Source organism: Bdellovibrionales bacterium, from assembly GCA_019750295.1.
Classification (GTDB): Bacteria; Bdellovibrionota; Bdellovibrionia; order Bdellovibrionales; family JAGQZY01; genus JAIEOS01.
The window spans coordinates 1-54686 of the sequence record JAIEOS010000026.1 but is presented as its reverse complement, the minus strand read 5'-3'; the positions used below and the strand labels follow the sequence as shown (position 1 = coordinate 54686).

Here is a 54686-nt window from a genome sequence, read left to right as displayed (position 1 = left end):
GAACCCCAAGGATAGTATCTTCACGAGTGTGCAAAAAGTTGACACTTCCGAGGAGAAATTGGTTCCACAGCGGAACTTCTTTCGTCCACAATTCGTCGATTTTAAATGCCCGCGCCGATTCCAAATTTTTGCGGAGACTGTTGATACACCTGCTGAGCTTGAGGGAGCCAGCTTCTCAAGTTGTCGCGGCGGCGTTCGTCCGAAGGATGCGTGGACATAAACTCGGGAGGACCACCGCCTTTTTTAGAAGCGGCCATTCGATTCCAAACTTCAATGGCTTCGGCGGGATCATATCCGGCGCGGGCCATATAAATTTGACCCGCTTTATCGGCATCACTTTCATCGGCGCGACCGTATTTACGGTCGAAGAAAACGATGGCAAGTCCGGCGGCAGCCCCGCCGAGTCCCGTGAGGTTTTTGCAGAGAGGACTTTTGCAAAATAACTGTCCACCGACCACTGCGGCTCCGCCGATAATTAATCCGGCAAGATTTCCTTTGATGGCGCGAGCGTATCTCTCTTTACCGTGGCGAAGAGTGGCGTGCGCCACTTCGTGACCCATTACCGCCGCGAGAGCGCCCTCGGTTTTAAGCACGGGCATAATTCCGGTGTAAACTGCCATTTTACCGCCGGGCATACACCATGCGTTCACTTCTGGGCTATCGATTAAAATATATTCCCACTGAAAATTTTCGCCCGACGCCGCTGCGATTCTTTGTGACACGCGCTGAACCATCTGGGTCCATTCGCGATTGTTCGACATTTTCGATTTCGCTTTGACCTCTTGGTAGGCTTTCGCCGCTTCGGCATTGATTTCGGCTTCTGTAGGACCTTTTGTAAGAGTCGAGCAGCCGGCGAGAGAAAGTGAGAGAAGTAGAATTGCAGTTATAAATTGTCTAGTCATAGACTTAGTTATAGCACCGCAATTGATAGAGTCAAAAGCCGAAAATTTGGGCAAAAAAAGAGGGGCCGGAGCCCCTATAAAGTGCCACCGACCGTCGAGAAAATTAAAGAAGTGTGACAACAACGTTAAGGAGGAAGAGTTCGCTCCATCACCCCTTTAATTTTCTCGCTCGACGATCAATAGCGGCGAATCACTCCGGTGAGCACGCCTAAAATTTCAAATTGGGATGAGGGCTGCACGCGGATAGGACTATAATTTTTATTGGCCGCATGAAGTTCAATGCCCTCGCTTTTTTTATAAAACCTCTTCAGCGTTGCATTGTTATCAATGATCGCGACCACGATATCTCCATTATTCGCATGCTTCTGCTTTTGAATAATGACGTAGTCGCCATCAGAGATGTTTTCATCAACCATGGAGTCCCCCTTCACCTTGAGGGCGAAGGAGGGAGCTCCTCGACGAACCATTGATTTGGGAATCTCAATGTACTCACTCGACTCTACCGCTTCGATGGGAAAGCCCGCGGCCACTCGTCCCAACAGGGGGATGTGGGAGGTGTCGCCGATGACATGCGAAGTGGGAATAAGGTCGACCTTAGAGATCGCCGGGTTGATAAAACGGATCACTTTATTTTTTGTCTTAAGTTCTTTGGGGTCTAAAAATATTTTCTTCATGGAATCCCCTATACAAACACCTATACGAATTTGTATAGGGTTTTGTATAGGACTGGACCAAGGCAGCGAAATTTAATTTCGTCCCGTTATATTCGACTTAAAATCAAAGTAGAGGCTTTGCACAGGAACTCATCAGATCCCTCGTTTTTACTTTGGCTCTTGAGCGAACCCAAGTATTGTGAAGAGCATGACTTTGACCGACTATTTTCAGAATTTGATCGAACGGGTGGAATCCTCGACGGAAATCACTAACGCCGGGAAAGATGATGCGGGCTTTTATAAACCCCGAAAAACAATTCTTTTGCAAAAACTAAATCTGCTGAAAGATCTCCACGAGAAACCGACGGCCAAGGCTATGGTCAAAACCGCTTGGAACTATGTCGTGGAAGAGATCCCACCGGAATGGCTAGTTTTGCCCAACGACCTTAAGAGCGAGCTTCGGAAAATTCTCAACTGAACTAGAAATCCCAGAGTTTTTTGGGTATTCTTAGAAGATCATAATCTTAGAGGTGATATGCGACGGTTGTCTGTTCTCTGCTTTCTGCTGATTTCCTTCTGGGCGAGTTATGGGTTAGCCACTTCCCAGTGTTACTTCGAAAAAGTTTATAGATATTACGGGACGGATCCTTTGTTCCAGCCAGCGGGCGGGAAGAAGGAGTACTCGGGCTGTCGTCGACGAATCGGTGGGACGACGGTATTTTTCACGGCCAAACAGGTGGCTATGGAGGACTGCGCCAAGGTCTGCGAAAAACCTTTATCAGAGGCGGAGAGCTCCGCCCAGCATGGATCAGAGAAAAAAGGTCACTAGCTTTGCGGCAGGCCTAAATCTCCTTGGGAGACTCGGTAAATTCTGGAAGCTCGGGAGGCTTCTGCCCAGAGTTTTCCAAGGCATTTGGATTTCGAAACTGAATGGGAAGAGAGTTTTGCCCATGACGATCCACAAAGCGAACTAAAGTGGCATCACCGGCGGCCTGAGCTCCCGAAACGTAAAGGTACATATCAAACAGCACTCTCTCGGCGACAAGCTCAAGAGCCCCATCTTTATAACTCCATTGACCAAAACCATTCCCGAGTTTATCCACTTCGTAATAGAATTTATTGTTATCATATAAAGCAAAGCGCATCGGGTATTTAGCGTCGGTTTCTAAAAGTTTTACTTGAGCTATTTTCGCTGGGGCTTGGGCAAATTCGGCGGAAGGATTCACAAAACGATTATAAAACGCCGCCTCGCGCGGATGGGCCACAAAATCATCGCGCTTTTGCGAGCATCCCACAGCTGTGGCCAGAACAATCAAACCGAGTAGACATCGAGAAATCATAAAAACCCCCTCAGAACTGTCTTTAAAATCTCATAGTTTACGGCGTGACGTCTACTCCCAAATTCTGAGCGAAATGAGGAGATTTGATCTGATTTTCCGGGCGGCCGGCGGCGAGAGACTCGTTGGGTCGGAGCGCCGTATTTGGCCATATATTAACAAATATGTTAATCGTGCTGACATTGACGCCCAACCTTTGCTAGAACGATGTCCTATGAAGATACGAGATTCTGTCAATGCAGTGATGGCCTTAAAAAAAGTGACGAAGCGAGATCTCGCCGAAGGTTTAAACCTTCCGTGGAATACGGTGAACCGTTATCTTACCGGACAAAACGAGATCTCTGCGGATAAGTTTGTCCGGATTCTGTTATTCCTAGGGATTGATATCCAGGAGACACTGAATCAAGTCATTAAAAACATGCTTAATAAAGAAAAAGTAAATAATAAAAATTTACAGTCCCTGAATTATGTCCTAGATTCTTTGGACGAAATCGATCGCAAGGTTCACCTTGACGATCTGATTGTTTCGGCCAGGAAGAAATACCGAGTTCGACCTGACCCGGAACTGCAAACCGCGATTAGGGATCTTCGCGAGTTTACAAAATAACCTGTGGAGGGTTTCGATGTTGATCGATGAATTAAAGGGTGGGGTCGGGCAAAACGTTGTCGAACTTCAAACGGGTCGCAGGGATTTTGAGACCTACGCCAAGGCGAATTTGCCTCGGAAAATCGAAGCGCTATTAGATCATAAAGACTTCCAGTCCAAGCTCAGCTGGATCGCCAAGCAAGTGGACGCTTCGCTGGACGAGGCTCAAGATGCTTTGGATCTCCTGGAAGGTCTCGGAATTATTTCTTGGGATAACGGCCGGATCGTTAAAAAAATCGAGCATGTGGCTATTGATCAGATGGCGAAAATGCGAACCCGTTCTCATCGCGTGAATGATCATCGGATTATATCTCATCAATTACTGAATGATATCGACGGGCAGGATGAATTTTTTGTGAGAAATGGATTCACGTGCACCGACGAAGTGACCATGCGCGCTTTCTACGAAAAAATTCGCGAAGTGGAGCAGTGGTTTATCGAAGCTTCTCGTCACAGTCAGAAGACGCTGGTGGCGGGCTACTCTCTCACGGGCACAAATACTTTAAAATCCGAAAATGAAGGAGATTTCCTATGAAAACTTTAGCCGCGCTTCTAATTTTATTATCGACAGTCTCTGTACAAGCGGGAAGTAGTGATGGTGGGTATGGAAAACCGGGCGCCGTGAGTTACACCCCTGGAACTCCACCGTCAAAAGGCGGTTCACGAGCGATCCAACTGAACTTGAGCTCCTCCACTTTGGACGCATTCTTAAAAGTATCTCCGCTTTCAAAACTCGTCAGCACCAGTGATGGGGGTTATGGAAAAGGAACAAAAGTTTCTTTAACAGCGCTCGAGGGTGCGAAAAGTGTTCGAGTTCTCGGTGACTTGTCCAGTGGAGAGATTGCGTTTATCATTGTGGACAAAAATCAAAACGAAGATGCCTTCGTGATTGCGCCCGATGCGATTTCCATGGTTGAAAAATCCGTAGCCGAAGCTCTTCGGCAATCGATTCAAAGTCAGGGACAAGTGGTTGTGATCGCGGGCATCGCGATCTAAAAGTGCGATCTCAACGGAACGGGCACTGAGCCCGTTTAATCTTTTTTACTGAGCGGCTTGTTCACGTCGCTCATCTCTTTAAAAAGCTGAATGTCTTCGGATGAGCTTCCGCTCTGGTGCTCTTTTAAAGCTTTCTGTGCGTTATCGCCAGTGATGCCGACCCATTCCGGGTAGAAGATCATCAGTCCCACATAGGAAAGCAGTGAGCCCCCGACGAACAATGGAATTAAAATGTAAATGAGGGTCATACGGAGTCCTATCGTTTCACTTCTAGAGTTTCGGAGAAATAAGCCATCGGGGCAAGTCCTAGCGTATCGATCTGTAACTGAGTGCTGTTCGCCTTCGCCGTGGCCGAGATGACCATAAAATTATAATCCAATGCCATTTTCCCTGGAATTCTTAAGGGATTATCCCAGCCGCGCCCATTGTAAGAGTGCATGGCGCTGGAGGTGATCTCGTAGGTCTGAAAACCAAAACTCTCTAGAGGAGTTTTCATGATTTCCGAAAAATGCACATCTCCAGTGAGGAAAACAAATGGGGTTTTAATGGCGGAGAGATCTTTTTTGAGCTGATCAAAATGGAGCGGATGGTTTTCCTGGAGAGATTCTTTAAATCCTAAAGCTTTACCGCTATTGACTTGGTTGCCATTGACAATCCAGCTGAATTTATTTTCGCGCAGTTGCTTGAGGAGCCAATCGTGTTGCGCTTTCCCCCAATGTCCATAGGCTTCTTTTGTTTTTTGATCTTTATTCGGCTGCCGAAAATAGCGATCGTCCATAAAAATAAATTGCTGATTGTAGCCTTTAAAAACACTGGCGACGCCAAGGCCTGCTGGTTGCCAAGTGCCATCATCAAGCTTTTCGCCTTGGAAAACCGCGCTAAAGAGTTTAAGTGCCGCAGCTTTTGATTTCGTGTCTCGATTTCCGTCGTTGGTTCCGAAGTCATGATCATCCCACGTCGCAAAAACGGGAACCAATTGTTTCTGATGGTAGAAGGGGAGACGAGTCAAAGTTTGAGAGTAGCGGTACCAAAGATCTTTGGCCGTGGCCTTCTGGCGGTCGACGAAGCCGAAGCTATCCACGTACACCGTGTCGCCCGAGAAAATTACAAAATCGACATTTTGTTTTTCGAACTTAGACCACATGGCATCGATATCGGGTTGAAACTTCCACTCATCGGACATGCAGGACGTGACCGCGAATTTGGGTGTGGGCTCGGTCAGATCGAGAGTTTTAAAATTTCTCTGATCGACGATGTAGGGTTTATCTTTATAGGTGTCGTGAATCGTTAAAGTGTATTTGGTCTTGGGGGATAGATTTTTGAGATGAAATTTTTCGATCTTATAGTAGCTCGACGGTTCCGTGACGGTGGCGTAGGGAGTGATTTTGGTGACTTGATCGTTGACGGAGAATTCGTAGGTGTACTTTTTAAGATGCGGAACCAGGATGTTGATGAGAGTTTCTTTGTCCGACGTGGGACCTTGGACGATGGGGAGATAGCCCGAGCGAAACTCTTGAGGGGACGCCCCCGTAGGCGTTTTATCAAACTCCGCCGGCTTGGTCGAACAATGAACCAGCGACATGAAGACAACAATAGCACTCACAAATTTGATCATAGGCTCCTCATTTTTAAGGAGAATTTCCAAGATTTCAGAGGGGAAGTCAAAGGTTCCAGCTCCCTGCGTGCATTTATCCACATGTGGATAAATGCACGCAGGGAGCTGGAACCTTTGCAGATAGCTACGGGCGTCAGATGTGGATTCGGCTGATTTTTAGGCTACGCTGATGGGACAAAAGGGGAGGGAGTATGAAAACTCTAATTAATCTAAGTGTATTGGTTCTCGCATTGAGTGCGTTTGCGCGCGTGGATTCTAGCGCGATCTCACTGGATGGTTTCTATGAAATTTCGGGAACCACGTCGAATTATAAAATTAAAAATAGTGATGGGTGGGTCGATTTTAGCTTGGTCATTCCCGCAATGAACGCCGAAGAACTCATGAACTTCGATATGGCGAAAATCATGAGCCCGGTGTCCGATACGATCAGTGTTTTGGGAAAAAGTTTCCAAGTTCCTAGCAATCTCAGTTTACCGAAGCAAACGGAATCGTACTTTCTTTCGTTCACCTTAGAGAAACTTAAATACCGCTCTTATTTACAAGAGGTCGGTAACTATAATATGTACGCCTTGCAAGGTCAGTTTCCTTTGAAAGATGCGGTCAGTGGTTTCCAAAACGGAAAATCGATCTTCGAGATGGTCAACTTATTTAAATTTTACAGCGGAGGCGCAAAATCCGTCGAAGTGAAAGATGCGGTGAAAGATGTAGATCTCGCCATCGATGCTTTTAAATTTGACCAGCAGATTTCTGTCACGGCACCTCAATACAAAGCCAATAAGGTGATGCTGGCGCTTTCTCTCTTTAAGGAGAACAACGAATTTTATCCATCGGACATGAAACAAGTTCTATCGACCAAGTCAGCGAAGCTTGCGGCACGTGCTGGGAGCGAAAACTATGTTCTCTCGATTTTAATGAATAACTCACAACAAAGAATGAGCGATCATTTTGACGGGGATTTTGCGAGAAGTATTTCCGAGTCTGCGCGCGCCGGAGTGGATCTCAATCAAATGAGCTATGCACTCTCTCCAGCGTCGCAACAAAACCCTCAGTTTTTAAATCCAATTCCCGCTCCCCAGTTTAATAAAGCCACCTCTCTGGTGAAGGGAGTTCCTCCTACGGCGATTTCGGGAGTTGTGCCTTACGCGACGGTATTGATGCTCACCGAAGTGCAAACCGGTGGAAGCGAAAGTGTTCCCGTCGATGTGAAGCGCGTGCTGTGGATGACGACGGCGATCGGTTGGGTTGCGGATATCACGGTGCCATCAGAAGTGCTGGCTCTCATTCAGTCTGAGAAATACGCATGGGAGCTTCTGTATCTCGGGGCGGCTCAGGGCGAGGCTCAGCCGAATTTGGATTGGACTCCCGTTACGCATGTCACGCGCAATACGTTAAAATTCTAGGCTATTTTTTGACGAATCTCGCGAGCGAGCTGACGAAGCTCAGTTTGCTCGCCCGGCCGATGAGCCACTAAAACTTTTCGGCCCAAACTGTCTCGTAAATAAAGTGCCTCTCCGGTTTTTTCATTTTTTTCGTCGTAGCGCTCATCGTGCACATCAATGGCATGGATGTCTGACCAATGCCATCTTTGAGATTTGAGATACGGAAAGCGGTGAAGAACTAAGTGATCATCGTTATAACTCAAGCGCAGATTGCGACGAATCAGCAGGAAAACGAACGTGGCTGTAAAAACGAAAGCAAGTCCAAGGGTGATCATGGCTGCGCCCGCGCGCCCTTGTTGGATCAAGAAATAGGATGAGAGTGTGGTTAAAAAAATCCCACCCAGCAAAAGATTAAAGTTGAGAGTTGAGTTCCAGTAAGAAGAGATCGTTTTCATCAGAATTTCCCTCGGAGAACTTCTATTTTGCTAGCAAAAGTAGCATTCCGCAAGATGGACTTTAGCCACTTTTTTCCCTCTGGACCTTGGTCAAAAGCGGAAAGGTTCTAATTTGCAGTTGCGGTTTTTGCTCTCGATTTAAGAGGGCGTGATTTCTTAAAGTCTAAAGACGGTTCCACTTTGCAGCGGTCTAAAAACTCGTAAGCCTCTTTGCCGCTCTTAAAACCTTTGACCCATGTTTCAGCGTCGGAGGAGTTTAAAAAGATGGGGAGTCGATCATGTCCCACGGATTGAACAAATTCGCTGGGCTCACCGGTGACGATGGCAAAAGACTCCAAGACCTCGCCCGTATTTTTGTCGGTCCATTCATCAAAGATTCCAGCCGCAAATAAAAGTTCCTCGGTGTTCGGAGTAAATTCCACAATATGTCCCGCACCTAAACCCTCATGGCAGGATTCAAAAAATGAATGGACGGGAACGGCACAGTTCTTTTTTCCAAAAGATCCCTTCCAGGTCGGGACCTCGTAAATGAATTCTTTCTTTTTGGTTTTCTCGTTGAAGCGATTCATACGCGCATTGTAGGTGGCCCATTTGACCTTGGCCTCTTTCGACCACATCGGTGTGAGTGAGTAGCGCATGCGTGTGAGATGCAATTCGTCTTTCATCGACTTTAAAACAAAAGAATCTTTAAAGGGAAAAACAGCTTCGCTCTGGGGGATCCCGCTCAAAGAGATGTCGAACTTTAATTGAGGATAGAACTTTTTAAGTTGTTCAGCATCGGGGTGATAAAAATAGGAAGCGCACATGGGATGAGTTTAAAACAGTATGCGAGGGGGTCAAGGCTCACACCAGTGTTGGAATTACAGGGCCGAAAGAATTTTCTACAGGGAGCGAGGCTTTTTGTAACACGGAGCGGCCACATCTTTTATCATGCAAAAAAAGGAGTTCTCATGAATGCTGTTTTGAAGATTTTTATCTTCGTAGGTGTAGGTCTTGCGTCGATGATCTCCGTTGCCAACGATGCGACCGTCACACCCGTAAATGACATCGATGATTTTACGGAAAGTTATGCACAAACTCTGCGACCCCAAATGCGAGCGTATCGCCGATTTGGTCCTCCTTATTATCGTCCGTCGATGGAGTACCCCGTGCTTCCGCCCGTGGCTCCCTATAAAAAATTAGTTGAGCATCCTTTTCCGATCTCGAATCGCAAAGCTATCAACGCGGGTGCCGATGAAACCGGTTGGGTGCCTGTACCGGTGACTTCGGATGCCGTTTACTATCGTGCTGAGTATCACTTAAAAGATCTCGGTGCCGATGTGGATCAGTTGATTACCGAAACGGAGAGACACTATTCCACAAAATTCAGGCGCAAGTGGGTGATTGCAGGGTCGGATCGCGAAGCATTAATGCAAGCCAAACTCCATATGCTGATGTTTCCGATGGATAAATTCAAAGTGAAATTCCATCCCGGCACCTATCTCCTCAAGCACACGCGGGGCGCGCGCGACGGAGCTCCGATCCGTGGAACTCGCGGTGGAATCCCTTGGCGTCTGGAGTACGATCGCGTGGACCCGACAGACTATTCCAAATTGGTCGGAGTGTTTAAAGGCACGTTTGACAATAAAGATTGCATACGGGGTCAGTGTTTACCTGGACTCATCGTTGACGGAAAAACCATAGATGCTCCATTTCCGAACCTCGCAACTATTGCTATGAATAGCGACGGTCAAATCCTCATGGGTCGTTATGGGAATATCGGTAACACCTCGATGAACTGGCTTCGTCAAAACGAATACCCTGTGATCGAAAACGGGCAGATCGTGGAAGATGGCGCCTTCCCCACGGGGTGGAACCGATTCGGTGACGTGATTATGCGGACCTATATGGTGACAAGCCAAGATGGAAAATATTTTGGTTATGTTTGGACCATGTTCTCTCACCCGAGTTTCGTCGCGAAACTTCTCCATCAGATGGGAATTCAGAACATGATGGTGATCGACATCCATCCTGCGGTGGGTGCGGGAGTGGCGCAACCGATGGCGCTTGAAAAAGGAATTCCCTTTTTCTCGAAAGAGGGAATGTATCCCTTCATCTTGCCCGAAAGCGAAGCGATTTCAAACGCCGAGGCCGCTGTGGGGAGCTGGATCCGCGGAAGTCCCATGCAGTGGCCCATCAACTGGGCGAAGACGGGTTCGGCTACAGATTTCTTTAGTGTCCTTCTGAAGTGAGCGAAGGGGCAAAAAGCCCTTGCTCTAAAGATCTTAGCCATTTAATGAGTCGAACACCTTGGCACTGAGATTGCTCAGTGCTGGGGTATGGCCAAGAAAAAAACAAAACAAAAAAAGAAATCTCCGACGAAGAAAAAAACCAGCAAAGCAAAGTCCTATGGCGGCGGTCGTCGAGGCATGTGGAAAGGGACCATTAGCTTTGGTCTTGTCAGTATTCCTGTCTATCTTGAATCTTCTAAGGAAACAGAAAAAATACACTTTAACTTGATCGATAAGCGCGACAACGCGCCGGTCGGCTACAAACAAATCAATAAGAATACCCGACGGGAGATCGAACGCAAAGATATCGTCAAAGGTTACGAGTACGAAAAAGGCGAGTACGTCATCATGTCGGAGGCGGATTTTAAAAAAGCCAACGTCAAAGCGACGGGGACGATGGAGATCGAGGATTTTGTAGAACTCAGCGAGGTCGATCCGATCCTTTTCGATAAACCCTATTATATTGTCCCGCAAAAGGGCGGAGAGAAGGGTTACGTGCTTTTAAGGGATGTCCTCAAGCGCACAGACAAAGCCGGCGTATGCACCGTCGTCCTTCATACCGTTCAACACTTGGCCCTCTTGATCGCTCGAGAAGATTATATTCTGCTCGAGCTGTTGCGCTTCTCGCACGAAATTAGAGAACTTCACGAGGTCGATTTTCTGGATCCCGAGATTAAAAAAATCAAAGTGTCGGATCGTGAGCTCAAGGTCGCAGAACAAGTCGTGCATGGTATGACTGGGAAATGGCAACCCGACAAGTACCGCGACACCTATCAAGATGATTTAATGAAGCTGATCAAGGCCAAAGTTCGTAAAGGCGCGACCACCACCGTGGAAGAAGTCGCGACCGAAGAGGAAGACGAAGTGGCACCGAATACGAACGTGATTGACTTAACCGCGCTGCTTGAGAAAAGTTTAAACGCCGCCAAAGGTAAAGGCTCTCGCCGGAAAACATCTAGCGAGAAGCATGCATAATGGGACTTCTCGGAAAATATTATTCCAAGCGAGATTTTAAAAAGACCGCGGAGCCTCGAGGAACTGTTAAAAAATCCAAGGGGAGTTTGTCGTACGTGATCCAAAAGCACCATGCGCGACGACTGCATTACGATTTCCGTCTGGAGTTTGAGGGCGTTCTTAAAAGCTGGGCGGTGCCCAAAGGGCCCTCGCTCAATCCTAAAGACAAGCGATTAGCGGTGGAGACCGAAGATCATCCCATCGACTACGCAGGCTTTGAGGGTGACATTCCCAAAGGGGAATATGGGGGTGGGCACGTGATTGTATGGGACAATGGAGAGTGGACACCCCTCGGAGATATCAAGGCGGGACTTAAAAAAGGTCACATTGATTTTGAGCTCAACGGTCAAAAGCTGTCGGGACGATGGTCTCTCGTCCGACTAAAAAAGACCGAAAAGGGAAAAAACAATTGGCTCTTGATTAAAAAACAGGACGAAGCGGCCAGCGAAGATTTCGATATCATCGAAGAGATGCCCGACAGCGTACTGGCTTCTCCACCCAAAGCTGCGACAGCTCCTTCAACTCAGTTGAAAAAAACAAAGTCCAAGAAATCGAAGTTAGCCTCACCACCGCGTTTTGTTGAACCGCAGCTCGCTCGCCTGGTTGAAAGTGTGCCACAGGGTAAGGAATGGCTTCACGAAATGAAGTTCGATGGTTATCGCACGCAATGTCGCATCGACGGCAATAAGGTGCAGTTCTTTACTCGAAATGGACTCGACTGGTCGGGGAAATACAAGTCTCTCAAAAGTGAAATTCAAAAACTTCCCACACAAAATGCGCTGCTCGATGGTGAAATCGTTTGGATCGATGACCGCGGACATGCCTCCTTCCAAGGTTTACAAAATGCGATTTCCGAAGGTCATTATGATCGTGTTCTTTATTATGTGTTCGACATTCTCCATTATAATGGGGAAGACGTGAGAGTTCTTCCGCTCGAGGACCGCAAGAAAATTTTAGAAACTCTTTTAAAGAGAGTCGGCAAACGTTCAAAAATATTATATAGCCAACATTGGAAGGGTGCGACCGGACGGGAGATGCTCGCTAAGAGCTGTGCCCTTCAGTTGGAAGGTGTTGTTTCGAAAGATGCCACGCAGCCTTACCGTTCGGGCCGGAATGATCTGTGGAGGAAGACAAAGTGCTCCTTGCGCCAAGAGTTTGTGATTGGAGGGTTTACAGATTCCCCCAAAGCCTCCCGCGCCATCGGTGCCCTTCTTATGGGTTTTTATGATGAAAATCATCATCTCCGATATGCAGGAAAAGTGGGAACGGGTTTTACAGAGAGCACTTTGGCGGATCTCGCAAAAAAACTTAAGCCTCTTAAAATTAAAAAATCTCCTTTTGATATCAACTCTCCCTCGGGCCGTTTAGCTCATTGGGTAAAGCCTCAGCTGATTGGAGAGGTGGAATTCAAGGCGTGGACGGGCGATAAAATCATTCGGCACGGTTCCTTTCAAGGTTTACGTACAGATAAAGACTCTAAGGACGTTCAGCGAGACGTGGCGGTGAAGACGCCGGGAAAAGTGCAGGGAGTCAGAATCTCTCATCCGGAGCGTATTTCATATCCAGCGTCGGGAACTCGTAAGTGGGATGTTGTCGATTACTACGATGCGGTTTCGGACTTGATGCTTCCTTTTTTAAAAGATCGACCGATGTCTCTTCTTCGATGCCAAGAGGTGGCTGGTGAAAACTGCTTTTTTCAAAAACATGCTGAGGGTCGCAATCTTATTGGTCTCGGTAACAAACCGGTGCATTACAAAGACAAGAATGACACTGCGATTGTGATCGAGAATCGCAGAGATATCATCGAAGCGGTGCAGGCGGGAACGATTGAGTTTCATGGATGGCAGGCGAAATTTTCGAAGATCACAAAGCCAGATCTGATTGTTTTCGATCTCGACCCTGAGAGTCTCAAGTTATGGAGTCGGGTGGTGGACACCGCCCACGAAATTCGTGACATGCTTCAACAATTAGGGCTTGAGTCTTTTGTAAAGGTCACGGGAGGTAAAGGTCTTCACGTGCAGGTGCCAATAGTGCCCAATTATGAGTGGGACGATATCAAGGCCTTTTCCAAAAGCTTAATGAAAGTTCTAGAAAACAGAGAGCCGAAAAACTACACCACCAACATGATTAAAGCACGAAGGAAGAATCGAATCTTTCTCGATTACCTTCGCAATGGGTACGGGGCCACGGCGGTGATTCCCTATTCGGTCAGAGCTCGTGAGGAGCCGGCGGTGGCTCTACCCATCGCGTGGTCTCAATTGAAAGACTCGCTAAGACCCAATCAGTTTTTAATTCCGGAGGTCCCAAAGTTGATCAAAAACCGCAAGGATCCCTGGGCCGGCTATTTTAAGCTCAAGCAGTCGATTCCCACCGCTCTTCTGGGAAAAGGCGAAAAAATTCCTCGATCATAGCAAATTGCCCCCTTGAGATCGCTTGAGAGCGCGAAAGGCCCCAGAAACTGTGGCTCTTATATTGCAACCTTGGCCGTTAGATAAGAACACTAACCTACGCAAAGGACAAACATGCAACAACCTAACACAGACAGAAATTCGCAGATCACTAACACTAAAGATAAGAATCGCTCCAATCGTGAGTCTTCACAACAGCAAAATCGTTCAGGCTCATCCGGCGCTTCCGACTGGGCTGCGACAGTGGGATCAGTTCTCGCTGCAGAAGCTGCAAGCTACGCCCCTCAATTGCTTGAAACCGTCTACGCCGGGATCCAGAAGAAATTGGGGAATACAAAAATGGAGAAATGGGTTTCTCTATTAAATCTTGAATCCGTATCGACCGGTCAATCGGTCGCTCAGAACTTACTTCGTTCCGCATTTCCTGACTTTCCAGAAGACCTTGAAGTGACAGATATTCCTTCATTGATGAAGTGGGAGCCAATTAAGTCGAAGATCGCAAAATACCCGATCGCAAGTTCGGCGGTGATTGTTGCTGGTGTCGGCGCCCTTTACCTTTTGAGCGAGTCGTCCTTTCTTAAAGGAACCACAAAGTCGTCGGTAAAGACCGCGGCGAAATCTGCAGTTAAAAAAGTCGCGGGAAAAGCGACTAAAGTTGCAAAAAAATCGAGAAGATAATTTAAGCTGATTTCATTTCGGTTTTTAAAAAGGCACGAGCATCCGCTTGTGCCTTTTTAATTTAGACGATGGGAAATGTCGGTGAAGACCTTTTTTTAGCATGACCTTTGCATTTTAGATTTACGGAGAAAGACGTTATGATGAGAAAATTAAGTTTTATCATTCATCAGTTCAGTGAGGATGAGATTTTCACTCGCTCGTCTTCACTGGCCTACTATACGGCTCTGGCCATGGCGCCCCTGGTGATTCTTTTCGTATGGCTACTTTCCTTAATGAATCTCAATCTGCAGCAAGAGATGGTGCAAGAGGTGGCAAGACTTATCGGCTCGGATGGAGCCACGCTGGTGCAGGCGATCATCCAGGGGGCCAATGATCGTCCCGATCTCTCCTCCGTAAGTGGCTGGGTGGGACTCATTTGGCTGTTGGTTTCGGCCAGTGTTATTTTTGTTCAACTTCAAGACACTCTCGACACTATATTTGATTTTAAAAAAGATATCGCACAGAACGAAACCACTGTTGCATTTGTAAAGAGAACTGTAGTTGATCGGTTATTTTCGATGGGAATGCTGCTGACGTTTGTGTTTATGTCGATCGTTTCGCTGATTCTCTCCTCGGTCATTTCGTTCTTTGTGATCAATAGTGAGGTAGAGGCGTTGATGCATCTGATTTCGACGTTGATCAACCTTACGATATTTACATTTTTATTTGCGATCATCTTTAAGTGGATGCCTAGTCAGCGAATCTCCTTTAAGAGCAGTCTCATCGGCGGGGCCATCACCTCCGCCTTATTCATTATCGGTAAAACGGCAGTGGGAATATATTTGGGGACCGCCGGACTTGGTTCCGCCTACGGTGCGGCAGGATCACTGATTGTTCTGTTGGCCTGGGTGTTTTACTCATCGCTCATTTTTTTTCTGGGGGCTGAAATTTCCTACGCATTTATAATACGGGCAGAGAAAGGGGCGGATGTTGATGCGAAAAAAGACTCCACTCAAAGTAAAGCTAAGATCAAATAAAACTGCGCTTCTCATTTTAGATATGTTGAACCCTCTGGATTTCCGGGAGGGGAAGAAGCTTTTACCCTTTGCAGAGAAGGTGGCTCAAAAAATTTCTGTGCTCAAAAAGAGGTTTAAAGCCAAAAAATCGCCAGTGATTTACGTCAACGACAATTTTGGGAAATGGCAGTCGGATTGGAAGAAGATCTATGAGATGTGCACAGAAGAGGCCTGCCTCGGTAAAAACATTGCGTTAAAAATGAGGCCCGAGGACGATGATTATTTTGTTCTTAAACCCAAGCATTCTGGATTTTATTCTACTAATCTCGAAACTCTTTTGCAGTTTCTAAAAATTGAGAATCTAGTGATTGTCGGGATCGCAGGAAATATCTGCGTTCTCTTCACGGTCAATGATGCGTACATGCGCGACTATCACGTGACAGTTCCAAAGGACTGCACGGCATCGAACACTCTCGCCGATAATCGTTTTATGCTCAAGCAACTCAAAAATGTTTTTAATATACCCGTGGTCCTATCCAGGGATATTCAGCTTTAAGTTGTTTCATTAAGAGACAATGAGAGCTTAGTTTTTTTGTCGAACTCTTTGATGATTTTTCCGCAGATCCGAGGAATGAGTCTAGGGCTTGGTGGGTTCCTTGCCGATCGAGGATATTTAGAGAAGTGCTCACGACGAGCCGATAAAGAGAGGCGAGGGTGATATGAAAAATAAACGTAAAGTGAGTATATTGGCGTCAATGTTTGTAGGTATGAGTATGGTTCTTATTGCCTTTCAGAATTTCACCCCTCATGACCCTATGAAGAATCAGGACGGTCGTGATCTTTACATGAATCATGCACTGATGAAGGCCCTCAAAGACGCTGACGCCGAAAAGAAAGCGCAGCAGGACGCAATTCACGCCGAAAATGATCCTGCCTTTAAGGAACGCGAGATGAAAGTCATCACTCTTCAAGTGGGTGAAGGAATAGATACGGCCGATAGTGGCGAAGCTCGCAGCCCAGCAAGCTCCACCACATCGAACTAATGAGCCTTTCGCTTTCCTCGAGGTGTATAACCGAGAGTCTCTAGAAGCCCTTTGTTTTCGTGTTCACCCGCAAGGGAAGACATATCAATCACGTAGCGATAATCCACCTCGCCATTATCCAGTTCATCAAAAACTTTATTCACCTCTGATATCTCGATCAGTTGAGTGTCGGGGAGAATGTTGTGTTTGCTACAGAAGTTAAGAACTTCCTGAGTCTCCGCCACTCCTCCGATAAGAGATGTCGCAAGCACGCGTCGATCCATGATCATCCCGCTGATGTCGAGGGGCTTCGAAAGAGGAGCGATGCAGCCGACGATGGTGAGGACTCCATCGCGCTTTAGTAAAGGAATATGCTGGTTGGCATCGTGAGGTTGAGGAATTGTGCTGATCATAAAATCAAGAGAGCTTTCCGCTTTTTTCATGGCGGCGCTGTCGCTCGACAAGATCACTTGTTTCGCGCCCAATTTTTTTGCGTCTGTCATTTTGTCTTTAGAGCTGGTGATCGCGGTCACTTCCGCTCCCATAGCTCTGGCCAGTTTTATGGCCATGTGGCCGAGTCCACCGAGCCCGATGACACCCACTTTTGTTCCTTTCCCCACCTTCCAATGTCGAAGGGGCGAGTAGGTGGTGATTCCAGCGCAGAGAATGGGAGCCACAGATTCTGCCGGTAAGTTTTTAGGAATTTTTAGCACGAAGTCTTCTTTGACGACGATCATGTTGGAGTAGCCGCCGTAGGTGTTTTCGTGCTTTTGAGGTTCGCGCAGATTTCCGTTGTAAGTGCCGGTGGCTCCTTTTTCGCAATACTGCTCGAGACCTTCTTTGCAACTCTCGCAACTCTTACAGGAATTGATCATGCAACCGACGCCGACGGTGTCACCGACTTTAAATTTTTTGACATTCGGGCCCACGGCTCCAACGACACCGATGATCTCGTGGCCGGGCATGCAAGGATAGTTGGTGTTTTGCCATTCGTTGCGGGCCTGGTGCACGTCGGAGTGGCAAACGCCGCAGTAGTGCACATCTATTTGAACTTCGTGAGCCTGAGGAGTTTTCCTTTTAAATTCGTAAGGTTTTAATTTTCCTCGTGGGGACGTTGTGGCGTATCCGATGGCATGTAGCATTTTTCCTCCTCTGCTCAACAATGAACCAATTTGCATCGCTCCCGCCCAACGCGCGCGCGACCCACCCCATAAAAGCACTATCTGTGCCACTGTCCGGAAGGTACGCCGATACTTTTTGAGAACCACTGCGGCAAATGTTCTTTTGCCGCAGTGGTTCTCAAAAAGTATCGGCGTACCTTCCGGACAGAATGTTGGGTAGATTGTGGCGATATGGAGGATGTTATGAAAAATTTGGTTTTGGTTTCTGTCTTTGCGTCTTTCGTGTTGGGTTGTAGTTCCAAGCCCCAGGCTCCCGCGAAAGTTCCGATGAAGGCTCCGGCTTCGATCGAGGAGGCGGTGGCTTCCGAATACCGTTCCCCCGAAATGAAATTGCGGGATCAGTATCGTCACCCGGTGGAGACGCTGAAGTTTTTTGGTGTCGAGCCCTCGATGACGGTGCTTGAGATTTCTCCGTCCGCAGGGTGGTACACTCAAATCCTTGCGCCTTACCTCAACACCAGCGGGCAGTATGTGGCCGTGCAAGTTCCTTCGAGCATGAGTGACTACATGAAGAAAAATAATGAGGCTCGTGACGGATGGCTTAAGGCTCACTCCGAGATCACGTCTAAGGCGAAAACTGTCGATTTTAACGACGAGATCTATCCTGAGAATTCCGCCGATATGGTTCTCACCTTTAGAAATGTCCATAACTGGATGAGCAATGGGGGAGAGGATAAGGCTTTTAAATCTTTCTACAAGGCTCTTAAGCCGGGTGGGATTCTCGGTGTGGTTGAGCATCGGGCCGATCCTAAGAAGAAGCGCGATAAATCGGGAAAATCAGGTTATGTCCTCGAGCAGGATGTGATTAAGATGGCTTACAAGGCGGGCTTTAAGCTGGTTGGAAAATCCGAGATCAACGCCAACCCTAAGGATACAAAGAATTATCCCGAAGGCGTGTGGACTTTACCTCCGGTGCTTCGATTGAAAGAGAAAGACCGCGAGAAGTACATGGCGATTGGTGAGAGCGATCGCATGACATTGAAATTTCAAAAAGTAGTGAAGTAATACTCAGGAAGTGAGCACCTGCGAAAGATCTTTAGATCTTTCGCTCGGTTTGAAGGGGCCGATTCATCGAAAAGGATCGGCGTACCCTTTTACTTGATGGTGACGGGTGTGTATTCGATAGTTAATTTCGCGTTATCGTCGTAATCGAGATCGAGGTCGCCGTTGAGAACGAGTTTTTGGCGTGCCTCGTCGTAGTACCAACCCTTGGTGTCGTCTTTAGGAATTGTTTGATTTCCGTACTTCACAACAATCGGTTGGCTGATATCTAAAACGTGAGTGAGCGCGATTTCTTTGCGTAAGATTTTACGAACGATGGTTTTTCCGATATCCCCTAATTTTTCGCCATACTGACGATCCATGAGGTCGAAGCCCACGCCGTTGGATTTTTGCAACATTTCACGAAGGCGGAAAGGTCCTGAGTTGGCCTGACGAATTTCGGGATCCACCGGGTTGATCGAACAGTTTCTCATGTCGGCCCGTGGATATTCACGCAAACCGCGCGCGGGATTTCTCTCGAAGGTTAAGAGCTCACTGTAGCGAGCGAGAACTCCGTAGGAGAAGACCGAAAGGTCCCCTGTGGCTTGGCTATTTAAGTAGTTGGCCATCTGGTCGGGAGTCACATCGGGAGTACGATCATCAGTGTCCGAGAAAATAATCACCGCTAAGTGCGCTTCACCGGCACGACGAAAGTTATTGTTGGTCGAAGCCATTTGTTGAGAGAGTGCTGCCATCACCGGAGAGAAAAGCTCCTCTTGCTCCGGTCCTGTAAGAACGGGGTCATCTTTGATGAACTTTTCGGTTCCAAGTTTAAGCGTTGCGGCTAATGTTTTGACAAGATCAGGAGTTTCGCGCGTCACGTAGTTGATTTTTCCACGGTTGGCGGTGCAACTTCCATTGTTGGTGGCATTTCGACCACCGACGGGACGCAATTCGCCGAGAGCACAATCGCGCTGAGCATTTTTAAAGTTGACAGAATCCCAGGCGCTAACGACACCGATGCGGAAGTCGAGACGGCGACCTTGCTTCTTTAAGAACGCATCTGTGAATTTATCGATATTTTTATCTAACTTGTCTTGATCGCAATACATACTGTCTGATGTATCCATAACAACTAACACGTCGAGCTTGGAATTGTACTTGGTGTTGAGATCTTCGGTTTGTGTAAAGCGCGCATGCGGCGTCGGAGCCGGAGGAGGCGTTGTCTGTTGCACCTTGCTCTCACGAGGACCAGTGTAACGGATCGGCTCGAGTTTTTTCGGCGCAGGCTGGACGGCGGCGAGATCGGCAGACCGCTGTTTAAAGCAAGCGGCTTGCGAAATGCTCAATGCGAGAATTAAGGAGAGATTAAGAGTTTTCATCACATGGTCCTCCCAGATTTCTTCTGGCAACGATTCACGGTAGCTTCGTAGCTATTCACTTCATCGAGCCACTGGTCATTGTTACTGTGTTTAAATACGAGTTCGTCATCCGAGCGATCACCGGGCTCACCTTGTTTATCGGCGAGTTTGGTCTCGATATGCGCGCGTTGAACGGCTTCGATTTCGATCAGATTCATTTTTTGTAAGATACGGTAGTTTTCGTTGTGATCCATTTTCGCTAATTCTTGAAGTCGTTTCGTCATACCGTTCATGTCCCGGTGAGCGGCGGCGTCCACCATTTTTTCGTCGCGGAAAAATAATTGAGGCATATGCGCGAGAAGCGGGCCCATCTGTTGCCACTTGTTGGCGTTTTCGATCCATTTTGTCAGAGCTTCGCCAGAGAATTCATTGCGACCTGTTTTTGCGAGCTTTTGCAAAGATTCCACCTGACTGCGCTTTTGAATTTTGAATGTCTTAAGGGTTCTAAAAACGGCCTGATAGTCGCAAAGTTTGAGTTCGACCAGGGCGCGAAGCAAGTAAACTTCAGTGCTCGTCATGGCATTAAATGCGGGAGACGTCAGGGTGTGTGCAAGGGCAATGGCTTTGTCGTATTGCTTGAGCTGAATATGGGCCCAAGCTTTCTCTTCCACCGCAAGGAGCCAGCGGTCAGATTTCGCAGGAACGCGATCGTACAATTTAATCGCGTCCTCGTATTTTTGCTGTTCAAATAATGTTCTCGCTTGAGTAAAAACGACCTGCTCTTCGGACAAACCGAAAGCCGATCCCGAGAATATCGTCATAGCGATGAGAGTTGAAAGAATTAGGCGAATCATAAAAGAAATCCAATTCCAAAGTTGGCGATGATGGAGTCCACGCTGCGTTCACCGTTATAGATTTTGTCTTTGTGATTTTGGTAACGAACTTCGATACGACTGGTGAGCCAAGAGTTCCACCAGATTCCCATACCGACACCGCCGGTAAAAGCGGCAGAGGATCCACTGTCTAAACGCACGGTACCGCCTCCCGCAAGAAGATAAAAATCAAATTGAGTGATCGCGGATTCAAGCCAGCTGACTTTCCCATAGATCGGGTACCAGTTCACCACGGCTAAATAGGTGTTGATCGGGAAATCGATATCGGGAACGGTTCCGCTTCCAGAGCCGGCTTGAGCATCGAAGACGCGTTTGCCTTCGGCAGTCAGCTCATTTTTACTGTCGATATAGCGTAAACCGAAAGACCAACGAGGAGTGATGTGAAGATCGACGTTGGCGCCCCAGTTGCGGGTGTCAACGTAGCTATCGCCGCCGTTAACGAATCCATAGGAACCGCCGAACTCAAGGCGCCAGTTGCGATCCACTTCGCGCTTTTGCACCACTCTCATCGAGTTGTCGGGTTGAAGCGCCATCGCTTTATCCACCACATCTTGCTGAGTTCCGAGAGAGTCAAATTGTGAACCCATGTCGATGTCTTTGATCTCGTTTTGGCGAGAAGGCATGGTTTTGTTTTGTGTCGCGGCTTTTTGAACCGACTGTTTTTGGACGGACGACTTTTGAGAGCGACGTGCCTTCTTAGTTTGAGCACTCGCAGGTAAAACAACGGCTAGTAAAGTAAGGATGAGTACGATTTTTTTCATGGCGTAGCTCCAGCAGTCACAGCAGGTGTAGTTGTTCTTGGCTTAAGATTAATTGCAAATTTAATTGTCTTTTTGTCAGACGTGGTTCCGTTAAATGAGTTGTTCACTTGGAAGGTGACCTGAACTTTAACTTGTTGAGATGAGGCCTCGGCGCCATTCATCTGCATCTGGATGATTCGGTGATTGAGAGTGTCAAAGTTGAAAGTGAATTTCCACTTGTCCTCGCCCAAAAATTGACCCACGTTGGTAGGACGGATGTAATAAGCTCCGGGAGTTTCAATGTTGTTATTAACGACAGGGTTATTGCCTGGGATGCCTGGATCATAGCTTAAAACGATTTCGGGAGCTTGGCCGTTAGAGGTTCCTGGGGCTTTCACTTCGATGGAGAAGGGGTGAACTTCGCCTTCCTTACGATTTTCATTGTTCGCAAGGCCCGTAATTGTGAAGCTCGGTTTTTCGTTGCTACGGCGAACGATATAGTTGATGGATTTTGTTTTTGCGATCACATCAAAAACGCGCTTGACCGCGGTGTTGGTCTCGGCTTTTTCATCGACAAATTGAAGATTGCTAAGCTGAATTTGGAATTCGCCTTCCATCTCATTCTGAGTGCGAGGGATAAGGCCAGAGCGGGGAGCCCATTCGAGGCGGTATTCGCCCAAGTTTGTTTCTTCTTTAATGACCTGAAGACGGGCGCCTTCAGGGATATTGGCAACGCTCACTCCGAATTTCACTTTGCCTTGGAGAATGCGAACTTTAAATGTGAACGCGTTGGCTTTACCTTCGACGAAGCGTGCGGCTCCGACCGCGTCCACTTGGAAGACTTGCCCTTGAGCTAATGTCTGTTCCACTTCGCGATTCACGTAGCGAATCACTTCCACAGGAACTTCTTTTGTCACCACCACTTCTTTATCGACGTGACGATATTCGATGCGCGGCTGACCATTGGCCGCATCGGGAGAATTGGCAGGAACTAACCCTTGTTTATTGTACTTTTCGATCGGGTTATTTTTTGTTGGGCCGCAAGCTCCGATCAAGAAGCTTAAAGCTAAAATTGAACTCATTAATTTACGCATAAATTCTCCCCCTAATTACCTTTGGCTCACACGCATGTTTGTTGCGCGACGTAACTCGAAGGGATAAGCCACTTCCACGTTAACGCCACCGACTGGTTTAGGAAATTTCCAATTTTTGATTTTTCCAGCAATACAGCTTTCCACTTGAAGATCAGAGACACTCGAGTAAGCGGTTTTCGCTGTAGAAACACGACCGCTGCTATTGATGGTCCATTCCGCCGTCAAACGACCTTTGAGGTTCGGTTTGCTCTGAAGGCCCATTTCGTAACAGTAAATGATTTGACCCATATTTTTTTGGACAACCGCATTGATCTGATCGCGATCAAGACCGGCTTCAACGCTCGCTTCTTCAGCTAAAGGAACCATGAAACCACCCGAACGACCGCGGAAAGAAATGGCTCCGCCCTCAGCATCACGACCACCACCGTTACCGGCAGATCCGTAACCCCCAGCGCCCGAAGCTTGAGAACCGGTGCCTGGGCTTGAAGCCACTAAGCCTTTTCCAGGAAGAGCACCCGTAGCTCCGCCGTTAAGGCCTTCGCCAAGACCGCCGCCACCAGCTCCGTGACCACCGTAGCCACGACCGCCGGAACCTTTACCGCCTTCAGCTTGGCCAACGCCATTGAGGTTAAGACTAGATTTGTTGGTTTTAGATACAGCAGAGAGTGCACTTAATGCACCCATCTGTTCGATCTTAGGTCCATTGTTCATCGGGATATTCTTCTTCACAGGAATGTTTTTAGCGATAACAACTTTTTTAGGCTGAGGCTTAGGAGTTGTTTTTTGAGCGACCACTGGCTTAGGAGTATATTTTTTCTTTTCGATTTTCTTTTCGGAAACCTGAACGGTTTTCACTTGTTTTTGAGGTTGAGCAACTTCTACAGGAGGAGGGGCGATATTGATTGTAACGACTTCTTGTGGTTTTTCTTCAGTAAAGTATTTGTTAGCGATAAAACTGACGAGGCTTAAGAAAACAAGGAGAGAAACGTGAACAATCGCCGACATTTTGAGAGAGCGCTTAAGAACTTCTTCGTCTTTAGCGAGTTGAAACGAAGGTGCAACTTTAGAAAGATCATCAGAAAAAGAAATATAGCCGTACTGGCCTAAAGAGATTGATTTTTTACGAACTTCATCCACTGTCGTTTCTAGAATAATAGAGTAAGGGATGTTTTGTTCATCGAGAGCGGCAGTGGACTGCATGGCCTCAATGCGGTTTTGATCCTGACGCATAACGAGCGTCAAAGCATTGCCATTGTAGCGGAAGGATCGAACCACTTCTTTTTTACGGTTTTGTAATGCTAATGTACCCATAATTACCGTCTCGACAATTCTTGATCTTCACGATCTTTAAAGCTTTTACGAACACCTAATAAATCATCAATCAACTTCTCGTCTTCTACCGTTGCAATTCCCTGGCTAGCTATCTTGTATTTACCGCGTACTGAGGCCGGGTCGAAGGAGAAAGAGGTTCCTAAATTGCTACTTTTGGCTTCGGCTGTGACTTTTTTTGTCGCCTTCGCGTTTTTCTTGCTGTTCGATTTTGAGACAGTTCCTGCGAGAGCGTTGGGGGTTATAGAGATTGTGGAGCTTATAAAAAGCACCAGGATCAATAAGGCCTTCATATTAAAGTCCCTTCATTTTCGCGAGACGTGCATCTAAGTGGGCGACCGCGATATCGTTTCCACGCATGTTTTCAAGTTCTTTGAGAGCTTCGACCGGCTCGTTGTCGAAAGGATTCTTTTTTACAGCTTTTCTTGCATCTGCGATTTTATGAGCACTTGGATCAGAATGTTTTCCAGTCAGGGCTGCGCTCAAGAAAGCTTTTGAGCTCGTGGGAGCATGAACGCTGAGTTGAACGATATCTGCACGGAGAGCTGGTTTATACTCTTTACGAGCGTCCATATAGTTTTGCGCCAAAGTTTCACTCCAAGAATCATCTTTCCACAGATCAGAAAGCTTCCTAGAGACTTGGTTAGCGCGAGTGGCGTAGGGAGCGGCTTGTGCAGCGATGAGGGATTCGTATTTGTCTTTGTTGACGCCAGTTAAGCCCTTGGGAGTCGGTAAGCGTTTGATGTCTTCAGACAAGCGAGCATTTTCGTTCATTAGAGTATCTAGAGTAATGGCTTGGAGCACGAGGTCTTTTTTAGAAATTGCGGCGGAGGCGAATTTTTCGACGCGAGCCAGAGCTGTGAGACGGTCTTGAAGTGATTTTTTAAGTTTAGCGTCACTGCGAGCGTCGAGTTTCGATTTTTGGAGCTTCATGATTTCGATATTGAGAGGGTTGTAGACAAGTAATCGCCCGATGATCGAACCCGTCGTTGATTTTTGAACCGACGGGAAGGTGTAGGCGTGCTCCAGGATGCGGATGCTGTTCGTGCGCGCCGACACTTCAAGAGCGAGGCGAGCAAATACCTCTGGAGAGCGAGCGAGTTCCTTCGAGAAGGACTTTAAAGTCGCTTCGGGATTTTTACTTCTTTGAACTTTATGGGCAATGACGGTCGAGCGCAGTGAAGGATTCTGGCTGATTTTCAAGAAAGCGTCCTCATGTTTCGAGGGATCTACACCGGCAAGTTCGGCAAGGTAGGCGAGTCGGACGAGACGATCCGCTGTCAATTTTCCGGATTGTTTGAGGCTCAGTTTATAAGCAGTAGCGAAATCGAGTTCGAGCTCTGCAAGCCAGATCTGATTGATTTCGGCGTCGTGGCGGTCGTCAGCAGATAATTCTTTGAGCGCCAGCAAATTGAGATTGGCTTTTTTAGATTCAGGGAAGTTTCGAAGCTTGACCGCTAATAAATATTTGCTCTTATAAAGAGAGATTTTATCTTGAGCCGTAGCGCCATCAAGAGAGATGGTATTGAGTCGGGCAAATTCTCGTTCGTCCGCCTCTTTATTGTTAATTTTTGAAGCGACGCCGTTAAGAACGGTTTTTCGATGAATGAGATTGAATTTTTGGGCCGAAGCGGGGAAGGTTTTTGCGTATTCAGCACTCCATTGCTCCACTTTTGCGAAGTCTTTGATCTCCGTGAGAGCGTCGATGGACATGGAGGCTGCAGCTGTTTTTAATTGAGTGTTTGAGTTCTTCTCCAGAGCTAAGCTTCGGAACATGGGAGCCGCTTTCGGGTAGTCTTTTCTTTCGAATTCGACCTGAGCTTTTTGATAACGAACTTCGAATTCGCGAGGGCCTGTAGGATTTAATGCGAGATAGTGATCGTAGGCGGCGAGGCGAAGTTCAGAGAATTTTGCAGTTTCGGCCATATCGATTTCGCCGATCAAAGCGCCCTCTTGGGCGGTGAAGGCGAGCTTCTTTTGCCCTTCATCTTTGCACTTTTTTATGCATTGATGAGAAATCTCTGCACCTTGGCGGTAAAATTCGTAGGCTTGGCGATAGTCTTTTCTTTGTTTAGCAACGTCTGCGCCCCAGTTTAACATTTCGAAATCGTCGGGGAAAAGTTGCACATAGAGAGCGTAGGCGACAACGAGGTCGCTGGTGAGTTTTGTTTTTTCTTCGCGGTTCCAAGAGACGATGAGGTTTTTAATGTCCGTGCGTAAAGCGCCGCAGGTTTCGCCGCAGCCGGGCTCTTTCCATAGATCCATAATGTTACGGAACGTAGCGAGAGCTCCTTTGTTGTCACCCATGTCGTGCTTTAACTTCATCAAACGAATTTGGGCTTCAAGAGCGGTTTGATCTTTCTGGTTCATCTCGAGGTAAACCACCCATACGAGAGCCGCTTCCTTCTTTTTACCGAGGCGGTCGGTCTCTTGAGCTAAATGGTAGAGATTGGCTTGTTTGCGGGCGTCGGGGCTGAGATTGAGAAGATTTTTAATTTTTTCTTTATTGACGGTGGTGCGGGCATAAAACGAAGCGAGATCTTTAGAGACATCGGCTTTAAAAGAATCATCTTCGATCGCGCCTTCGGAGGTTTCCATGCGAGTGAGTTCTTTGGATTGAAGAACGCGCTCCATGATGCTGATCGCTTTATTGGTCTGGTTTAAATTGAATAAGCACCAAGATAAACGGTAGTACACAAGTCCACGCTGGGGAGTTTGCTCGATTTTGAGAGCTTTTTCGTACTCGGACATCGCTTCTTTATATTTTGCTGTTTGAAAGTAAACATCGCCGAAAGAGGCATGGGCTTGTCCTAAAACGATCGGAGTGTGTTTGGATAAGCCTTCGGACGTCATTAGTTTATAAACTTTTTCGGTCGCCGCGAAATCCCCGGTGGCAAAGAGCAAATGAGCTTTTTGGAGGAGACTTTGGCTGCGCTGTTCGTTATCGGTGAGGCGAGGAATGACTTCGTTATAAAGAGAGATCGCTTCTTTGCGATCGGCCACAGCGTTGAGGCAATTGTTACAGTTTTGTTCGCCCTCGGCAAGAGCTTTTAAGCGCGAACGCTCGGCCAAAAGATCGGCAAGACGGAGAGATGAGGGAATCGAAGAGGCGTCGGATTTATCGATGCTTTTAATCACCATCTTGAGGCGATCAATCATCGCGGAGTGGGTCGATAAATCCATCTTCGCCGCGAACACCGGAGCCGAAACGAGGACAGTGACGAGCACTGTGGGGATGAAGGTAAAAATTGAAGTCCGGTTTGTCGACATGGCTTATTCCTCAACAAGTACTGCGAATTTAACTTGTTTAATTCCAGCGTAAGATGAAGCTATTAAAAGAGGCTGAAGTTTTTCAAATCCCACTTTTTCGTCGGCTTGCACAACAATGGCGGAGTCTCCACCTTTAAAAATGGATTCCGATTTAATTTTAAGTTTTTCAAGGGCCGCTTTGAGTTGGTCGTTGGCGACCAATTTATCGTCGATGTAAAAGCCATTGTCTTTAAAGAGAACGACGGGAGAGGAGTCTAATTTTTCGGAGTGAGCCGCAGTAGGAATCATAACTCCTTCTTTTAAATCGAACTGCTCCACATCGGAGCTATTCATAATCAGATAGATCACCATCAAAGTAAAAGCGTCTACGAGAGAAGTTAACATTAAGCCCACGTTAATGGACTTTTTCCCTTTGGAGCGGTGAGGGCGAAGGCGTGAACCTTCTTTAAGTGGCGATGAAAGGTGAGAGGTGGCAAAAGTATTTTTCATAAAGTCCTCACATCGGTGATACGCCAACATCGGTGATCTTCGCGGATTTGAGCGAGTCGATCATTTTGATGGTGTGGCCGTAAGTGACATTCGGGCGAGTTAACACCACGGATGTTTTGATTTCGGGATGGGCATTTTTAATAGATAAGATAGAAGCTTCGACGCGTTTCCAGTCGATCTTACCACCAGAGGCGGCGATGGCAAATTTGCGCTGGTCGGTTTTAACGTCTTTGAGTTGTAATTCTACGGAGTTGTCGGGGTCTAATTGCACCACAACAGAAGGAGGATTTTTACCGGCAGTGCTCTCTGCACCAACGGCCTGTTGCGTGTTCATTGTTCCGACGTAAGTCCAGATGGCAGTGAGGAGCAGGAAGCATAAGCACGCCGACAACATATCAATGAATGGAACAAGGTTGAGTTCGAAGTCTAGGCTTTTTGATTTACCGTTTTGCGTGCTGATCATAAAATCCCCTCAAGTCAGTTGTAAGTCTAGGGCTCTCGCAATTAGCGAGAGCGAGTTTTCTTAGTGGCCACGTTCTCTACGTTAAAACCTAACCAGATGTACATGCGAAGAGCGGCTTTATGAAGATCGTCAGTTAAAGCATTGGCTCTGTTCTGAAGAATTGAGTAAGCCACAAGAGCAGGAACCGCAACGATAAGACCGTAAGCCGTGGCGTTCATCGCCTCGCCGATTCCTTCTGCAAGGATTCGAGCTTTTTCAACCGCAGTGGCGTTAGCAATGGATGTGAAGGATTTAATAAGACCAACGATTGTACCAAGTAGACCTAATAATGTAGCGACGTTTGCGAGCATAGAGAGGAAGCCTAAGCGTTGATCCACGCGGCCAGACTCTTCGATCAGAACTTCGTCCATTTTCAGTTGGAGTTCTTCGCGTCCACCGAAGTCGATCGTCGATTGAACACCGATTTGAGCGATGGTGGCGAGAGGCTTGTGGCCGAATTTTTCGGCTTTAGAAACGATTTTTTCGATATTTCCGCTCTTAATGTCCCCTTCGAAAGCTTGAACCATTTCGCGGGCGTCGGCGGAGCGACGGAAGTAAAGAGCTACGATACGCTCTATGATGATCGCTACAGAAAAAATCTGAACGGCCATGATAGGGAACATCCAAAAGCCACCTTGATGAAACATACTGCCTAATTGAGTAAACATGAATTCCTCCAAAAAATAATAAGGGTCTCCGGAAGGATACATGAGCAATAGGAGTGCCACTTATAAAATGTCTACAGGGTCATTCATTTCTATTTGGCAACGTTGCTGTGACAATTTTTGGCTACACGACTGACACATGGCTCTGTTTTTGGCAACCGTCTCAATCTGAAACGAGCCTTTGAGGAAATAGATGGAGATGCAATTGGGCACTGCTCCTGCAAGGTGAGCCGTATGCGCCTTCAAAGTTTGATGTTTATTCTTTGTCTCATTTTAGGACAGTCTGTTCACGCTCGTCAGTTTGATTATTCCAAACTCTATCGTTTAATCTCAGCCTCGGAGACGTTGGCAGAGTTTCCCGGCCGAGCCAGTTTCTCCGAAAAATGGAACAACTGGTTTTTAAAAAACAGGGCGTGATCGATTTGAGTTTTTCAACGGAAGATGATACTCGAATGTTTTATGCCCATCGCGCGATCACCTTGCGCCAAAGAGACTTCGAAAGATATGCCGTTTTTCCTGGCGTGCCTCATCCTCAAAAAATTGAAGGAACCTCTTCCGAAAGATCCCATGGATACATTGGCGAAAGTCTATGAAATGGATGCTGGCCCGATAGATCCGAGCTCATTGAAGGCCATTCAGGTGCGTCGAGATGTGATCAACGAGTGCCGATCAATTCCACTTGAGGCGTTGTAAACTGAATCAGCGAAGGATCTATTCGCGAAATCAAAAGATCGAGGAGCTCCTGCTCCAATCGAAGATCAGGTTTTAAAAATCGATTTAATTTAAGGGTGGTGATTTGGGATTGGATGGAAAGTTTGACGATTCGCCATTGTCCTCTCCATTTCTCCGCCGTGAATTCGTAACCTTGGACAAAAGGGAGTTGATCTAAGGGGATTTGACTGCGCAAATCGAAGCTTCGCGATAATCCTAATGCCGTTTCCACCGCAGACAAGTGATGTATAGACCACGAAAGCGTTCCTTCCCCCGTTGCGAAAAAATAAACGAGGGGTGATTTGCCAGGGAGACTTACGACCACAGCTTTCGCTCCGTATTGATAAGCCTTCCCGCGCTCGTAATTGTGGGTGAAAATTTTTTCGATATTTCCCGCCGTCAAGTAAGCGTAGAGGCGAGAGGCGCCCCGGGCTTCTACCGACTTGACGTAAAGCTGCGAGTGCCGATCTTTGGAGAAAAGTTCATTGCACTGAAACTCCTGCGCTTCACCAACAATTGTCAGCGAAATGAGCAGTCCTATAATTATTATAAAGAATGACGGCCTTAGACCGATCATAAACGTTCCTCGCATCTGTGCTGATCTCTCTGCAATTCTTAAGCTTGAGGTTTTATTTTTAGACAAATCGTGGTTAATTCTGCCGATGATTTCCGAAGTCGAACACACTCAGCTCCCGCTCCTCCACGAATTATTTTTAGAATATGCTCAGTCGTTAGATTTTGATTTGTCGTTTCAAGGCTTCTCAGAGGAGCTCGAGAACTTGCCGGGCGAATATGCCGCGCCTCGAGGAGTCCTTCTCCTCGCCTTTTCGAAAGGGGTTGCGGCGGGGTGTGTTGCCCTCCGACCATTGGAAGAAAATATTTGTGAAATGAAAAGACTGTATGTTCGACCGTCTTTTCAAGGGCAAGGAATCGGCCGCCAACTGGCCGAGGCTGTCATTCAGGCCGCTCAGAGCAGAAATTATAAAAAAATGCGACTCGACACGGTTCCCAGCATGGTGAGTGCTATTTCTATGTACAAATCTCTGGGGTTCCAAGTGATTCCTGCGTACCGATGGAATCCGATACCAGGTACTTCTTACATGGAAAAAACTCTCGCAAAATAACCAATTTAGGCACAATGTTAGCAATAACTTATCTTTGCAAGGAGCTGCTGCGAATGCGCAAGCGATATTTCGCCAATAGAGACATCCTCATACAAAACCACTTTATTTTTCGGTCAGAAATTCCCCCGAGGAAGGGGCATTTCTGTGCGTTGGACTTTGCATGGAATACAGTGAGGCACTCATGGGATTCGTAAGGACTTATGCTCGAGCCCTAGGCATTCTTTGGAGGTACGAAAAAAAAATGACTTTAGCGTTAGTGATCTCGAGCCTTTTTGTTGGACTGATTCAGGCCTTCGAGCCTGTTCTGTTCGGTCGCACGATCGATTCACTCTCCACTCAAAAAAATACCTTTCGCGTGCTCATGCTGTGGGGAGGATTAGGAATCATCAACATTTTTACAAGTGTTTTTTTGGCCGTGATGAGTGATCGAATGGCCCACCGCCAGCGGCTCGGGATGCTCGATCGGATTTTTGAGCGCGTGATTGCGCTTCCGATGAGTTATCACTCCTCGCAAGGTTCTGGACGTGTGGTCCACGCTATTCTCTCGGGAACGGATCAATTGTTTCACGTGTGGCTCTCATTTGTACGGGATCATTTGGCTTCGGTCATCGGGGTGATATTTTTAATCCCGATCGCGATTTCAATGGACTGGCGGATGTCGTGTGTTTTGTTTCTTTTGGCTCTGATCTATGGAGTTGCCAATTATAAGATTGTGAAAAAAACGCACTCACGGCAAGAACAAATATCCTCCTATCACCAAAACCTATTTGCGAGAGTGGGGGATGTGATTGGAAACGTCTCGGTCGTGCAGAGCTACGCGCGATTAATGGATGAGATTCATGATTTGCAAAGAATGACGGCTCAAGTGTTGTCCGTTCAGTATCCTGTGCTGACCTGGTGGGGAATTTTATCCATCATTACTCGCATCTCCTCCACACTTACCATGGTCACTATTCTTATTCTAGGTTCGTGGCTCGTGAAAAGAGGCGAACTGACGGTGGGTCAAGTTGTCGCGTTTGTGAGTTTTTCGATTTTGCTGATCGGGAAATTAGAGCAGATCTCAGGCTTTATTTCGCGGACCATTGCGGAGACACCGGCGTTACAAAATTTCTTCCGTTTGATGGATTACGATGACGGCGCACTAGAAACTCCTAATGCCAAACCGGCGACTCACGTTAAAGGAGAGATCACTTTTTTTAACGTCGGTTATCAGTATAAAAACAAAGATCAGGATCAGAAGAGTGGCCTTGGAGTTTACGATCTTAATTTTCATGTGAAGGCGGGACAAACCGTAGCGCTTGTGGGTCCGTCAGGGTCAGGAAAGACGACTTCCTTAGCGCTTTTACAAAGGCTTTTTGATCCCCAAGACGGTGTGATCCTTTTAGACGGAGAGGACATTCGTGCATTCACTCTTAAGAGTCTTCGCGACAACATCGCAACGGTATTCCAGGAGTCCGGCCTGTTTAATCGATCGATCTCTGAAAACATTCGCATCGGTCGTCCCAACGCCACAGAAGCCGAAGTGCACGAGGCCGCACGGCAAGCGGATGCTCACGAGTTTATTCTGAAAAAAGAGGGTGGTTACGACTTTGTCATTGGAGAACGAGGCTCGGCTCTCTCCGGTGGAGAGCGACAGCGCATCGCCATTGCTCGAGCGATCTTAAAGAACGCTCCGATTCTCATATTCGACGAAGCCACAAGCGCACTCGATAACCAGACCGAACGTCGCATTCAAAACGCGATCTCCAATCTGAAAGTGCAGGAGAAGACCACCTTTATCATTGCTCATCGATTGTCGACAGTGATTTCGGCCGATTTGATTCTCGTGTTTGATCAGGGGCGCATTGTCGAGTCAGGAACCTTTGAATCTTTAAAAAATCAAAACGGATTATTCGCAAATTTAGTCAAACTGGGCGAGCTTTCGCCAGAAAAGCCAACAGAGAAACAAACAGACCCGCAGCTGGGAGGCATTCGTGGATCGTGAACACGCTGTATCGTTTTCAGGTAAGGTAGGGGACGTTTCCTCCATTGAGGACGTCAATCGAGGTGCAGAATCGGCTCTCAGTCGACCACCGGCAGAGGCCTTACTTTCGAACAAATCGCTAAGACCACCGCAACAGAGCGGAGTTTTTAGTGAGCTTCACGATATTTTTCACAAAATGTTTCGCTCGAAAGATTTTCGTCGGATTGTACTCCTGACGTCCAGTGCATTTGTCATTCTAGTTTTGAATGTTTTTGCGGAAATTCGAATGAATATATGGCAGGGCGCTTTTTACCGGGGCATCGAACAAAAAAATCTGCCGGAAGTGTTTCGTCAGGCGATGTTTTTCCTTGTGATTATTGCTTCGATTCTGGCTTTAGTTGTCGCACAAAACTGGCTTGTGGAACGGACGAAGATTAAGGTTCGGCAATGGCTCACCAATCATTTCCTCGATCGTTGGATGAAGCCGGGTCACGCCTACCGATTAAATATCACGGGAGAGAGACATTTTAATCCCGATCAGCGCATCCAAGAGGATGTGCGTTTGTTTACTGATATGTCGGGGGAGCTGGCGATCGGCGCCCTTCGCTCGGCGCTGATGCTTGTGAGTTTTGTCGGTGTACTGTGGTTGTTATCGTCGGATATTCCGCTTCATATCTGGGGAACTTCTTTAGAGATACCGGGATATATGGTTTGGTTTGCCATCCTTTACGCGGGAGTGGGTTCCTGGCTTGCGGCTAAGGCCGGTGCGCCTTTGATTCCACTCAACGAAAGCCGCTACGCCCACGAAGGGAATCTTCGCTATTCTCTGGTTCGCGTCAACGACAACGCCGAGAGTGTGGCGTTTTACGCCGGTGAAAGAGATGAACGGAAAATTATCGGTCGCAAACTCGAGAGCGTATTAGAAACTCTGCGTTCCCTCTCCTTTGCCAACGCCAGGTTAACGTGGGTGGCTTGTGGGCATGGTTATCTAACGATAATGCTCCCAGTGCTCGTGGCCCTTCCGGGGTACATGCGAGGTCGACTGGATTTTGGTGGACTCATGATGGTCGTCGGTGCTTTTAATCAGGTCCAGCACTCCCTGAGATGGTTCGTCGAAAACTTTAATCGCATCGCAGACTGGCGGGCAGTGCTGCACCGAGTGGCTGATTTTGAGCATGCTATTAACGCCATCGACAACTTTGAACAAGACGGTGAGACCATCGAATTGATTCCCCATAGCGAAGGCAATTTACGTTTTGAAAAGACGCACGTGACCCTCCATGATGGCCACGTCGTGATCGAAGACGCGTCCGTTGAGATTCTTCCTGGAGAAAGAGTGCTCCTCACGGGAGAGTCAGGTTCCGGGAAGAGCACACTCCTCCGAGCTGTGGGAGGTTTATGGCCTTGGGGCTCGGGAAAAATTCACATTCCGCCAAAAAACGAAATGATGTTTCTACCGCAAAAGCCGTACATTCCTCTCGGTTCACTGAAGGACGCAATCACTTATCCCCATGGAAATCAGAAATGGGATCAGGACAAAATCGAAAGTATTTTGGCTCAGGTGAATCTCGAAGCTTTTATTCCACTTTTAAACGAAGTGGCTCGCTGGGATGAACACATGAGTCTGGGGCAGCAGCAGCGGCTCGCTTTCGCGCGACTTTTACTTCATCGACCTCAATGGATTTTTCTCGATGAGGCGACTTCGGCCCTTGATGATAAAAATCAAGACCGTATGATGTCGCTTCTGACCACTGAGCTTTCCGGCTCGGCGGTGCTGAGTGTGGGCCATCGATCCGGTCTAGAGGTCTATCACACCAGAACCATTTATCTGAGACAAACGCCGTCGGGACCGGTGCTTCAAGGAAAGTCGGCGTCGACGAAGGCCTCTCCCATCCAGCAAATGCTTGAGAAATTGGGTCTTCGAGAGACGATTTAGTCGTTTTCTCGAGGGAAATGGCTTACGGATTGAGCACAACGAGCGAGTCGAGTGTGGATTTAGAGTCGTCGAGTCGAAAAACTAAGAATCTCATAGACAAGAGTTGTGATCGAAGTAATGATTTTCTCCTGAGCCTAAATTTCAACGCTCAATGAGGAGATCATAATGGCAAAAGCAAAGAAGAAAAAAACAGCGAAAAAGGCAACTGCAAAAAAAGCAGCTCCTAAAAAAGCAACTGTTAAAAAAGCAAAATCAGCTCGTAAACCTAACGCCGCTTTCATGAAGCCGTTGGCCGTCAGCGCTGTTCTAGCGACTGTTATCGGTGCTGGAATGCTTTCTCGCACTGAAGTTGTTAAGAGAATGTGGAAATACATCAAGAAGCAAGGTCTTCAAGATCCTAAAAATAAGAGAATGATCTTAGCTGATGACAAGCTTAAGCCCGTTTTCGGTGGCAAATCTAAAGTCGACATGTTTGAAATGACTAAACATGTAAGCAAGCATCTTAAATAGATCTTTGATTACGAAGTTCAATCTTCATAGGGCGCGCGGCTGTTTTAGCCCCGCGCCTTTTTTATTTAAGACCAAAGTGAGCGCGAGACTTTCGAAAGCGTCGAGTTCTGAGAATATCAGATTTTGCTGAGTTCGCATTCCAGAGTCTCTTCGCCACAAACAATCATCAACGAATTGTCGTTATAAGTGAGCATCCACTTCGACTCTCGGCTTACGAGATGCGAAAGCCTTTCTAAAAATTCTGGCGGTAAAGCATAGATTTCAATGTCGTCGGCGCGGTGGACGTTATTGGCTTGAATCTCTTGAACCAAGAGCTTTGGATTTTTGTAGGTGTAAACCTTCACTGTATTAGAAACTTTGGATGCTTTATGAAGTTTGCGCGCGCTCGGATTTCCGATTTCAATCCACAATTGCTGCCCTCCGAAGGGATCAGCAAGGCTCAAGCACGGATCATCGGGGTTGTGAAGACCTTCTGCCGAAAAACTCAGGCCCTCCTGAAAATTTAAGGCGTAGGCAATCACTCGAGACAACAAAAAGTCCATGGACTCCGAAGGATGCTGAGCGACGCGAAAATCAAGAGTCTCGTAAACGGCTCGCGGAATGTCCGCAAGTTCGATCTTAAATCTATAAAGTTGAGTCGAGATGGCCATTTCAGTCTTGTTTTACACCTGATTGGGTTCAATTGGCACAATTATTCTAAACTTAGAGCCATGACGGAGCCTGCTTTCAACCTCAATACTCCAACCATGAGCATCAATTATTGATTTGACGAAACTTAATCCCAAGCCCATGCCACCAGAGGTTCGACTCGGGTCAGCCCGATAGAGCCTCTGCCAAATTTTAGAAATATCCTCGTTAGAGATGCCCACGCCCTTGTCTTCGACGGTGATGATTATTTGTTGGTTTGTTTCAGAACATAGAATTCGAATCGAAAGGTGATTATCGCTAAACTTGATTGCATTATCGATTAAATTTGCAAAGACTCGCTTGAGTCTGTTGCGGTCTGCCCATATGGTGATCGTGTCATGGCAGACGAGTTCAATATGGGAAATTCGATCCTCAAGAATGTATTCGTAAATATCTATACACTCTTGAATTATGGGACGTAACTGACAAACATCCTTTTTTAGATTTAAACTTTTGGAGTCGGCTTCGGTGATTTCAAGAAGAGTATTCACTAAATTACTGATCCCATGGATCTCTTCGAGGAGCTCGCCGACCGTTTCCTTACTGATTTGTTGGTCATTGTTTATCAGAGACTCTAGTTTGAGAGAGAAATGCGTGATGGGAGTCCGGAGGTCATGAGCAATAGCATCGATCGAGCTTTGAAGAGATGTAATCAGCTTTTGTATGTGCAGGATCATGTCGTTAAATAAACGAGTAAGTTCATTAAGCTCATACTTGGAGTCGGCGGCGGGCGGAATTGTAAAAAGGTTGCCCATACGTATGCTCTTGACCGTATCAATTAACTGATTGATTGGCTTTAATTTTCTGATTGCAAAAAAGTAAGCGTAGATGGCACTTCCTGAGGCGGTGAGAGTAACCAAGACAAGAGAAGAGATGAAATAAAGATTTGCAAAATCTTCGGAGGAATCGGTATCAAAACCCACAGCCAATCTATAAGGTTCTAGTCTCTGTGAATAAATCTCTATTGTTTCTTCTATTGGATTTTTTGGCCTCACTGTGTAAGAGCCCAGCTTACTTAAAGACTCCTGGATTGTTTTCTCGGTGTTAAATTTATCAAAGTTTTTGAGGTCGCCGGGGAATTTCTCAAAAAGAGAGATTCCATTGCTATCAACGATAACGATCAAAAGACGATTGTAATTGAGCAATCGGTTCGACGCCTTGCCAGACCTAAAGAATTCGGGTCCGTGGAGTTCGAGTAAATCAGCGACTTCGTTGGATCTAATAATTGCAATATCCTTGTCCCGTTTCGCGAGCTCAATCTTTAAAAGAAAAAAAAGACTTGCTGTAATCAAAAGATTACAGATTAACATGGTCATCATGAAATTAACGGCGAGTGCGCGACTCAGTGTTCTTTTAATTGGGATCTTCCTTATTTAATACATAACCCATGCCTCGAACCGTAGTAATGTAGCGTTTACCTGACGCGCGCTCAAGTTTGTTTCGCAGTCGACAAACGAGAACATCTACGACGTTTGTTTGCGGATCAAAGTCGATGTTCCATACTCGGTCGAGAATCATGTTTTTCGAAAGAACTCTTTCAGTATTTTTTAGAAACAGTTCAAGCAGTGAAAATTCCTTCGTCTGGAGTTCAACGGACTTTCCCGCAACCGTCACTTTTCTAGTCAAGCGATCTAGCACGAGATCGGCCATCTGAAGGTACTGAGTTTCTCTTGTAGGCTCTGAGGATCTTCTCGAAACGGCGTTGATTCTTGCCATGAGCTCAGCAAAAGAGAAGGGCTTTACAAGGTAATCGTCAGCTCCCATGTTCAAGCCTTTAACTTTGTCATCAACAGACTGTTTAGCACTTAAAATCAACACTGGCGGTGTTATGTTCTCAGATTTGAGAACTTTTAGCACGGAAAGCCCATCGAGTTGCGGAAGCATTAGGTCTAGAATTATAAGATCATATTCTTTGCGTCGGAGTAGTTCGAGTCCCGCAATGCCATCGAAGGCCGTATCCACTTGATGCCCCTCTTGTCGGAGTCCGTTTGAAACAAAATCAGATATTTTGTGGTCATCTTCGACGACGATGATGTTCATATTGCGAGCTTATCACATTAGAGACATTGGTCCAAAAAGAGTTTAGTTACAAAAATTTAATGTATTCGCAATACCGGTGTAAGTTCCTGGGGATATTCTCATTTTTAAAGACATATAGGGGACAGTGCATCAGCTTTGTCGAGCAGGAATAAATATGAAAGTTTTCGTTTTAGCATTAATGGTCTTCGTCGTTTACCATCGAAGTTGGGGGCAAGTTGCGGATCCGGAGGCCTCACAGGTTGCTCCCCTATCAGACGTGGACAACTCTGGTCCAGAAAAAATTGGGTTATTATCGGTGGTTACCGAGCTACCAACGACCGGCTGGGAATCTTTAAAGATGGGGTTCAGTAGGAAAAGTATCCCCTATTGGGGGTTGATCATTACTTCAACTGCTCTGCTCTATAAGTATGACGAAGATATCTACGAAGATGTAAAGATGAAGGGTCGAAAGTGGGGACTAGGTAATGAAGATCAAACTCGAGAGTTAGTAAAAATTGGGCCATGGCCTCTTCGAACTCCGGCGGATACGGGCGCTGCGCTCTATTTTCTAGGAGATGGTATTACTCATTTCGCTATCGCAGGGTCTTTGATCGGTTATGGATATTTTTCTGACAACCACCGCCCCTATAATACAGGTCTTCAGCTCGTTCACGGAATGGCGATCTCGACATTTTTTAGCCAAATCATAAAAAGGTCCACCGGTCGTGAGAGTCCTTTTGTAAAGACGGAGGAGCGTGGCGCCTGGAGACCTTTTCCGAGCATTTCCGAATATGGTTCAAATACTCCGAAGTATGACGCTATGCCTAGTGGTCACATCATGACTGCGACGGTCACTTTTACTGTACTCATTGAAAACTATCCGGAGCATGAATATTGGCTGCGCCCGTTGGAGGTCACTTGGTTATCTCTCCTTGGATTTCAAATGGTCAATAATGGAGTTCACTGGGCGAGTGACTACCCGTTGGGCATTGCGATGGGCTACGTCTGTGGAAAAACAGCTGCTCGCTTAGGAAAAAAGAAACTCTCTGGAGAAAAGGATGCCCAAAAGTACTCCTGGTCCGTCATGCCCATGTATGAACAAGGGATAATGATGACAAAGCTTTTGGTCAGTTTTTAAGGACGAGCTAGGGTAAGCCACCCGGTTGAAAAACTTTACTTTTTTTACTTTCTAAGGGACCATGACAATCTTAAGACTCAAGTGAGAATTTAAAAGTCGAGGAATTATGCACGGGATGATCCAATCTAAGACCTTACTAGGAGCCCATTTATTTTTTTTGCTTTTACTCTGCGCCTGGAGTTCGCCGAGTCTTGCCGATTTTAAACCAAGTTATTTCGGGGGCAACTACAGTATCAATGGTTCCAATGGAATTGTAACCCATGACACTTCCGCAGTCGCTCTCGAGTACATGAGTACTGTTGATTTTCTGCGTATTTTACCCACAGAATCACCCTACCAGTGGTACTATGATGTGTCTTTGGGGGCTCAATTTCATGACCTCAAAGATCCGCTTCAATATCTTGGTATATCGAATACGCCTCAATCCACAAGCGATGTCCAAGTGACCAAATACTATCTTGAAACGGGCTTTACTCGGCATCAAGAACTGTATTCGGCACTCAAGTGGGTTTTGGGGGCTCGCATCGGAGCTTTTAGTATTCACGCTCAAAAGTTGTCGGGCCAAACTCAGTCCGCCCAGGACTTTCGTGTCCAAAGTTCAACATCTTTGGGTTTAATGATCTTTGCTTTTAGTGGCGTCAACTGGGAGGTGAGCGAGAATTGGGACTTGCAAACATCCATTCAAATTAGAAAGTATTATCTCGGTGATTTTTTTGTTCAAGACCAAGTGAGCGGGAAAGAATATAGATATCCGGATTATACATCAATTGGGTTTGCTGTCGGATTGCTAAGGAGTTTCTAGTCATGAGTCAATTTTTTTTAGCTCTTATTCTTTTGGTCAATAACTCCTTCGGTGAAAATCTTTTTCAGGCCGCGAAGAAAGATGCAATAAGCCCCTTCACTACCGAGGCAAAGCACTACTTTCATTTAGGTTTAGCAACTACAGGATTCTTTTATATTTTTTTTAAAGACGATATCATTCTGGGGTTGCAGAAGGAAACAAACGAACATAAACCGCTCGGAGATTACGCGCTTTATGGAGATTATGGTGGACAGTTGGTGCCTAATGCTCTTTACGCTGGTGGTATGTACGCGGCTTATCTGTGGACTGACGACAAAGATTATCAAAGATTTGCGTCTCAAATGTTTCGAGCTTCACTTTACTCAGGTCTATTTACGAATGTCATCAAAGAGTTGATTCCCGAAACTCGTCCAAATAAAGTCGGAAGAAATTCCTTTCCGTCAGGACATACCACAACTGCATTTGCATTTGCCTCTATCATCGGAATGAATCACAAATGGTATTGGTCGGTTCCTGCATATACTTTCGCTACCTTTGTGGGATTTAGTCGCATTAATGATAATAAACATTTTCTTCATGATGTCACAATGGGTGCAACAGTTGGAATAATGTATGGTCTTGGAATTTATTACCTAGATCAGGAGAATCAAGAGCAAAGAGTTTCCGGCCAGTCGACCACCTATTACATTGCCCCGATGCTTGTGCCCGGAGGATTGGGTATGTATTTTACAAGCGTGTTTTAGAGAAGAGTTCTGTGCAGCAATCATCCTAAATTTTAGTTTTGCGAACTACAAAATTGGGGATCGATTTTTAATAAATCGAGGTCGGGTTGGTAAATATCGGTCTGTATATCTAGTATATCGAGGGTGGTCGAGAATATGTTGTCATGGGTATATTGGCACAATCCTGGCGATTTTAGAGCTAGCGCTCCAGTTTGTTTGCTTTTTCTTAGGTTCGGAGAAAACCAAAAAATCATCGGTACGCTTTTTTGTTCTTTGGGTGCCATAAAATAGGGGAGGGAGTGAAGATAGAGGCCATTTTCTCCTAACGATTCTCCGTGGTCCGAAACGTAAATCAAAGCGGTGTCCTTAAGATCCGATAGAGAGTCTAGATATCGAATGATTTCTGAAAGAATATGATCCGTATACGCGATGGTATTATCGTAAGTATTTTTAACCTGTTCTCGAGTACATTGGCCCAGCTCGTTAGTGTCACATGAGGGCTTAAATTTCTTAAACTCCTCGGGATATCGTAAATGGTAGGAGGGCCCATGACTTCCTAACATATGCAAAACTACAAAATGATCCTCATGATCTTGTCCAATCTCTTTTAAAGCTTTTATTAATATTTCGTCATAACAAGTTCCGGATTTGCAAATCTTCGCACTTCTATATTTGTCTAAACTGGATTCTCCAACTCGATTACAAACTCCCTGACAGCCCGTATTGTTATCGAGCCAACTGACTTTATAGTGTGCCTGAAGTGCCACATCCAATAGATTTCCACGGGATGCGGCTAGGCTGGACTCAAATCTGCTTCTACCAAGATTAGAGAAAAGGCAAGGGACCGATATCGATGTTGCCGTACCACAGGCCTGAACTCTTGGTAAACTCACTATAGGCCACTGCTGTAACTCCGGGGTGGTCAAATTTTCGATGTAGCCGTTAATACTAAAGTGATCCGAACGCGCCGTTTCTCCCAGAACGAAAACAACTAAACGCTCTCGCTGATTGGTTCCGGTTTTGCGATGAGCATCGAGTCCGATAGGCGTGTAGGTTATTGTTTTGGGGAAGTATTTTAATTTCAAAAATTTTGCTATCTGATAGACCGGACCGATGGGTTGCAACAAGTGTCTGAACTGTTGGTTATTTCTTAGGAATGTTGCGTAATCCTTATAAAATGTTAGGCCCACACAGGTAAAAACAATCGTGGCCAAAGCAGTAATTTTTAAACTTAAAGACAATCGAGTTAAAAGATTCTCTTTTTCCCATCGAAATAGAGAAATGTAAGAGCCAGCCGCAAAAATAAATACGAATTGCCATGCCACTAACCTCCAATTCATGTACTGACTCGCTTCCCCGTAGGTTGTCTCGAAGATGCTGCGGCTTGTGGTTTCGTCGAAAATAATTCCGAATTTGTACGTAAAATAGGTTGTTGCGGCTGAGATGCATAAGACGAAAAAGGATCCTGTTCGGAGAAAATTGAAAATATAAAAAGGGAGGAGAGACAGCAGGACTAAACTGTAGAGAACGAAAAAGCTCGAAATAAAAAATAATTTATTAATGTTTGCAGTAGGAGGTGCATGGTGAATTAGAAGCAACAGTGCCGGACTATTGAAGAGAAGGGTAATCACTAGGCCTGTAACTAAGAGATTGCATGCGGCTGATTTCGAGGCAAAAGGTGTCACACTCGAAGACTAGCAAATTACTATTGCCCTCACCCTACTTCGACATTACATTTTCGTAATGAAAAACTAGGGATTATCAAAGATTATTTGCCGAAATCGACGGTGCTGTTTTTGCCAGGGCTATCAAAACCTTCGGAAAGCTTTTCTTTGTAGCCGTTTTTAAACAAACCTTTGAGAGCCTGCCAAAAGTTCCATTCGAATTTTTGATCTTCATAGGAAAACTCCACTTTGGTGGCCACGGTTTGATTTTCGGGGTTTTGGAAAAACATGTTCAGGGCGGCTAAGCCAATTTCAATTCCCAACTGATCAAATCCTTTAAAGTCTTTATCATCCCCAACAAATTCGGCATCGCTCACAAACGGTTTCGCGTAGCCTTTAATTTTTCCCGAGATCGACTGGGCCTCCGAATAGATACTTAAGGATCCTTTTTTAAAGGAAAGCGGGGCCGCTTGAAGCATCCAAGGATTGGTTGTCTTAAGGATAAATTCTTTGATCATGACCCGGGCATTCCAATCTACGGGAGAGTTGAACATATTAAAATTTCCCGAGATCTCGAGAGGAGAGGTCTTACCGATTTTCCCATCAAATTTATAGTAGGATATTTGTCGGGGTGGAGTCGGAGTGAGGTTCGTGATTTCGGCGTTGAGGTCTTCCACAACTACGGGCAGTTGATCAGAGACCCCGAAAAAGTCGGCGCTGGCGATGGTGCTATTCACAAGATTGATCTTCTCAATGGAAACCGGGAATAGTGTTTCGCCTGCGGATTTGGCTTGCTCCGCGTTTTCCTGGGGCGCTTGGGAAATTTGATCGATGACGTAATCGCTATAAAGAAGTTTGAGTTGATCGGCGCGAATGTCCGTCCGAATATTTCCCTTAAAGAGTTCGCCCCAGTCGATGGTGACATCAATATCTTGGACTTCGAGAAATCGAATAGGTTTTTTTCGCAATGTCAGAGTTAAATTTTTAAAGCCATAAGACCCACGCAAAATGCGCAATTTTAAATCGTCTATATGGCCTGAGTAGACCGGAGAAAAGGTGGCCAAATACTCTTGAGTTTTCTTAAGCAGATACCCATGCGCGTAAATACGAATCAATACTATGACCAAGACCACAACAATCAGAGCTATCCACTTTTTTTGACCGAGCCAGGAGAAGTTCTTGGTATCCATAGCGAGCACCCTAACACAAAATAAAGTTGAGATCTATCTCACATTCATTTTAAATTTCTAAAGTCACCACTAAGGGGAAGTGATCAGATGGCATATGATAGCGCTCGTGAACTGTTGTTGGGAGCGGGTGAGGAAGATCGTAAAAACTCTTGTAACGGTAGGTGTAAGACTCTTCTTTGATGACCTTGTTTTTAAGATGGGGAGAGACGAGTAAATAATCGAGAGTTTGGGGATGAGCTTTTCCCTGATAATCGAAGTGCACGAGCGAAATGCGGCTTTCTTCGGAGCTTTCGAGGAGGTCGTGAAAATCTGAGAGATCTGTGTTTAATATCAGCTCTAGCTCCGGACTTTTAAGGTCGGAATTAAAATCTCCCCCGACCACAACACCGACCTCAGGATGTTTTTTCCGAATATTTTCGTAGAGATTTGCGAGAGCTTCAGCTTCGGCGCGGCGGAGATCACGTCCCTGGAAATCTGTTTCCGTGCTGATTTTGGATTTGAGGTGAGTCAAAAGTAAAATAAGTTTGAGTTCAGAGTTTTCAAAGAGATGCAGTTCAACCACGTCCCGCGAAAATCGCGTGGTCCAGCGTGTTCCCTGCAGAAGTGGAATTTTTACGGGAGTTTCGCGATTGGAAACTGTTTTCGCGGTGTAGACGAGATCTTTTTTAAGAAGAAATGCCAGATCGATTCCGCGCTTAGAATTAGTTTCGATGTAGTGAACCTTATAAGCCTCTTTAAGAAAATAACGGTTAAAGTGATCCAGAGATTCTTTGCCGCCCACTTCGATCAGCATCAGGATATCCGGATTGATGTCCAAGATGGCATTGTGCAAACCCCACACTTTACTCAGCGGTTTTTGTTTGTGGCGAAGTTGCGGAAGTGCGAGTTGGCGCCACTGGCTTTCCGAAATATTTTCGAAGTCATTGTTCTCGTAGTACTCCAGGGAAATAAACAGATTTTCGGCATTTAATTCGCAAATTTTGAGTCGGCGGGAGCTCGATGCCGGTCCTTTGGTGAATAAACTGCGAATTTTTCCGTAAAGACTCATGCCACCTTAGAATACTGCGGAGTTGGCCACGTGGCAAAACAGAAGTGGAGAAGTCCTCATTATTCGTGTAGGCTTTTATCCTAGTGATTCAACCGGAAAGGTGCGTTCCGTGAGACTTCGACAAATGGGATTTTCCACTAAGCTTAAAGCTCATCAAAATATTCTCACTCTAGAAACTCTTAAATTTATGGTGGAGTATCTTGTGGACGGCAATGCTCGTTTAGCAGCGCTACGAATCGGCATCCCCGAAACCTACGCTGCGCGCTACGGAGCTTGGCTCAAAAAACGACCGGTCGTGCAACCGATGTTCGAAAAAGAAATCGACGACCGAGATCTTCGTAAACTTAAAAAAGCGATGATGGAGATCGATAAGCAGATGGAAATTTGTAAAGAGATCTTGGGAATAGGGTAGGAGAATTTATGCTTATTTTAGGTTTTTTGATCGTTATGCTGCAAGCGCCGTCCTCTGCCGCTCTTGCAAAGATTGAAGTGCAAGGGCATCGTGGAGCTCGAGGACTTCGTCCTGAAAATACGATTCCCGCCTTCGCCTTTGGCCTCGAAAAGGGGGTCGATGTCTTAGAGCTCGATATCGCTGTCACGTCGGACAATATCCCGGTGATTTCTCATGACCCCTTTTTAAATCCTGATCTCTGTCTTGATGGTAAAGGCCAGCGCCTCCAAAACCCAGTACCGATCCGAAAGATTTCACTAAAAGATCTCAAAACATATGACTGCGGGACTTTAAAAAACCCGCGCTTTAAAGATCAGATACCAGTTCCAAAAACAAAGATACCGACGCTCCAAGAGCTTTTTGACTTCGTCAAAGGTCAATCCTTCAAGGGCTTGCGCGCGGTCGATTTTAATATCGAAACCAAAATCTCTCCAGGGTACGCCGAATTTGCTCCAGAGCCCGAAGCGTTTGCAAAACTCATCGTCGATGTCGCTCGCTCGGCAGGATTTATTAAAAACATTCGCATTCAGTCCTTTGACGATCGCACTCTTTTTGCGACCCAGAAAATTGCGCCAGAGGTTCCCACAATTTTATTGATCGGTGAGAATCATGTCGATTTCGTGGCCGCAGCGAAAGCCGCTAAGGTCAAAACAATATCCCCCCAACACAACTGGGTCACTCCAGAGGACGTTAAAGCTTTGCATGCCGCGGGAATTCAAGTGATCCCTTGGACGGCGAATGACGAAAAATCCTGGAAAAAGTTGGTCGATATGAAGGTGGATGGAATTATCACAGATTATCCTGATCGACTTATCGATTGGCTAAAGGCCCGAAAGTGACTTACACTGGTGTAAATGCAAACCGGTACTTTTCGACCCAATAAAAAAATAGACTCTCTCACGAGTCTACGGGGCTACCTGGCCTTGTGGGTGGTACTGTACCATTTTTGGAACGATGTCTTAATTTTTTTTCCAAGCCTCGAGATTTTAAGTCCCATCGTAGGAAACGGTCCGATGGCGGTCCCTGGCTTTTTTATGTTGAGTGGATTCGTTCTTGCTTTAAATTATGGCGAAAGTTTTAGGGATTTCTCGTTGAAAAAAATCGGTGTGTTTTTGCTGCTTCGTGGGGCGAGGATTTATCCGGTTCATTTGGTCACACTTTTGATCGTTTTCGCGATGGTCCTTATCGGTCGCCGATGGGGCTACTCGATGACCGAGACCGGTTACAGCTCTGGAGATTTTTTCCTCAATTTATTGTTAGCACAGACGTGGGTTCCTCATTTTCAATTGAATTGGAACTATCCGTCCTGGTCCATCAGTTCGGAGTGGTTTGTTTATATTTTGTTTCCGCTGATCTCCATGTTTATTTTTACTCGCTTGAGAACGGTCTTAGCTGCGGTGCTGTTGGCTGTTTTTTCGTTGGGTCTTGGGATTTTTTGGATGCTGAGTCGAGAGAATGTTGTTTTTTACGAAATGCTTCTTGTTGTGCCCCTTTTTATTTTAGGGGCGGACATTTGTTATCTCCTGAGATGGACACCTTGGAGCTTTGGTCGATCGAGTCAAACAGGGCGGGACTTGTTTACAGTGGGGGTTCTGGCAAGTGTCGGTCTGATTCTGGGGGCGGGATATTTGAGAGAGTTGTTCAATGTGCCCGCCGTTCTTTTGGGATTCTCATCCCTCATTTTTATTTTATCTTTGTATAGCGATCGGCCGAGTTTTTTTTGGGGAAGCGGAGTTTCCGTGTTTCTCGGGGACATTTCATACTCCTTGTACATGACGCACACCTTGGCTCAAAAGGTACTTTATAAGTTATTACCGAGCTCTCGTTTTTTGACAGCAGATTTAATGACTCGAACGGGGGTGTTTCTCTCTTACGTCGCGGTCATTTTTATTTTTTGCAGTATCATCTACTACGGAATTGAAAAGCCAAGTTTAAAATACTTTCGGAAGAGAATTCCCAATATCAATGCAAGATAAGTTCCTCTAGCCGACGACTCTTTAAAAAAATCTATTTGGGTCGCTTGTTTTTTTCGGACTGAATGATTTGATCCAGTTTATTTAAAAATTGAGATCGGTTTTGCGGAGTCATTGCCGCCGGGCCGTGGCGTTCGCCCATGTGCCTTAAATTTTGCATCAGTTCTCGGTGAGAAGTGGCGCTGCCGATATTGTCCTCAGTCCACTCATCCCCTTTAGGGCTTAAGGCGCGCACGTGTTTTTCCACACAGCGCTGGGCAAGAAGAATATCCGAAGTGATGACGACATCACCCGCGTTGGCTTGCTCAACGATCCAGTCATCGGCCGCATCAAATCCACCGCTGACCGTTTCCATACGAATCAACGGATCCAAAGGAACATTCAAATGCTGATTGGCGACCACGTACACAGTCAGCTTATAGCGAGCCGCCACTTTGTAAGTTTCGTTTTTTACGGGGCAAGCATCGGCGTCGATGTAGATATTAAGCACAGTTTTTGATTCTAACCGTGGTGATGTCCGCCGGGACCATGCACATGACCGTGGGCCAATTCTTCTGCGGTGGCCGCGCGAACATCCATCACTTCGATTTCGAAGTTTAAAGTTTGGCCAGCCATCTCTGGGTTGGCATCAATAGTGACTTCGCTATCGGTGACTTGTGTGACCGTGACCACCATTGGGCCTTGAGGCGTGTCGACTTGAAACTGCATTCCGGCTTCAAGCTCCTCGGGGAAATCTTGGCGAGGGACTTTTTGCACGAGGCCTTCGTTACGAACTCCATAAGCTTTTTCAGGGGGAAGGGTGATGTTAAATTTGTCGCCCTTGGCTTTTCCGTTAAGAGCATCCTCAAGACCAGGAACGATGGCCTTGTGACCATGCAGATAAGCTAAAGGTTCATCGCCAAAGGAGCTTTCGATCTGCTGGCCGTCCACTTTTAAAGTGAAATGAAATGAAACTGCGCTGTTATTGATAATTCTCATGAAAGGCCTCCCTAGAGTTTTCGGACCACTCTAGAGTGACCGTTTTGGCGTTTTTTTTACAAATAGCACCGAAGCGTTCGAATTTAAACCTTTTTTAGCTTGAGGCCTGTGGTTTTCCAAGTTTTCATTCCTAGGCGGGTGCTGCTCATGACGAGCTCAAAGGTCCCGGTAAATGTGACAACGTCACCCTTTTTGACTGTAACATCAGAGGTCGGGATCGGTAGCGCCATTCTCGTCACGGCTCCGTCGGTTTCATGGAGTTTAAGATCAGAACCATAGGTGATAGTGAGTCGTTCTACTTTGCACTCGGCGAGAGCTTCGGGCTTCACTTCCTTACAGTCGAGTCCTTCAAATTTATACTGGTTGTACCCACCCATGTCTGTTCCCTCTTGAAAACCAGCCGTTGCTGCGCCTTCGGCGTTGGGAAGTGGTTTCGAAGATGATGTGCAAGATGTGGCGATAAATATAGTAAAAAGCGAAAAGATAACTTTTGTCATAAATCCTCCATGGTATTTTCAATGAGCGTAACCAGGAGAGGTCGGGTTCGCAAGTTTTAAATATTTGCGTAGGAAATCGGCAGTATCGAATGCTTGAATGCAGCTCTGAACGTCGAGTGGCTCGAGCATATGAGGGGTGTGAAAAGCCAAAAAAAAAGCGGGATAGGAATCCCGCTTGATTATTTAGTCTTAAGAGTGACTTTTAGTAATCGTAAACCGCAGACATACTGTTGTACCAAGGGTTGTTATTCTTAAACTCCTGAGATGCAACGAAGTGTGGGGCCAAGTGCTGAAGGAAGTCGTCCTGAGTGTAGACATTTTTATTTCCCGCATGAGTTCTTAATACTCCTGTCCAGTAAGCGAGACCAGCCGCTTCGGGTTCGCGCTGAAGGAAGAATTTGTAAGCCAATCGTACAACGCCTCGTGCAGATAAGTCATCGCGGAGAAAGAGCTGTTCAAACTCGGAAGAATTCGCGAACGAGATCGCAAGCTCTTCTGTGGAGATGCGTCGACCAGAGCGGTGTACGGCGATGGATCCCATCCAGAAGCCAGTGCCCTCATCATTATCGAACTCGGCTTGGGTGCGATTTAAGATTCGAGCGTACAGAAATGCAACCGCTTCGTGATGATTGATGACGGGAGCAAATGCATTTTGAAATTCTCCACTGTTGATAAAAGCCATGTAAAGATCGTAGCGAGACGCGCCTGCATTTAAGCTCGACACGTGAAAGTTTTTTCCTGCGGCATCGGCAGCGCGACCCAAGACCCGATTGTAAATGAGATCGACATATTGGGAATTGGAGAGTCCGCTCACTGTGGCTTGAAACTCGGCGGAGTGAAAAAGAACACCGTAGTACTGTTCCATGCTTAAAGGATTGATTTGAGATGTCACAGTTCTCCAGAAGCCGCGTCCCGAAGGATCATAGTTACGACCGTAAAAGAGACAGTAGGTATAGTCGACGAGAGCGGCTGAACGAGCTCGTCCGTTGACAAACTGAGCCGAAAGTTGAGCGCGCAATGACGAAAGTGAACAAGAGCGAACAGGGACATCGGGGATATCGAGAGGAGATTCTGTCACGGTTTGAGTCGGAGTTTGCGTTTGAGTCTGGGTCTGAGTTTGAGTAGTGTTGTTCACCTGAGTCTGAGTCGTGCTTTGTTGATTTTGGGTATTGTTGTTCACCGTCATTTGAGTTGTGGACTGTTGGTTTTGCGCTTGCTGGTTCTGCATGGTTGGATTGCTCGTGGAGCCTGAAGGCATCTGTGTGTTCACTACAGGAGATTTAGGCATTGTTGAACCTGCTGGAACACGAACAACGTTGTTGTTTTGATTCGCAGCCGGAGGTTGGCTCTGCTCATTGGATGAAGCGGGCTCGCGTCCAACGGCGACGGGAAGAGTGTAGGATTGAGGTCCCGAATTTTGCGGCTGGCCGACGTCTACTGATGCATCTCTAGTGCTTGTGGTTGCAGAAACGAAGCCTTTGTTGCCGCAAGCTGATAAAGCTAAGCTGAATGAAAAGAAAATAACTTTGAATTGATTTGAACCCATACGTGCCCCCCGTGTTCTACAAACAAGAGGAGTAAGCTGTATGCCGTTTTTTCAGTTGTCTAAAACTCTTATAGTTGATTAGAAACATGACAACTGTCTAATCTTTAATTTTCGCTGAAAAGTTCGACGTTGCATTTTGAGAACGATCCCTTATCTTATGCTATGACCATTTTAAGAATTTTCATTATCTGCATTTTTCTAGTGAATACCGCCGTGGCCAGCGAGTCTCAAGTGCGTCTTGAAGTCGGTGCGGCTCACTCGCTTCGTAATTACTTTCAAATCCCCACCTCAACGGGCGCACGGATTGATGTCCCCGAGGAGACGGAGTTGTCCTATCGCCTGGAAGGGCTGTGGAGATTATGGGAGTCGGGGTCTTTGCGTTTTGTGGTCGCGCCGTTTTCACTTCGCTCGAAAGTCACTCCCGCTCTGGCGAGTCCCTTTGATCAGCAAACGTTTGCGGCAGGATCTCCCATCGATGTCTATTACAAATTCAATTCTTTTCGCTGGGGTTACGTTCACCATTTTGTTTCCAGTGAAAATCTGCGTTGGGATTTAGGGGTGACCGCAAAGGTTCGAGACGCTGAGATTCGTCTCACCCAGGGTGTGATCCAAGAGGGTTACACCGACTTCGGTTTTGTGCCTTTAATTTATTTCGGCCTTCAATGGAGACTTATGGAATCTTGGTATTTTCGTGCGCAAATGGATGCGGCCGGAAGCTCTCAAGGGCGAGCCATCGATGCCATGGTTCAGATCAGCCAGTTGTTTTCAGAAGATTGGGAAGCGGGATTTGTTTTTCGATTTCTCGATGGCGGGGCGAAGAACGATAAGGTCAATAACTTCGCAACAAATATCTACGGACTTTTTTCGTTGTCCTATAACTTTTAATCATTGAGACAGGTGCGACCGCGGGAGCTGTCGCACCTCCACTTGAACGTGAGTTATTTCACTCGAGTCATGACGTAAAGATAGGGCTCCGAAAAATTGGCGCCGGTGCCATAGAGAATTCGAAGATCTTTGTCGGTGTAAACTTCGATGAGCGTTCCACTCCCAAAAAACAATTTGACGATGAGCGATGGCACCACCGTAAACTCATTGTCGAGAGTTCCGTTTTCGGAAAGGGCGGCCAATGTCCAAATCTTATCGGTGGGTCGACCTTCCACTCCGGTGAACTTTGTGAAACGCACATCCAGTCCGTTGGATTCGCTGGAGCTGAGCGTGTACTCGCCGCGAAGGAGACCGATGCGCTCTTTCGTTTTGTCGCCTTTGGGATACTGAGGGCTTACGTTATAGTAGTAACCGTCGATGGACACCAGTTGGTAGATTTCGTTGACGCCCAACTCGGGATCTACTCCGCGATCGTCGTTTCGGTAATCATAGGGTCCCCAAACTTGTTTCCAAGTTCCGGCAAGAACTGCGAGGCGATCTTTGATCGGAGCTTGCGGCGGAGCGATTTTTAGTAACTGTTCCACCATTGGTTCGATGGTATTTTGAATTTTAAAATCAGGATCGCCCTGACCTTGATACTTCTTTGCGGTCGAAATAATTTGTTGTTTCAGTTGAGTGAGTTTTTGAGAAGCGACGGCCGGAGTCACCCCCAAAGCCAAGAACGAAAATAGAATAAGACTCTTCATACATAACCTCCAGAATTCACACTTATCAAAGCCATCAGGGAGAGTAAATCCCCCTAGCGGCGACCTTCATTGCCGATTTGAGGCCTAAGGCGTCTAAGTGAGTGCCGCGCTTCTCCAAATCTTCTACAAAATCCCTAGGCCCAGGGCGATGGCTAATAGTCCGAGCATCGCGGCTACAATCTTTTGAACCGAATCCATGGTGAGTTTTTTGAGGAAATGATGACCGACATAGGCGCCAAGAAAAGCGAAAGTTGTTGTGAGGAGGAGTAAGGGGAGATGGGGAGTTAAGCTCTCTTTGTCAAAAGAGTGCGTGTACATCGCCAGGCGACCTAGATCAATCAGGCAAGCAATGGTCCCAAACTTAAATATTTCTGACTCCACTTCAGGTTTTTAAGAGCGGGGAGGTGTTCAAACAGCATAAAGAAAATCATAAGAGAAGCGATCACAAATTTCACCGCATGAATTTCATACACCCGATCGAATAGGGTGTAGTTGGTGACGGGAGGAGTGCTTGCCAAAGAGTTCAACACCCAAGCGCCCACAATAGCGAAAAGAACGGCTGGCCCTCCAAAGCGAATGAGAATTTTTAGATCCGTATGTTTTCCAACAAGAACCCACTTAAAAAGGTTATTCAGCAAATGAACGATCGCCGTCATTGTGATCGCGAGCTCGGACAAAAAAAAAGAACAAAGACCGGCGTAAGAATGGTTCCAAGACCGAATCCCGAGAAGAAAGTCACGAGAGATGCAAAAGCCGCCACAAGGGGAATGGCAATGAGCTCCATAGAGTGCGAGTATCGTCGAGTTTTGATAAGAGTTCAACAAATCCCTGAGTTCAATTGTGGAAGTTACATTGCGAGGAATATAACAGTTCTTCCTTGCATCAGACCAATTATCCGTCACAATGTGAGTCTCTTCCAGACATTCCAATAAGAGCAGAAGGGATTCGATGAATAAAAAGATGTGGCACGAGTCCTTAAAGCCGTACACGGCAAAATCAAATCTGATTGCTCTCCGACAAATTTTAATAACGTTTGGACTTTTTGTGGGTGTCGGATACTTGTACGTCCTGACTCTTGGAGTTTCTGGTTTTTTGGTCATTCCTTTCAGCGTGATTCTCGCTTTTTTCATTTTACGATTTTTTGTTTTAATGCATGATTGCGGTCACGGTGTGTTGTTTTCCTCCTCTCGAGCCAACCAGGCTGCGGGATACATTTTGGGTGTGCTGACCGGAATGCCCCAGTATGTTTGGTCGAAGCATCATGCTTACCACCACAAGACGAACGGAGATTGGTCTCAGTACCGAGGGCCGCTAAATATAATGACGTCGCTCGATTACCGTCAACTCAGCTCCTCGGAGCAGTCTCGCTATCGCCGGCTACGTCATCCGTTGGCTATTATTTTTATTGGGGGATTTCTTTATGTGCTCTTTAATCCCAGATTCAATTGGTTTTTAGGAATCATTCTCTTGTTCAAAAGAGTTCTCGTCGCGGCGATTTCTCAATCGCCGAGGGCGGCATTGCAGTTACTTAAAGAGTGTCCTTCTCGAAAGTGGAAAACACCTAAGGAGTTTCGTCATATGACTTATAACAATGTGGCCCTTTTGTTGTGCTGGTACTTTATGAGTCAGGCGATGGGGACTTACAACTTTTTTATGGTGTATACGATTTCGCTCTCATTAGCTGGAGGAATTGGCATCTTATTTTTTACCGTTCAGCATAATTTTGAAAACTCTTACGCCGTCGACGCCCAAGAAGTGGATCCGATACGTGCGGCCCTCGAGGGGACAAGTTACCTCAAACTCCCTGCCGTCCTCAATTGGTTTACTGCCGATATTGGCTATCACCACGTCCACCATCTTTCCACGGCCATACCCAACTACAGGTTAGCGGACTGCCACAAGGCTCTGGAGACTGAGTTCTCGAATGTGAAGCAGATTCACTTGAGCGAAATCTCCCAGTCCCTAAAGTCACTCCTGTGGGACACAGAAAAGAAAATAATAGTGTCAGTTTAATAGCCTGTTTTGGCTCTCGTCATAAAACTTTTACAAGTCTGGCCTATGCTTGACGCTGCTCTTTATAAAACAGACTTCATCAGTTATTCAATCACGACCCAGGGAGACCGATGAAGAATTCTATTTTTGCTGCATTATCCATCACTTTAAGTTTTGCGGCAGAGGCCGGGGAGATCGCAGTTTTTCAAAAAACGTATGCCGTCGATCAGCCGCAGATCACTCATCGCTCCATCGAGCAGCAAGAGGCTCAGACCAAAGCGATTAGCGAGTGGAACAGCGCTGAAGGGCTTTTAGCCACGGCCGTATTGCAAAAGAATTTTTCTAAAAAGCAATTTGATCGTGCCACCAGTCTGTACTCTAAAAATATCATTTCCAAAACAAACTTTGCTCTCAAGGCTGTGGAATATTTCAATGCAGAGATGCGTGTGGTTACCTTTCAAAATCTAGTTCTCGACACGAAAACCGAAGCCCAAGTGGCGGGGTACCGCATAATGGCCGAGGGGAACTCCAACGCGGACCTGCGTCGTCCCATAATCGAGCTGCGAGATCGAGCCTATCGATCTAAAATCGAAAATCTGCAACGGTCTTTGAGTTTTGCCGAAAAACTGCGCGAGATTTATAAAGCCGGAGTTGAGCAAGGTCAGCAGCTGATAAAAAATCGTACGATCAGCGAAGTCGATTTCGAATCGCGAGAAATGGCCTTAGAGGACTCCATTGGTCGTATGGAGTCGATCAAAACCGAAATCAAATTTTTAGAAGAAGCCGTCCAAGCCAACAAGGATCTTCGCCAGCGGTTAGAGAAGTAATACCTAACTCTAGAAGGTCTCCAAAAAAACTTGAACTTCGGAAACGATCGTTTCCACACTCACTATGCCTTTGCTGAGATCGACGGCTATCTTCGCGTTGGGATCAACCTTTTTCAAAATTTGGCAGGTCATCCCTGCCACGTTCACTTCATGCATAAAAACTCCTTTTATTATTGGGGAATTACTTGCCTCTACCTCAAATATGGAGCTTCCCCACATAGGAGGGTCAAGGTACTCGCAAAAATATTCTTAATCTATTAAGATTCCAATGATTGGAAGGTGTAATAAACGAGATTTTAATTTTTTTCTTTGACCTTCCAATCGTTGCCCGGATCTGTGGATAAGCTGCAGCAATTCATGTTTTTTCGAGTTTAAAATATAAAAAATTAAAATTTAAAGTTC

61 protein-coding genes are annotated in these 54686 nt (G+C 46.3%); 28 read left to right on the top strand and 33 right to left on the bottom strand.

Annotated features, from left to right (window positions below):
* Positions 1-101 precede the first annotated feature (101 nt).
* Complete coding sequence (locus tag K2Q26_06950; protein MBY0315238.1) at positions 102-902, bottom strand: M48 family metallopeptidase; 801 nt, start codon at positions 900-902, stop codon at positions 102-104.
* A 176-nt stretch (positions 903-1078) separates the two neighbouring features.
* On the bottom strand, positions 1079-1576 hold the full coding sequence (gene lexA / locus K2Q26_06945) for a transcriptional repressor LexA (GenBank protein ID MBY0315237.1): 498 nt from the start codon (positions 1574-1576) through the stop codon (positions 1079-1081).
* Positions 1577-1763: 187 nt separating this feature from the next.
* On the opposite strand from lexA, the gene K2Q26_06940 reads away from it, so the two are divergent.
* A complete protein-coding gene (locus K2Q26_06940) occupies positions 1764-2033 on the top strand; it encodes a hypothetical protein (protein ID MBY0315236.1) in 270 nt (89 codons plus the stop codon).
* A gap of 57 nt (positions 2034-2090) precedes the next feature.
* Complete coding sequence (locus K2Q26_06935; GenBank protein MBY0315235.1) at positions 2091-2384, top strand: hypothetical protein; 294 nt, start codon at positions 2091-2093, stop codon at positions 2382-2384.
* 13 nt (positions 2385-2397) lie between these two features.
* Here the strand turns inward: K2Q26_06935 and K2Q26_06930 are convergent, their stop codons facing one another.
* Complete coding sequence (locus K2Q26_06930) at positions 2398-2895, bottom strand: transposase (protein MBY0315234.1); 498 nt, start codon at positions 2893-2895, stop codon at positions 2398-2400.
* Positions 2896-3106: 211 nt separating this feature from the next.
* Between K2Q26_06930 and K2Q26_06925 the strand changes: the two genes are divergently transcribed.
* The 3 genes from K2Q26_06925 to K2Q26_06915 are packed head-to-tail and all read left to right on the top strand — an operon-like array spanning position 3107 to position 4534.
* Positions 3107-3499, top strand: coding sequence for a helix-turn-helix domain-containing protein (locus tag K2Q26_06925; protein MBY0315233.1), 393 nt, complete (start codon positions 3107-3109; stop codon positions 3497-3499).
* Between the two features lie 16 nt (positions 3500-3515).
* Complete coding sequence (locus K2Q26_06920) at positions 3516-4073, top strand: DUF4423 domain-containing protein (protein ID MBY0315232.1); 558 nt, start codon at positions 3516-3518, stop codon at positions 4071-4073.
* On the top strand, positions 4070-4534 hold the full coding sequence (locus K2Q26_06915) for a hypothetical protein (protein ID MBY0315231.1): 465 nt from the start codon (positions 4070-4072) through the stop codon (positions 4532-4534). Before K2Q26_06920 ends, K2Q26_06915 begins: the two co-directional genes overlap by 4 nt.
* A 35-nt stretch (positions 4535-4569) precedes the next feature.
* Here the strand turns inward: K2Q26_06915 and K2Q26_06910 are convergent, their stop codons facing one another.
* Together K2Q26_06910 and K2Q26_06905 are read right to left on the bottom strand one after the other, a co-directional pair.
* Positions 4570-4782 (bottom strand): hypothetical protein, encoded by a 213-nt coding sequence (locus K2Q26_06910; protein MBY0315230.1) that lies wholly within the window; start codon positions 4780-4782, stop codon positions 4570-4572.
* A gap of 8 nt (positions 4783-4790) precedes the next feature.
* Positions 4791-6149, bottom strand: coding sequence for an alkaline phosphatase D family protein (locus K2Q26_06905; GenBank protein MBY0315229.1), 1359 nt, complete (start codon positions 6147-6149; stop codon positions 4791-4793).
* Between the two features lie 191 nt (positions 6150-6340).
* Here K2Q26_06905 and K2Q26_06900 point away from each other — a divergent pair, with 191 nt between their 5' ends.
* Positions 6341-7549 carry a hypothetical protein gene (locus K2Q26_06900; GenBank protein MBY0315228.1) on the top strand — a complete coding sequence of 403 codons (1209 nt, stop codon included), beginning with the start codon at positions 6341-6343 and terminating at the stop codon, positions 7547-7549.
* On the opposite strand, the gene K2Q26_06895 is transcribed toward K2Q26_06900, so the two are convergent.
* On the bottom strand, positions 7546-7983 hold the full coding sequence (locus K2Q26_06895; GenBank protein MBY0315227.1) for a hypothetical protein: 438 nt from the start codon (positions 7981-7983) through the stop codon (positions 7546-7548). The genes K2Q26_06900 and K2Q26_06895 overlap by 4 nt on opposite strands.
* Positions 7984-8090: 107 nt before the next feature.
* Positions 8091-8789: an SOS response-associated peptidase gene (locus tag K2Q26_06890; protein ID MBY0315226.1), complete on the bottom strand. Its 699-nt coding sequence runs from the start codon at positions 8787-8789 to the stop codon at positions 8091-8093.
* Positions 8790-8933: 144 nt separating this feature from the next.
* Between K2Q26_06890 and K2Q26_06885 the strand changes: the two genes are divergently transcribed.
* The 7 genes from K2Q26_06885 to K2Q26_06855 all read left to right on the top strand — a co-directional run bounded on the left by K2Q26_06885 (position 8934) and on the right by K2Q26_06855 (position 16391).
* The gene (locus K2Q26_06885; protein MBY0315225.1) at positions 8934-10214 is read left to right on the top strand and encodes a hypothetical protein; all 1281 of its coding nucleotides are present in this window, start codon (positions 8934-8936) and stop codon (positions 10212-10214) included.
* A 177-nt stretch (positions 10215-10391) separates the two neighbouring features.
* Complete coding sequence (locus tag K2Q26_06880) at positions 10392-11228, top strand: Ku protein (GenBank protein ID MBY0315224.1); 837 nt, start codon at positions 10392-10394, stop codon at positions 11226-11228.
* Positions 11228-13678 (top strand): DNA ligase D, encoded by a 2451-nt coding sequence (gene ligD, locus K2Q26_06875; protein MBY0315223.1) that lies wholly within the window; start codon positions 11228-11230, stop codon positions 13676-13678. Before K2Q26_06880 ends, ligD begins: the two co-directional genes overlap by 1 nt.
* Positions 13679-13789: 111 nt before the next feature.
* The gene (locus tag K2Q26_06870; protein ID MBY0315222.1) at positions 13790-14353 is read left to right on the top strand and encodes a hypothetical protein; all 564 of its coding nucleotides are present in this window, start codon (positions 13790-13792) and stop codon (positions 14351-14353) included.
* Between the two features lie 137 nt (positions 14354-14490).
* Entirely contained in the window at positions 14491-15369 is an 879-nt protein-coding gene (locus tag K2Q26_06865; GenBank protein ID MBY0315221.1) for a YihY/virulence factor BrkB family protein, read from the top strand.
* Positions 15326-15904 (top strand): cysteine hydrolase, encoded by a 579-nt coding sequence (locus tag K2Q26_06860; GenBank protein ID MBY0315220.1) that lies wholly within the window; start codon positions 15326-15328, stop codon positions 15902-15904. Before K2Q26_06865 ends, K2Q26_06860 begins: the two co-directional genes overlap by 44 nt.
* Before the next feature lie 163 nt (positions 15905-16067).
* Complete coding sequence (locus K2Q26_06855; protein ID MBY0315219.1) at positions 16068-16391, top strand: hypothetical protein; 324 nt, start codon at positions 16068-16070, stop codon at positions 16389-16391.
* Here the strand turns inward: K2Q26_06855 and K2Q26_06850 are convergent.
* On the bottom strand, positions 16388-17512 hold the full coding sequence (locus K2Q26_06850) for an NAD(P)-dependent alcohol dehydrogenase (protein ID MBY0315218.1): 1125 nt from the start codon (positions 17510-17512) through the stop codon (positions 16388-16390). The two genes, K2Q26_06855 and K2Q26_06850, sit on opposite strands and share 4 nt — an antisense overlap.
* Positions 17513-17734: 222 nt before the next feature.
* Here K2Q26_06850 and K2Q26_06845 point away from each other — a divergent pair, with 222 nt between their 5' ends.
* Positions 17735-18556, top strand: coding sequence for a methyltransferase domain-containing protein (locus K2Q26_06845; protein ID MBY0315217.1), 822 nt, complete (start codon positions 17735-17737; stop codon positions 18554-18556).
* Positions 18557-18645: 89 nt separating this feature from the next.
* Here K2Q26_06845 and K2Q26_06840 read toward each other — a convergent pair whose 3' ends face one another.
* Genes K2Q26_06840 through K2Q26_06795 form a run of 10 tightly spaced genes read right to left on the bottom strand, consistent with a single transcriptional unit; the run spans position 18646 to position 28878 of the window.
* Entirely contained in the window at positions 18646-19917 is a 1272-nt protein-coding gene (locus K2Q26_06840) for a hypothetical protein (protein MBY0315216.1), read from the bottom strand.
* On the bottom strand, positions 19914-20747 hold the full coding sequence (locus K2Q26_06835; GenBank protein ID MBY0315215.1) for a hypothetical protein: 834 nt from the start codon (positions 20745-20747) through the stop codon (positions 19914-19916). The genes K2Q26_06840 and K2Q26_06835 overlap by 4 nt, the downstream gene beginning before the upstream one ends.
* Positions 20744-21547, bottom strand: coding sequence for an outer membrane beta-barrel domain-containing protein (locus tag K2Q26_06830; GenBank protein ID MBY0315214.1), 804 nt, complete (start codon positions 21545-21547; stop codon positions 20744-20746). The genes K2Q26_06835 and K2Q26_06830 overlap by 4 nt, the downstream gene beginning before the upstream one ends.
* Positions 21544-22620 carry a hypothetical protein gene (locus K2Q26_06825; protein MBY0315213.1) on the bottom strand — a complete coding sequence of 359 codons (1077 nt, stop codon included), beginning with the start codon at positions 22618-22620 and terminating at the stop codon, positions 21544-21546. The genes K2Q26_06830 and K2Q26_06825 overlap by 4 nt, the downstream gene beginning before the upstream one ends.
* 15 nt (positions 22621-22635) lie before the next feature.
* Positions 22636-23931, bottom strand: coding sequence for an AgmX/PglI C-terminal domain-containing protein (locus K2Q26_06820; GenBank protein ID MBY0315212.1), 1296 nt, complete (start codon positions 23929-23931; stop codon positions 22636-22638).
* Positions 23932-23933: 2 nt separating this feature from the next.
* Positions 23934-24242, bottom strand: a complete 309-nt coding sequence (locus K2Q26_06815; protein ID MBY0315211.1) for a hypothetical protein — start codon at positions 24240-24242, stop codon at positions 23934-23936.
* A gap of 1 nt (position 24243) precedes the next feature.
* Entirely contained in the window at positions 24244-27219 is a 2976-nt protein-coding gene (locus tag K2Q26_06810) for a tetratricopeptide repeat protein (GenBank protein MBY0315210.1), read from the bottom strand.
* A 3-nt stretch (positions 27220-27222) separates the two neighbouring features.
* Complete coding sequence (locus tag K2Q26_06805) at positions 27223-27708, bottom strand: biopolymer transporter ExbD (protein ID MBY0315209.1); 486 nt, start codon at positions 27706-27708, stop codon at positions 27223-27225.
* A gap of 7 nt (positions 27709-27715) precedes the next feature.
* Complete coding sequence (locus tag K2Q26_06800) at positions 27716-28171, bottom strand: biopolymer transporter ExbD (GenBank protein MBY0315208.1); 456 nt, start codon at positions 28169-28171, stop codon at positions 27716-27718.
* A gap of 41 nt (positions 28172-28212) precedes the next feature.
* Complete coding sequence (locus K2Q26_06795) at positions 28213-28878, bottom strand: MotA/TolQ/ExbB proton channel family protein (protein MBY0315207.1); 666 nt, start codon at positions 28876-28878, stop codon at positions 28213-28215.
* Positions 28879-29258: 380 nt separating this feature from the next.
* Here K2Q26_06795 and K2Q26_06790 point away from each other — a divergent pair, with 380 nt between their 5' ends.
* Entirely contained in the window at positions 29259-29468 is a 210-nt protein-coding gene (locus K2Q26_06790; GenBank protein ID MBY0315206.1) for a hypothetical protein, read from the top strand.
* Between the two features lie 62 nt (positions 29469-29530).
* Here the strand turns inward: K2Q26_06790 and K2Q26_06785 are convergent, their stop codons facing one another.
* On the bottom strand, positions 29531-30163 hold the full coding sequence (locus K2Q26_06785) for a hypothetical protein (protein ID MBY0315205.1): 633 nt from the start codon (positions 30161-30163) through the stop codon (positions 29531-29533).
* On the opposite strand from K2Q26_06785, the gene K2Q26_06780 reads away from it, so the two are divergent.
* The 4 genes from K2Q26_06780 (at position 30114) to K2Q26_06765 (ending at position 35119) form a co-directional block, all read left to right on the top strand.
* Positions 30114-30710: a GNAT family N-acetyltransferase gene (locus K2Q26_06780; GenBank protein ID MBY0315204.1), complete on the top strand. Its 597-nt coding sequence runs from the start codon at positions 30114-30116 to the stop codon at positions 30708-30710. The two genes, K2Q26_06785 and K2Q26_06780, sit on opposite strands and share 50 nt — an antisense overlap.
* Before the next feature lie 160 nt (positions 30711-30870).
* Entirely contained in the window at positions 30871-32694 is a 1824-nt protein-coding gene (locus K2Q26_06775; GenBank protein ID MBY0315203.1) for a glucan ABC transporter ATP-binding protein/ permease, read from the top strand.
* Positions 32684-34609 carry an ABC transporter ATP-binding protein/permease gene (locus tag K2Q26_06770; protein MBY0315202.1) on the top strand — a complete coding sequence of 642 codons (1926 nt, stop codon included), beginning with the start codon at positions 32684-32686 and terminating at the stop codon, positions 34607-34609. The genes K2Q26_06775 and K2Q26_06770 overlap by 11 nt, the downstream gene beginning before the upstream one ends.
* 165 nt (positions 34610-34774) lie before the next feature.
* The gene (locus K2Q26_06765) at positions 34775-35119 is read left to right on the top strand and encodes an SWIB/MDM2 domain-containing protein (protein ID MBY0315201.1); all 345 of its coding nucleotides are present in this window, start codon (positions 34775-34777) and stop codon (positions 35117-35119) included.
* A 116-nt stretch (positions 35120-35235) separates the two neighbouring features.
* On the opposite strand, the gene K2Q26_06760 is transcribed toward K2Q26_06765, so the two are convergent.
* Genes K2Q26_06760 through K2Q26_06750 form a run of 3 tightly spaced genes read right to left on the bottom strand, consistent with a single transcriptional unit; the run spans position 35236 to position 37846 of the window.
* Positions 35236-35769: a YaeQ family protein gene (locus K2Q26_06760; protein ID MBY0315200.1), complete on the bottom strand. Its 534-nt coding sequence runs from the start codon at positions 35767-35769 to the stop codon at positions 35236-35238.
* A 12-nt stretch (positions 35770-35781) separates the two neighbouring features.
* The gene (locus K2Q26_06755) at positions 35782-37125 is read right to left on the bottom strand and encodes a HAMP domain-containing histidine kinase (protein MBY0315199.1); all 1344 of its coding nucleotides are present in this window, start codon (positions 37123-37125) and stop codon (positions 35782-35784) included.
* A gap of 34 nt (positions 37126-37159) precedes the next feature.
* Positions 37160-37846, bottom strand: coding sequence for a response regulator transcription factor (locus tag K2Q26_06750; protein ID MBY0315198.1), 687 nt, complete (start codon positions 37844-37846; stop codon positions 37160-37162).
* A gap of 154 nt (positions 37847-38000) precedes the next feature.
* Between K2Q26_06750 and K2Q26_06745 the strand changes: the two genes are divergently transcribed.
* The 3 genes from K2Q26_06745 to K2Q26_06735 all read left to right on the top strand — a co-directional run bounded on the left by K2Q26_06745 (position 38001) and on the right by K2Q26_06735 (position 40508).
* Positions 38001-38963: a phosphatase PAP2 family protein gene (locus tag K2Q26_06745; protein MBY0315197.1), complete on the top strand. Its 963-nt coding sequence runs from the start codon at positions 38001-38003 to the stop codon at positions 38961-38963.
* 115 nt (positions 38964-39078) lie between these two features.
* Complete coding sequence (locus K2Q26_06740; protein MBY0315196.1) at positions 39079-39765, top strand: hypothetical protein; 687 nt, start codon at positions 39079-39081, stop codon at positions 39763-39765.
* A gap of 2 nt (positions 39766-39767) precedes the next feature.
* Complete coding sequence (locus K2Q26_06735) at positions 39768-40508, top strand: phosphatase PAP2 family protein (GenBank protein ID MBY0315195.1); 741 nt, start codon at positions 39768-39770, stop codon at positions 40506-40508.
* A gap of 32 nt (positions 40509-40540) precedes the next feature.
* Here K2Q26_06735 and K2Q26_06730 read toward each other — a convergent pair whose 3' ends face one another.
* The 3 genes from K2Q26_06730 to K2Q26_06720 form a co-directional block, all read right to left on the bottom strand.
* The gene (locus K2Q26_06730) at positions 40541-42118 is read right to left on the bottom strand and encodes a sulfatase-like hydrolase/transferase (GenBank protein MBY0315194.1); all 1578 of its coding nucleotides are present in this window, start codon (positions 42116-42118) and stop codon (positions 40541-40543) included.
* Between the two features lie 137 nt (positions 42119-42255).
* Positions 42256-43341, bottom strand: coding sequence for a DUF748 domain-containing protein (locus K2Q26_06725; protein ID MBY0315193.1), 1086 nt, complete (start codon positions 43339-43341; stop codon positions 42256-42258).
* Positions 43342-43390: 49 nt separating this feature from the next.
* On the bottom strand, positions 43391-44389 hold the full coding sequence (locus tag K2Q26_06720) for an endonuclease/exonuclease/phosphatase family protein (protein MBY0315192.1): 999 nt from the start codon (positions 44387-44389) through the stop codon (positions 43391-43393).
* A 124-nt stretch (positions 44390-44513) separates the two neighbouring features.
* Here K2Q26_06720 and K2Q26_06715 point away from each other — a divergent pair, with 124 nt between their 5' ends.
* The 3 genes from K2Q26_06715 to K2Q26_06705 are packed head-to-tail and all read left to right on the top strand — an operon-like array spanning position 44514 to position 46816.
* Positions 44514-44801, top strand: a complete 288-nt coding sequence (locus K2Q26_06715; GenBank protein MBY0315191.1) for a terminase small subunit — start codon at positions 44514-44516, stop codon at positions 44799-44801.
* An 8-nt stretch (positions 44802-44809) separates the two neighbouring features.
* Positions 44810-45679, top strand: coding sequence for a glycerophosphodiester phosphodiesterase (locus K2Q26_06710; GenBank protein ID MBY0315190.1), 870 nt, complete (start codon positions 44810-44812; stop codon positions 45677-45679).
* 15 nt (positions 45680-45694) lie between these two features.
* Positions 45695-46816 (top strand): acyltransferase, encoded by a 1122-nt coding sequence (locus K2Q26_06705; GenBank protein MBY0315189.1) that lies wholly within the window; start codon positions 45695-45697, stop codon positions 46814-46816.
* A gap of 31 nt (positions 46817-46847) precedes the next feature.
* On the opposite strand, the gene K2Q26_06700 is transcribed toward K2Q26_06705, so the two are convergent.
* The 4 genes from K2Q26_06700 to K2Q26_06685 all read right to left on the bottom strand — a co-directional run bounded on the left by K2Q26_06700 (position 46848) and on the right by K2Q26_06685 (position 49834).
* Positions 46848-47303 carry a YaiI/YqxD family protein gene (locus tag K2Q26_06700; protein MBY0315188.1) on the bottom strand — a complete coding sequence of 152 codons (456 nt, stop codon included), beginning with the start codon at positions 47301-47303 and terminating at the stop codon, positions 46848-46850.
* 11 nt (positions 47304-47314) lie between these two features.
* The gene (locus K2Q26_06695; GenBank protein ID MBY0315187.1) at positions 47315-47791 is read right to left on the bottom strand and encodes a peptidylprolyl isomerase; all 477 of its coding nucleotides are present in this window, start codon (positions 47789-47791) and stop codon (positions 47315-47317) included.
* Positions 47792-47874: 83 nt separating this feature from the next.
* Entirely contained in the window at positions 47875-48288 is a 414-nt protein-coding gene (locus tag K2Q26_06690) for a hypothetical protein (GenBank protein ID MBY0315186.1), read from the bottom strand.
* A gap of 202 nt (positions 48289-48490) precedes the next feature.
* Positions 48491-49834: a DUF4214 domain-containing protein gene (locus tag K2Q26_06685; GenBank protein ID MBY0315185.1), complete on the bottom strand. Its 1344-nt coding sequence runs from the start codon at positions 49832-49834 to the stop codon at positions 48491-48493.
* Positions 49835-49996: 162 nt separating this feature from the next.
* Here K2Q26_06685 and K2Q26_06680 point away from each other — a divergent pair, with 162 nt between their 5' ends.
* Entirely contained in the window at positions 49997-50719 is a 723-nt protein-coding gene (locus K2Q26_06680; protein ID MBY0315184.1) for a hypothetical protein, read from the top strand.
* 53 nt (positions 50720-50772) lie between these two features.
* Here the strand turns inward: K2Q26_06680 and K2Q26_06675 are convergent, their stop codons facing one another.
* From K2Q26_06675 to K2Q26_06665, 3 genes are all read right to left on the bottom strand, one after another.
* On the bottom strand, positions 50773-51465 hold the full coding sequence (locus tag K2Q26_06675; GenBank protein ID MBY0315183.1) for a hypothetical protein: 693 nt from the start codon (positions 51463-51465) through the stop codon (positions 50773-50775).
* Positions 51466-51588: 123 nt separating this feature from the next.
* Positions 51589-51783 carry a hypothetical protein gene (locus K2Q26_06670; GenBank protein MBY0315182.1) on the bottom strand — a complete coding sequence of 65 codons (195 nt, stop codon included), beginning with the start codon at positions 51781-51783 and terminating at the stop codon, positions 51589-51591.
* Positions 51784-51803: 20 nt separating this feature from the next.
* Positions 51804-52121 (bottom strand): hypothetical protein, encoded by a 318-nt coding sequence (locus K2Q26_06665; GenBank protein MBY0315181.1) that lies wholly within the window; start codon positions 52119-52121, stop codon positions 51804-51806.
* 292 nt (positions 52122-52413) lie between these two features.
* On the opposite strand from K2Q26_06665, the gene K2Q26_06660 reads away from it, so the two are divergent.
* Entirely contained in the window at positions 52414-53478 is a 1065-nt protein-coding gene (locus K2Q26_06660) for a fatty acid desaturase (protein ID MBY0315180.1), read from the top strand.
* Between the two features lie 110 nt (positions 53479-53588).
* Positions 53589-54284, top strand: a complete 696-nt coding sequence (locus K2Q26_06655) for a hypothetical protein (GenBank protein ID MBY0315179.1) — start codon at positions 53589-53591, stop codon at positions 54282-54284.
* A 9-nt stretch (positions 54285-54293) separates the two neighbouring features.
* On the opposite strand, the gene K2Q26_06650 is transcribed toward K2Q26_06655, so the two are convergent.
* Entirely contained in the window at positions 54294-54440 is a 147-nt protein-coding gene (locus tag K2Q26_06650) for a hypothetical protein (protein ID MBY0315178.1), read from the bottom strand.
* Positions 54441-54686: the final 246 nt, after the last annotated feature.

What these genes read in the sequence shown, in the direction of transcription:
- K2Q26_06710 (MBY0315190.1), top strand. Translation starts at nt 44,810, where the DNA reads ATGCTTATTTTAGGTTTTTTGATCGTTATGCTGCAAGCGCCGTCCTCT.
- K2Q26_06750 (MBY0315198.1), bottom strand. Translation starts at nt 37,846, where the DNA reads ATGAACATCATCGTCGTCGAAGATGACCACAAAATATCTGATTTTGTT.
- K2Q26_06810 (MBY0315210.1), bottom strand. Translation starts at nt 27,219, where the DNA reads ATGTCGACAAACCGGACTTCAATTTTTACCTTCATCCCCACAGTGCTC.
- K2Q26_06670 (MBY0315182.1), bottom strand. Translation starts at nt 51,783, where the DNA reads ATGTACACGCACTCTTTTGACAAAGAGAGCTTAACTCCCCATCTCCCC.
- K2Q26_06735 (MBY0315195.1), top strand. Translation starts at nt 39,768, where the DNA reads ATGAGTCAATTTTTTTTAGCTCTTATTCTTTTGGTCAATAACTCCTTC.
- K2Q26_06765 (MBY0315201.1), top strand. Translation starts at nt 34,775, where the DNA reads ATGGCAAAAGCAAAGAAGAAAAAAACAGCGAAAAAGGCAACTGCAAAA.
- K2Q26_06805 (MBY0315209.1), bottom strand. Translation starts at nt 27,708, where the DNA reads ATGAAAAATACTTTTGCCACCTCTCACCTTTCATCGCCACTTAAAGAA.
- K2Q26_06690 (MBY0315186.1), bottom strand. Translation starts at nt 48,288, where the DNA reads ATGACAAAAGTTATCTTTTCGCTTTTTACTATATTTATCGCCACATCT.
- K2Q26_06745 (MBY0315197.1), top strand. Translation starts at nt 38,001, where the DNA reads ATGAAAGTTTTCGTTTTAGCATTAATGGTCTTCGTCGTTTACCATCGA.
- K2Q26_06870 (MBY0315222.1), top strand. Translation starts at nt 13,790, where the DNA reads ATGCAACAACCTAACACAGACAGAAATTCGCAGATCACTAACACTAAA.
- K2Q26_06820 (MBY0315212.1), bottom strand. Translation starts at nt 23,931, where the DNA reads ATGGGTACATTAGCATTACAAAACCGTAAAAAAGAAGTGGTTCGATCC.
- K2Q26_06790 (MBY0315206.1), top strand. Translation starts at nt 29,259, where the DNA reads ATGGAACAACTGGTTTTTAAAAAACAGGGCGTGATCGATTTGAGTTTT.
- K2Q26_06895 (MBY0315227.1), bottom strand. Translation starts at nt 7,983, where the DNA reads ATGAAAACGATCTCTTCTTACTGGAACTCAACTCTCAACTTTAATCTT.
- K2Q26_06740 (MBY0315196.1), top strand. Translation starts at nt 39,079, where the DNA reads ATGATCCAATCTAAGACCTTACTAGGAGCCCATTTATTTTTTTTGCTT.
- K2Q26_06930 (MBY0315234.1), bottom strand. Translation starts at nt 2,895, where the DNA reads ATGATTTCTCGATGTCTACTCGGTTTGATTGTTCTGGCCACAGCTGTG.
- K2Q26_06865 (MBY0315221.1), top strand. Translation starts at nt 14,491, where the DNA reads ATGATGAGAAAATTAAGTTTTATCATTCATCAGTTCAGTGAGGATGAG.
- K2Q26_06815 (MBY0315211.1), bottom strand. Translation starts at nt 24,242, where the DNA reads ATGAAGGCCTTATTGATCCTGGTGCTTTTTATAAGCTCCACAATCTCT.
- K2Q26_06705 (MBY0315189.1), top strand. Translation starts at nt 45,695, where the DNA reads ATGCAAACCGGTACTTTTCGACCCAATAAAAAAATAGACTCTCTCACG.
- K2Q26_06855 (MBY0315219.1), top strand. Translation starts at nt 16,068, where the DNA reads ATGAAAAATAAACGTAAAGTGAGTATATTGGCGTCAATGTTTGTAGGT.
- K2Q26_06845 (MBY0315217.1), top strand. Translation starts at nt 17,735, where the DNA reads ATGAAAAATTTGGTTTTGGTTTCTGTCTTTGCGTCTTTCGTGTTGGGT.
- K2Q26_06685 (MBY0315185.1), bottom strand. Translation starts at nt 49,834, where the DNA reads ATGGGTTCAAATCAATTCAAAGTTATTTTCTTTTCATTCAGCTTAGCT.
- K2Q26_06760 (MBY0315200.1), bottom strand. Translation starts at nt 35,769, where the DNA reads ATGGCCATCTCGACTCAACTTTATAGATTTAAGATCGAACTTGCGGAC.
- K2Q26_06725 (MBY0315193.1), bottom strand. Translation starts at nt 43,341, where the DNA reads ATGGATACCAAGAACTTCTCCTGGCTCGGTCAAAAAAAGTGGATAGCT.
- K2Q26_06850 (MBY0315218.1), bottom strand. Translation starts at nt 17,512, where the DNA reads ATGCTACATGCCATCGGATACGCCACAACGTCCCCACGAGGAAAATTA.
- K2Q26_06795 (MBY0315207.1), bottom strand. Translation starts at nt 28,878, where the DNA reads ATGTTTACTCAATTAGGCAGTATGTTTCATCAAGGTGGCTTTTGGATG.
- K2Q26_06905 (MBY0315229.1), bottom strand. Translation starts at nt 6,149, where the DNA reads ATGATCAAATTTGTGAGTGCTATTGTTGTCTTCATGTCGCTGGTTCAT.
- ligD (MBY0315223.1), top strand. Translation starts at nt 11,228, where the DNA reads ATGGGACTTCTCGGAAAATATTATTCCAAGCGAGATTTTAAAAAGACC.
- K2Q26_06910 (MBY0315230.1), bottom strand. Translation starts at nt 4,782, where the DNA reads ATGACCCTCATTTACATTTTAATTCCATTGTTCGTCGGGGGCTCACTG.
- K2Q26_06720 (MBY0315192.1), bottom strand. Translation starts at nt 44,389, where the DNA reads ATGAGTCTTTACGGAAAAATTCGCAGTTTATTCACCAAAGGACCGGCA.
- K2Q26_06925 (MBY0315233.1), top strand. Translation starts at nt 3,107, where the DNA reads ATGAAGATACGAGATTCTGTCAATGCAGTGATGGCCTTAAAAAAAGTG.
- K2Q26_06675 (MBY0315183.1), bottom strand. Translation starts at nt 51,465, where the DNA reads ATGAAGAGTCTTATTCTATTTTCGTTCTTGGCTTTGGGGGTGACTCCG.
- K2Q26_06800 (MBY0315208.1), bottom strand. Translation starts at nt 28,171, where the DNA reads ATGATCAGCACGCAAAACGGTAAATCAAAAAGCCTAGACTTCGAACTC.
- K2Q26_06860 (MBY0315220.1), top strand. Translation starts at nt 15,326, where the DNA reads ATGCGAAAAAAGACTCCACTCAAAGTAAAGCTAAGATCAAATAAAACT.
- K2Q26_06900 (MBY0315228.1), top strand. Translation starts at nt 6,341, where the DNA reads ATGAAAACTCTAATTAATCTAAGTGTATTGGTTCTCGCATTGAGTGCG.
- K2Q26_06835 (MBY0315215.1), bottom strand. Translation starts at nt 20,747, where the DNA reads ATGATTCGCCTAATTCTTTCAACTCTCATCGCTATGACGATATTCTCG.
- K2Q26_06655 (MBY0315179.1), top strand. Translation starts at nt 53,589, where the DNA reads ATGAAGAATTCTATTTTTGCTGCATTATCCATCACTTTAAGTTTTGCG.
- K2Q26_06780 (MBY0315204.1), top strand. Translation starts at nt 30,114, where the DNA reads ATGAGCAGTCCTATAATTATTATAAAGAATGACGGCCTTAGACCGATC.
- K2Q26_06890 (MBY0315226.1), bottom strand. Translation starts at nt 8,789, where the DNA reads ATGTGCGCTTCCTATTTTTATCACCCCGATGCTGAACAACTTAAAAAG.
- K2Q26_06885 (MBY0315225.1), top strand. Translation starts at nt 8,934, where the DNA reads ATGAATGCTGTTTTGAAGATTTTTATCTTCGTAGGTGTAGGTCTTGCG.
- K2Q26_06695 (MBY0315187.1), bottom strand. Translation starts at nt 47,791, where the DNA reads ATGAGAATTATCAATAACAGCGCAGTTTCATTTCATTTCACTTTAAAA.
- K2Q26_06680 (MBY0315184.1), top strand. Translation starts at nt 49,997, where the DNA reads ATGACCATTTTAAGAATTTTCATTATCTGCATTTTTCTAGTGAATACC.
- K2Q26_06665 (MBY0315181.1), bottom strand. Translation starts at nt 52,121, where the DNA reads ATGACGGCGATCGTTCATTTGCTGAATAACCTTTTTAAGTGGGTTCTT.
- K2Q26_06715 (MBY0315191.1), top strand. Translation starts at nt 44,514, where the DNA reads ATGGGATTTTCCACTAAGCTTAAAGCTCATCAAAATATTCTCACTCTA.
- K2Q26_06915 (MBY0315231.1), top strand. Translation starts at nt 4,070, where the DNA reads ATGAAAACTTTAGCCGCGCTTCTAATTTTATTATCGACAGTCTCTGTA.
- K2Q26_06825 (MBY0315213.1), bottom strand. Translation starts at nt 22,620, where the DNA reads ATGCGTAAATTAATGAGTTCAATTTTAGCTTTAAGCTTCTTGATCGGA.
- K2Q26_06785 (MBY0315205.1), bottom strand. Translation starts at nt 30,163, where the DNA reads ATGATCGGTCTAAGGCCGTCATTCTTTATAATAATTATAGGACTGCTC.
- K2Q26_06830 (MBY0315214.1), bottom strand. Translation starts at nt 21,547, where the DNA reads ATGAAAAAAATCGTACTCATCCTTACTTTACTAGCCGTTGTTTTACCT.
- lexA (MBY0315237.1), bottom strand. Translation starts at nt 1,576, where the DNA reads ATGAAGAAAATATTTTTAGACCCCAAAGAACTTAAGACAAAAAATAAA.
- K2Q26_06940 (MBY0315236.1), top strand. Translation starts at nt 1,764, where the DNA reads ATGACTTTGACCGACTATTTTCAGAATTTGATCGAACGGGTGGAATCC.
- K2Q26_06755 (MBY0315199.1), bottom strand. Translation starts at nt 37,125, where the DNA reads ATGATGACCATGTTAATCTGTAATCTTTTGATTACAGCAAGTCTTTTT.
- K2Q26_06660 (MBY0315180.1), top strand. Translation starts at nt 52,414, where the DNA reads ATGAATAAAAAGATGTGGCACGAGTCCTTAAAGCCGTACACGGCAAAA.
- K2Q26_06935 (MBY0315235.1), top strand. Translation starts at nt 2,091, where the DNA reads ATGCGACGGTTGTCTGTTCTCTGCTTTCTGCTGATTTCCTTCTGGGCG.
- K2Q26_06880 (MBY0315224.1), top strand. Translation starts at nt 10,392, where the DNA reads ATGTGGAAAGGGACCATTAGCTTTGGTCTTGTCAGTATTCCTGTCTAT.
- K2Q26_06650 (MBY0315178.1), bottom strand. Translation starts at nt 54,440, where the DNA reads ATGCATGAAGTGAACGTGGCAGGGATGACCTGCCAAATTTTGAAAAAG.
- K2Q26_06775 (MBY0315203.1), top strand. Translation starts at nt 30,871, where the DNA reads ATGGAATACAGTGAGGCACTCATGGGATTCGTAAGGACTTATGCTCGA.
- K2Q26_06920 (MBY0315232.1), top strand. Translation starts at nt 3,516, where the DNA reads ATGTTGATCGATGAATTAAAGGGTGGGGTCGGGCAAAACGTTGTCGAA.
- K2Q26_06950 (MBY0315238.1), bottom strand. Translation starts at nt 902, where the DNA reads ATGACTAGACAATTTATAACTGCAATTCTACTTCTCTCACTTTCTCTC.